Origin of the sequence: Luteimonas colneyensis (genome assembly GCF_014836665.1) — a bacterium.
Taxonomy (GTDB): domain Bacteria; phylum Pseudomonadota; class Gammaproteobacteria; order Xanthomonadales; family Xanthomonadaceae; genus Luteimonas; species Luteimonas colneyensis.
Window position 1 is genome coordinate 56,505 of the sequence record NZ_JACSQJ010000007.1, and the last position, 54,582, is coordinate 111,086.

General features: G+C 71.6%; 57 protein-coding genes (1 of these 57 cut by a window edge). 14 read left to right on the top strand and 43 right to left on the bottom strand.

Features of this window, described 5'->3' with window-relative positions; all coding sequences use genetic code 11:
• Window positions 1-958, bottom strand: the 5' end (the start) of a protein-coding gene (locus H9645_RS11835; RefSeq protein ID WP_191729898.1) for a TonB-dependent siderophore receptor. Its footprint begins 1,229 nt before the window's first position; only the first 958 of its 2,187 coding nucleotides appear in the window; the start codon lies at window positions 956-958; its stop codon lies off the left edge, out of view.
• A gap of 359 nt (window positions 959-1,317) precedes the next feature.
• On the opposite strand from H9645_RS11835, the gene H9645_RS14245 reads away from it, so the two are divergent.
• Entirely contained in the window at window positions 1,318-1,686 is a 369-nt protein-coding gene (locus H9645_RS14245) for a cytochrome b (RefSeq protein ID WP_425490245.1), read from the top strand.
• A gap of 20 nt (window positions 1,687-1,706) precedes the next feature.
• On the opposite strand, the gene H9645_RS11845 is transcribed toward H9645_RS14245, so the two are convergent.
• Both H9645_RS11845 and H9645_RS11850 read right to left on the bottom strand, forming a co-directional pair.
• Window positions 1,707-2,318 carry a protein tyrosine phosphatase family protein gene (locus H9645_RS11845; RefSeq protein ID WP_225218219.1) on the bottom strand — a complete coding sequence of 204 codons (612 nt, stop codon included), beginning with the start codon at window positions 2,316-2,318 and terminating at the stop codon, window positions 1,707-1,709.
• A 36-nt stretch (window positions 2,319-2,354) separates the two neighbouring features.
• Complete coding sequence (locus tag H9645_RS11850; RefSeq protein ID WP_189494511.1) at window positions 2,355-2,639, bottom strand: ArsR/SmtB family transcription factor; 285 nt, start codon at window positions 2,637-2,639, stop codon at window positions 2,355-2,357.
• A gap of 125 nt (window positions 2,640-2,764) precedes the next feature.
• On the opposite strand from H9645_RS11850, the gene H9645_RS11855 reads away from it, so the two are divergent.
• The 5 genes from H9645_RS11855 (at window position 2,765) to H9645_RS11875 (ending at window position 5,681) form a co-directional block, all read left to right on the top strand.
• Window positions 2,765-3,637, top strand: coding sequence for an MBL fold metallo-hydrolase (locus H9645_RS11855; RefSeq protein WP_189494077.1), 873 nt, complete (start codon window positions 2,765-2,767; stop codon window positions 3,635-3,637).
• Window positions 3,634-4,059 (top strand): YeeE/YedE family protein, encoded by a 426-nt coding sequence (locus tag H9645_RS11860; protein ID WP_191729900.1) that lies wholly within the window; start codon window positions 3,634-3,636, stop codon window positions 4,057-4,059. The genes H9645_RS11855 and H9645_RS11860 overlap by 4 nt, the downstream gene beginning before the upstream one ends.
• Window positions 4,056-4,481 (top strand): DUF6691 family protein, encoded by a 426-nt coding sequence (locus tag H9645_RS11865; RefSeq protein ID WP_189494075.1) that lies wholly within the window; start codon window positions 4,056-4,058, stop codon window positions 4,479-4,481. The genes H9645_RS11860 and H9645_RS11865 overlap by 4 nt, the downstream gene beginning before the upstream one ends.
• Before the next feature lie 121 nt (window positions 4,482-4,602).
• Window positions 4,603-4,872: a hypothetical protein gene (locus tag H9645_RS11870; RefSeq protein WP_132999323.1), complete on the top strand. Its 270-nt coding sequence runs from the start codon at window positions 4,603-4,605 to the stop codon at window positions 4,870-4,872.
• 152 nt (window positions 4,873-5,024) lie between these two features.
• Entirely contained in the window at window positions 5,025-5,681 is a 657-nt protein-coding gene (locus tag H9645_RS11875; RefSeq protein WP_423716208.1) for a hypothetical protein, read from the top strand.
• Between the two features lie 116 nt (window positions 5,682-5,797).
• On the opposite strand, the gene H9645_RS14305 is transcribed toward H9645_RS11875, so the two are convergent.
• The 7 genes from H9645_RS14305 to H9645_RS11905 are packed head-to-tail and all read right to left on the bottom strand — an operon-like array spanning window position 5,798 to window position 14,968.
• Complete coding sequence (locus H9645_RS14305) at window positions 5,798-5,920, bottom strand: hypothetical protein (protein WP_263598389.1); 123 nt, start codon at window positions 5,918-5,920, stop codon at window positions 5,798-5,800.
• Between the two features lie 45 nt (window positions 5,921-5,965).
• Entirely contained in the window at window positions 5,966-7,078 is a 1,113-nt protein-coding gene (locus H9645_RS11880) for an ABC transporter permease (RefSeq protein ID WP_191729901.1), read from the bottom strand.
• On the bottom strand, window positions 7,075-8,262 hold the full coding sequence (locus H9645_RS11885; protein WP_191729902.1) for an ABC transporter permease: 1,188 nt from the start codon (window positions 8,260-8,262) through the stop codon (window positions 7,075-7,077). Before H9645_RS11885 ends, H9645_RS11880 begins: the two co-directional genes overlap by 4 nt.
• On the bottom strand, window positions 8,247-9,281 hold the full coding sequence (locus tag H9645_RS11890; RefSeq protein ID WP_191729903.1) for an HlyD family secretion protein: 1,035 nt from the start codon (window positions 9,279-9,281) through the stop codon (window positions 8,247-8,249). Before H9645_RS11890 ends, H9645_RS11885 begins: the two co-directional genes overlap by 16 nt.
• Complete coding sequence (locus tag H9645_RS11895; protein ID WP_191729992.1) at window positions 9,274-10,719, bottom strand: TolC family protein; 1,446 nt, start codon at window positions 10,717-10,719, stop codon at window positions 9,274-9,276. The genes H9645_RS11890 and H9645_RS11895 overlap by 8 nt, the downstream gene beginning before the upstream one ends.
• Window positions 10,720-10,748: 29 nt before the next feature.
• On the bottom strand, window positions 10,749-13,829 hold the full coding sequence (locus tag H9645_RS11900) for an efflux RND transporter permease subunit (RefSeq protein WP_191729904.1): 3,081 nt from the start codon (window positions 13,827-13,829) through the stop codon (window positions 10,749-10,751).
• Window positions 13,826-14,968 (bottom strand): efflux RND transporter periplasmic adaptor subunit, encoded by a 1,143-nt coding sequence (locus tag H9645_RS11905; protein ID WP_191729905.1) that lies wholly within the window; start codon window positions 14,966-14,968, stop codon window positions 13,826-13,828. Before H9645_RS11905 ends, H9645_RS11900 begins: the two co-directional genes overlap by 4 nt.
• A 75-nt stretch (window positions 14,969-15,043) precedes the next feature.
• On the opposite strand from H9645_RS11905, the gene H9645_RS11910 reads away from it, so the two are divergent.
• A complete protein-coding gene (locus tag H9645_RS11910) occupies window positions 15,044-15,535 on the top strand; it encodes a MarR family winged helix-turn-helix transcriptional regulator (protein ID WP_189494068.1) in 492 nt (163 codons plus the stop codon).
• A 12-nt stretch (window positions 15,536-15,547) separates the two neighbouring features.
• On the opposite strand, the gene H9645_RS11915 is transcribed toward H9645_RS11910, so the two are convergent.
• The 14 genes from H9645_RS11915 to rlmE all read right to left on the bottom strand — a co-directional run bounded on the left by H9645_RS11915 (window position 15,548) and on the right by rlmE (window position 30,801).
• Entirely contained in the window at window positions 15,548-17,023 is a 1,476-nt protein-coding gene (locus H9645_RS11915) for a M48 family metallopeptidase (protein ID WP_191729906.1), read from the bottom strand.
• Window positions 17,024-17,070: 47 nt separating this feature from the next.
• Window positions 17,071-17,442 (bottom strand): hypothetical protein, encoded by a 372-nt coding sequence (locus H9645_RS11920; protein ID WP_189494066.1) that lies wholly within the window; start codon window positions 17,440-17,442, stop codon window positions 17,071-17,073.
• Complete coding sequence (locus H9645_RS11925; protein WP_191729907.1) at window positions 17,372-19,021, bottom strand: CHASE2 domain-containing protein; 1,650 nt, start codon at window positions 19,019-19,021, stop codon at window positions 17,372-17,374. Before H9645_RS11925 ends, H9645_RS11920 begins: the two co-directional genes overlap by 71 nt.
• A 134-nt stretch (window positions 19,022-19,155) precedes the next feature.
• Window positions 19,156-20,448, bottom strand: a complete 1,293-nt coding sequence (locus H9645_RS11930; RefSeq protein WP_191729908.1) for an adenylosuccinate synthase — start codon at window positions 20,446-20,448, stop codon at window positions 19,156-19,158.
• Between the two features lie 125 nt (window positions 20,449-20,573).
• Window positions 20,574-20,762 carry a DUF2065 domain-containing protein gene (locus tag H9645_RS11935; protein WP_189494063.1) on the bottom strand — a complete coding sequence of 63 codons (189 nt, stop codon included), beginning with the start codon at window positions 20,760-20,762 and terminating at the stop codon, window positions 20,574-20,576.
• A 16-nt stretch (window positions 20,763-20,778) separates the two neighbouring features.
• Window positions 20,779-21,642, bottom strand: coding sequence for a protease modulator HflC (gene hflC / locus H9645_RS11940; protein WP_191729909.1), 864 nt, complete (start codon window positions 21,640-21,642; stop codon window positions 20,779-20,781).
• The gene (gene hflK / locus H9645_RS11945) at window positions 21,639-22,793 is read right to left on the bottom strand and encodes an FtsH protease activity modulator HflK (RefSeq protein ID WP_191729910.1); all 1,155 of its coding nucleotides are present in this window, start codon (window positions 22,791-22,793) and stop codon (window positions 21,639-21,641) included. Before hflK ends, hflC begins: the two co-directional genes overlap by 4 nt.
• A gap of 92 nt (window positions 22,794-22,885) precedes the next feature.
• Window positions 22,886-24,193, bottom strand: coding sequence for a ribosome rescue GTPase HflX (gene hflX / locus H9645_RS11950; RefSeq protein ID WP_191729993.1), 1,308 nt, complete (start codon window positions 24,191-24,193; stop codon window positions 22,886-22,888).
• Window positions 24,194-24,264: 71 nt separating this feature from the next.
• A complete protein-coding gene (gene hfq / locus H9645_RS11955; protein ID WP_191729911.1) occupies window positions 24,265-24,540 on the bottom strand; it encodes an RNA chaperone Hfq in 276 nt (91 codons plus the stop codon).
• 169 nt (window positions 24,541-24,709) lie between these two features.
• Window positions 24,710-25,681 (bottom strand): tRNA (adenosine(37)-N6)-dimethylallyltransferase MiaA, encoded by a 972-nt coding sequence (gene miaA, locus H9645_RS11960; protein WP_191729912.1) that lies wholly within the window; start codon window positions 25,679-25,681, stop codon window positions 24,710-24,712.
• Complete coding sequence (gene putP, locus H9645_RS11965) at window positions 25,671-27,149, bottom strand: sodium/proline symporter PutP (protein WP_191729913.1); 1,479 nt, start codon at window positions 27,147-27,149, stop codon at window positions 25,671-25,673. Before putP ends, miaA begins: the two co-directional genes overlap by 11 nt.
• Window positions 27,150-27,210: 61 nt before the next feature.
• Window positions 27,211-28,110: a dihydropteroate synthase gene (gene folP, locus H9645_RS11970; RefSeq protein WP_191729914.1), complete on the bottom strand. Its 900-nt coding sequence runs from the start codon at window positions 28,108-28,110 to the stop codon at window positions 27,211-27,213.
• A 114-nt stretch (window positions 28,111-28,224) separates the two neighbouring features.
• Window positions 28,225-30,141 (bottom strand): ATP-dependent zinc metalloprotease FtsH, encoded by a 1,917-nt coding sequence (gene ftsH, locus H9645_RS11975; protein WP_191729915.1) that lies wholly within the window; start codon window positions 30,139-30,141, stop codon window positions 28,225-28,227.
• Window positions 30,142-30,168: 27 nt separating this feature from the next.
• On the bottom strand, window positions 30,169-30,801 hold the full coding sequence (gene rlmE / locus H9645_RS11980) for a 23S rRNA (uridine(2552)-2'-O)-methyltransferase RlmE (RefSeq protein ID WP_191729916.1): 633 nt from the start codon (window positions 30,799-30,801) through the stop codon (window positions 30,169-30,171).
• Window positions 30,802-30,869: 68 nt separating this feature from the next.
• Between rlmE and yhbY the strand changes: the two genes are divergently transcribed.
• Window positions 30,870-31,175, top strand: a complete 306-nt coding sequence (yhbY, locus tag H9645_RS11985; protein WP_191729917.1) for a ribosome assembly RNA-binding protein YhbY — start codon at window positions 30,870-30,872, stop codon at window positions 31,173-31,175.
• Window positions 31,176-31,189: 14 nt separating this feature from the next.
• Window positions 31,190-31,567, top strand: coding sequence for an Mth938-like domain-containing protein (locus H9645_RS11990; RefSeq protein ID WP_191729918.1), 378 nt, complete (start codon window positions 31,190-31,192; stop codon window positions 31,565-31,567).
• Window positions 31,568-31,616: 49 nt separating this feature from the next.
• Here the strand turns inward: H9645_RS11990 and H9645_RS11995 are convergent, their stop codons facing one another.
• From H9645_RS11995 to surE, 4 genes are read right to left on the bottom strand one after another with little or no spacing between them, the layout of a single operon-like run.
• Entirely contained in the window at window positions 31,617-32,441 is an 825-nt protein-coding gene (locus H9645_RS11995; RefSeq protein WP_191729919.1) for a peptidoglycan DD-metalloendopeptidase family protein, read from the bottom strand.
• A 35-nt stretch (window positions 32,442-32,476) separates the two neighbouring features.
• Window positions 32,477-33,130 (bottom strand): exopolysaccharide biosynthesis protein, encoded by a 654-nt coding sequence (locus H9645_RS12000; RefSeq protein WP_191729920.1) that lies wholly within the window; start codon window positions 33,128-33,130, stop codon window positions 32,477-32,479.
• A gap of 4 nt (window positions 33,131-33,134) precedes the next feature.
• The gene (locus tag H9645_RS12005; protein WP_191729921.1) at window positions 33,135-33,818 is read right to left on the bottom strand and encodes a protein-L-isoaspartate(D-aspartate) O-methyltransferase; all 684 of its coding nucleotides are present in this window, start codon (window positions 33,816-33,818) and stop codon (window positions 33,135-33,137) included.
• Complete coding sequence (surE, locus tag H9645_RS12010) at window positions 33,815-34,600, bottom strand: 5'/3'-nucleotidase SurE (protein WP_191729922.1); 786 nt, start codon at window positions 34,598-34,600, stop codon at window positions 33,815-33,817. The genes H9645_RS12005 and surE overlap by 4 nt, the downstream gene beginning before the upstream one ends.
• Window positions 34,601-34,655: 55 nt before the next feature.
• On the opposite strand from surE, the gene H9645_RS12015 reads away from it, so the two are divergent.
• Entirely contained in the window at window positions 34,656-35,207 is a 552-nt protein-coding gene (locus tag H9645_RS12015) for a Smr/MutS family protein (RefSeq protein ID WP_191729923.1), read from the top strand.
• A 5-nt stretch (window positions 35,208-35,212) separates the two neighbouring features.
• Here H9645_RS12015 and H9645_RS12020 read toward each other — a convergent pair whose 3' ends face one another.
• The 9 genes from H9645_RS12020 to H9645_RS12060 all read right to left on the bottom strand — a co-directional run bounded on the left by H9645_RS12020 (window position 35,213) and on the right by H9645_RS12060 (window position 43,031).
• The gene (locus tag H9645_RS12020; protein WP_191729924.1) at window positions 35,213-35,452 is read right to left on the bottom strand and encodes a hypothetical protein; all 240 of its coding nucleotides are present in this window, start codon (window positions 35,450-35,452) and stop codon (window positions 35,213-35,215) included.
• Between the two features lie 82 nt (window positions 35,453-35,534).
• Window positions 35,535-36,671, bottom strand: coding sequence for a tRNA pseudouridine(13) synthase TruD (truD, locus tag H9645_RS12025; protein WP_191729925.1), 1,137 nt, complete (start codon window positions 36,669-36,671; stop codon window positions 35,535-35,537).
• Window positions 36,668-37,147, bottom strand: a complete 480-nt coding sequence (gene ispF, locus H9645_RS12030; RefSeq protein ID WP_191729926.1) for a 2-C-methyl-D-erythritol 2,4-cyclodiphosphate synthase — start codon at window positions 37,145-37,147, stop codon at window positions 36,668-36,670. Before ispF ends, truD begins: the two co-directional genes overlap by 4 nt.
• The gene (gene ispD / locus H9645_RS12035; RefSeq protein ID WP_191729927.1) at window positions 37,144-37,833 is read right to left on the bottom strand and encodes a 2-C-methyl-D-erythritol 4-phosphate cytidylyltransferase; all 690 of its coding nucleotides are present in this window, start codon (window positions 37,831-37,833) and stop codon (window positions 37,144-37,146) included. Before ispD ends, ispF begins: the two co-directional genes overlap by 4 nt.
• A 37-nt stretch (window positions 37,834-37,870) precedes the next feature.
• Window positions 37,871-38,203, bottom strand: a complete 333-nt coding sequence (gene ftsB / locus H9645_RS12040) for a cell division protein FtsB (protein ID WP_191729928.1) — start codon at window positions 38,201-38,203, stop codon at window positions 37,871-37,873.
• A gap of 10 nt (window positions 38,204-38,213) precedes the next feature.
• Window positions 38,214-39,500, bottom strand: a complete 1,287-nt coding sequence (gene eno, locus H9645_RS12045; RefSeq protein ID WP_191729929.1) for a phosphopyruvate hydratase — start codon at window positions 39,498-39,500, stop codon at window positions 38,214-38,216.
• 256 nt (window positions 39,501-39,756) lie between these two features.
• Complete coding sequence (kdsA, locus tag H9645_RS12050) at window positions 39,757-40,590, bottom strand: 3-deoxy-8-phosphooctulonate synthase (RefSeq protein ID WP_191729930.1); 834 nt, start codon at window positions 40,588-40,590, stop codon at window positions 39,757-39,759.
• A 174-nt stretch (window positions 40,591-40,764) separates the two neighbouring features.
• Window positions 40,765-42,429, bottom strand: coding sequence for a CTP synthase (gene pyrG, locus H9645_RS12055; protein ID WP_191729931.1), 1,665 nt, complete (start codon window positions 42,427-42,429; stop codon window positions 40,765-40,767).
• A gap of 95 nt (window positions 42,430-42,524) precedes the next feature.
• Window positions 42,525-43,031: a globin gene (locus tag H9645_RS12060; protein WP_191729932.1), complete on the bottom strand. Its 507-nt coding sequence runs from the start codon at window positions 43,029-43,031 to the stop codon at window positions 42,525-42,527.
• 145 nt (window positions 43,032-43,176) lie between these two features.
• Here H9645_RS12060 and parE point away from each other — a divergent pair, with 145 nt between their 5' ends.
• The gene (gene parE / locus H9645_RS12065) at window positions 43,177-45,066 is read left to right on the top strand and encodes a DNA topoisomerase IV subunit B (protein ID WP_191729933.1); all 1,890 of its coding nucleotides are present in this window, start codon (window positions 43,177-43,179) and stop codon (window positions 45,064-45,066) included.
• A 157-nt stretch (window positions 45,067-45,223) separates the two neighbouring features.
• Here the strand turns inward: parE and hutG are convergent, their stop codons facing one another.
• The 4 genes from hutG to H9645_RS12085 are packed head-to-tail and all read right to left on the bottom strand — an operon-like array spanning window position 45,224 to window position 49,195.
• On the bottom strand, window positions 45,224-46,003 hold the full coding sequence (hutG, locus tag H9645_RS12070) for an N-formylglutamate deformylase (RefSeq protein ID WP_191729934.1): 780 nt from the start codon (window positions 46,001-46,003) through the stop codon (window positions 45,224-45,226).
• 17 nt (window positions 46,004-46,020) lie between these two features.
• Window positions 46,021-47,388, bottom strand: a complete 1,368-nt coding sequence (gene gorA / locus H9645_RS12075) for a glutathione-disulfide reductase (protein ID WP_191729935.1) — start codon at window positions 47,386-47,388, stop codon at window positions 46,021-46,023.
• Entirely contained in the window at window positions 47,385-48,635 is a 1,251-nt protein-coding gene (locus H9645_RS12080) for an NAD(P)/FAD-dependent oxidoreductase (protein ID WP_191729936.1), read from the bottom strand. Before H9645_RS12080 ends, gorA begins: the two co-directional genes overlap by 4 nt.
• Before the next feature lie 29 nt (window positions 48,636-48,664).
• A complete protein-coding gene (locus tag H9645_RS12085; protein ID WP_191729937.1) occupies window positions 48,665-49,195 on the bottom strand; it encodes an FKBP-type peptidyl-prolyl cis-trans isomerase in 531 nt (176 codons plus the stop codon).
• A 72-nt stretch (window positions 49,196-49,267) separates the two neighbouring features.
• On the opposite strand from H9645_RS12085, the gene H9645_RS12090 reads away from it, so the two are divergent.
• The 3 genes from H9645_RS12090 to H9645_RS12100 all read left to right on the top strand — a co-directional run bounded on the left by H9645_RS12090 (window position 49,268) and on the right by H9645_RS12100 (window position 51,618).
• Window positions 49,268-49,813: a C40 family peptidase gene (locus H9645_RS12090; protein WP_191729938.1), complete on the top strand. Its 546-nt coding sequence runs from the start codon at window positions 49,268-49,270 to the stop codon at window positions 49,811-49,813.
• A gap of 109 nt (window positions 49,814-49,922) precedes the next feature.
• On the top strand, window positions 49,923-50,576 hold the full coding sequence (locus H9645_RS12095; RefSeq protein ID WP_318240540.1) for a C40 family peptidase: 654 nt from the start codon (window positions 49,923-49,925) through the stop codon (window positions 50,574-50,576).
• A 169-nt stretch (window positions 50,577-50,745) separates the two neighbouring features.
• Window positions 50,746-51,618: a bile acid:sodium symporter family protein gene (locus tag H9645_RS12100; protein WP_191729939.1), complete on the top strand. Its 873-nt coding sequence runs from the start codon at window positions 50,746-50,748 to the stop codon at window positions 51,616-51,618.
• A gap of 22 nt (window positions 51,619-51,640) precedes the next feature.
• Here H9645_RS12100 and H9645_RS12105 read toward each other — a convergent pair whose 3' ends face one another.
• Window positions 51,641-53,062 carry a M16 family metallopeptidase gene (locus H9645_RS12105; RefSeq protein WP_191729940.1) on the bottom strand — a complete coding sequence of 474 codons (1,422 nt, stop codon included), beginning with the start codon at window positions 53,060-53,062 and terminating at the stop codon, window positions 51,641-51,643.
• Between the two features lie 10 nt (window positions 53,063-53,072).
• Entirely contained in the window at window positions 53,073-54,470 is a 1,398-nt protein-coding gene (locus H9645_RS12110) for a M16 family metallopeptidase (RefSeq protein WP_191729941.1), read from the bottom strand.
• Window positions 54,471-54,582 lie beyond the last annotated feature (112 nt).

The window sequence follows — 54,582 nt, forward strand, 5'->3', positions numbered from 1 at the left end:
ACTCGGCGAAGGCGGCGTGCGCGGTCGTGTCCCAGTACGTCCAGTCCTGGGTGGTGCTGGCGCTGCGCGGCCATTCGCGCTGCGTGCCGTCGCTGTTGGTGAAGGGCAGCGCTCCCCACATGATCCCGTCGGACTCCGCGCGCTGGTACGAGTAACCCAGGGCCAGCGTCCCGTTCCCGCCGACCTGGCCATCGACCACGCCGTAGAAGAAGTCGCGCGAATTCGCGTTGGCGTCGAGCCATGAATCGCCGTGCTCGTGCGCCGCGACCACGCGCCCGGCCCAGGTGCCGTCGGCGGTGAACGGCGTGGAATAGTCGGCCTCCGCGCGCAGCGTGTTCCAGGAGCCGTAGGACAGGCCCACCCTGCCCTCGCGCTCGTTGGTCGGGCGCTTGCGCACGTAGTTGATCGTGCCCGAGGCGTTGCCGACGCCGGTCAGCAGGCCGTTGGCGCCGCGGATCACCTCGACCTTCTCGTAGCCGGCGGCGTCGACCGCGCCGGTGGTCACGCCCCAGCCGTTGGGCAGGCCGACGCCGTCGACCTGGGTATTGAGGATGTCGAAGCCACGCGCGCTGTAGCTGGTGCGGTTGGTTTCCCATTCGTCCACGCGCACGCCGGTGGCCAGGCGCAGCGCCTCGTTGACGCTGTCGGCGGCGAACTGGCGCATCTGCTCCGACGTGACGACCGAGATCGACTGCGGGGTCTCGCGGATGGAGAGGTCGAGGTTGGTGGCGCCGTTGCTGACGCGGTTGGCACGCTGGCCGACGACGCGGACGGCGTCGAGCTCGGTGGCGGCGAGCGCACCCGCCTCCGCCGACTGTGCAACAGCAAGGCCGGGCGCGATGCCCAGCGTGAGCGGCAGGGCCAGCGCAATGGCGCGCCGCAGAGGGACTGCGCGGAGCGCGGGAACGGCAAGGCGGACGCGCGCGGGCGGCAAGAGGACGGGACGGATCGGATGCATGGAGGTCGGCTGCAATTGGACGTAGGGGACGAGCCCTGTGTCCGCTGGCGACCTCGGCTGGCGGGACATGCGGGAAATCGGCGCCGGCGTGGGCCGGACAAGGCGTCATTAGATGCGAACGATTCCCATTTTGCAATCGACACTTGCCGCGCGCGGCTGACCGAATGGGTGATGATGGCGGCGCGTCCGCTCCCTACTTTCCGAATGCAGGCGCCATGGATCCCGACCCCACCACCACTCCACGGCGACCAGCGCCTGGCCATCACCCAGGCCGACGGCCAGCAGTGGCGGATGGCGATGAACAATCCGCCCGTGCTGGCGGTCGGCACACCGGAAGCCATCGCGCGCAGCTGCGCGCGATGGCGCCCGAACGGCCACCGGCAAGCCGGATCCGGCGCGGGTGGCCGCCTTCTTCGAAGCCCATCCCGAGTGCGCTTGCCCGCGCCAGTCACTGGGCGCTGTACGCGCTGATGCTGGCGTTGCCGCTCACCGGCTGGGCCATGCAGGGCGCCGCAGGCCTGCCGGTGCGCGTGGGCGGCGTCGTGCTCCCCGCGCTCGTGGACGCCGACCTCGCCCGCTACGGGCTGCTGCGCGAGCTGCATGCCTGGCTGGCCTATGGACTGCTGGCCCTGGTACTCGGGCACGCCGGGGCCGCGCTGCACCACGCCTGGGTGCGCCGCGATGGCGTGTTCGAACACATGACACTGGGCCGGCACAGGTGCGACTGAGCCGGGCTGCGCGGCAGCGGTCAGCCGGCGTCGTCGCAGTCCGCGCCATCGGCGGCACGGTCCGCGCTGGCCACGCAACGCGGGCTGGCGATGCGCTCGCGGACCTCGCCCTCGAGACCGGCAAGCCCCCAGCGCCGGCCCTCGGCGACCGCGGCCTCCTCGTCCGCGCCCTGCAGCCAGGCCGCGCGCAGCGCCACCAGCGCACCCACCCGGTTGCCGCTGCCGCAGTGCACCAGCGTGGGTGCATCGGCGGCCTGCAACAGGCGATCGAAGGCCAACACCGCGGCACGGTCGAGGTCGCCGGCCCCGGCGATCGGCAGGGGGTCGTAGCGCATCCCCGCCGCCTGCACCGCCGCGGCCTCGTCGAACCCGGGCGTCTCCGACGCCGGTGCCAGGTTGATGACGTGGCGGATCCCTGCAGCGCGCAGCGCGGGAAGGTCGTCGGCCGTGATGCGGCCGCCGGAACGGATGCCGGCGGCCGGAGTGGCGAAACGTTCGAGCAAGGGGGAGGTCATGGTCTTCTCCTGGTCGGCAGTGGTGGGCGGCACGTCACCGCGCGTACTGCACCCGGCGACGGCCCAGGACAGCGCAACGGCCAGCGCAGTGGCGGCGCGGGTGGGACGTCGGGTCATGGCAGGGTCCTCATGGCGGGGTGCGGGCGCCGCTGGTCAGGGTTGCGCGCAGAACGCGGCGTGCAGCGCATCGAGCACGCCCACCGCCGGCCCCTGCGCGAGCGAATAGTGGATGCACTGCGCCTCGCGCCGGGTGTGCACCAGCGCCATGTCGCGCAGCACCGCCAGGTGCTGCGACAGCGCCGAGGCCCCCAGGCCAGTGGCGGGCTGCAGCTCGCCGACGGTGCGCTCGCCCTGCACCAGCTGGCACAGCACCAGCAGGCGGGCAGGATGCGCCAGCGCCTTAAGCAGCGCCGCTGCTTCGCCGGCGTGCAGGGCCATGTCGCGGGCCAGGAGGCTGGCGTCAGGGGCTGTGGAGGCATCACCGGGCATCGTGGCGGGTCGCTTGACAGGTCGTGGGTGCGGCACTACTTTAGCAATTCCTTAAGTACATGGAAAGCCCCACGATGAAGCCCGAGGTGGAGAGCTTCCACGACGCCGCCACGGCCACGTTCTCGCACATGGTCTACGACCGCGACGGCGGCCATGCCGCCATCGTCGATCCGGTGATGGACTACGATGCCGCCACCGCACGCACCGGGTTCGCGTCCGCGCAGCGCTTGCTCGACTTCGCGCGCGAGCACCGCCTGCGCGTGGACTGGATCCTCGAGACGCATGCCCATGCCGACCACCTCTCGGCCGCCGCCTGGCTGCGCGCGCAGACCGGCGCCCGCGTGGCCATCGGCCGCGGCATCACCGCCGTGCAGTCGCACTTCAGGCAGGTCTTCGGACTCGACGATGCATTCCCGGTGGATGGTCGCCAGTTCGACCACCTGTTCGCCGACGGCGACACCTTCGCCGTCGGCGCGCTGTCCGGGCGCGTGTTGGCCACCCCCGGTCACACCGCCGACAGCCTGACCTATGTGATCGGCGATGCGGCGTTCGTGGGCGACACCGTGTTCGCGCCCGACACCGGCACCGCGCGCGCCGACTTCCCCGGCGGCGATGCGGCCACGCTGTACCGCTCGATCCGCCGCCTGTTCGAGCTGCCCGACGACACTCGCGTGTTCCTCTGCCACGACTATCCGCCCGACGGGCGCGAGCCGCAGGCGGAGACGTCAATCGGCGCCCAGCGCGCGCGCAACGTGCACCTGGCGGGTGATGCCAGCGAAGACGCGTTCGTGCGCCTGCGCACCGGGCGCGACGCCGGGCTGGCGGCGCCGAAGCTCATCCTGCCCGCGCTGCAGGTCAACATCCGCGGCGGCGACCTGCCGCCGCCCGACACCGACGGCGTGCGCTACTTGCGCCTGCCGCTCGACCGCTTCCGCACCGGCGCATGAACGCGGCGTGGGTGATGGCGCTTGCCGGCGGCGTGCTGATCGGGCTCGCGGCCACGCTGCTGCTGTGGCTTGGCGGCCGCATCGCCGGCGTCAGCGGGATCCTGGGCGGCGTGGTCCAGCCCCGTCGTGGCGACACGGCCTGGCGCCTGGCGTTCCTCGCGGGCCTGCTGCTGGCCGGCGGCGTGGCGATCCCCCTGCTTCCCGGCATCGCCACCCCGCGCGAGGGCTACCCGCCGCTGCTGCTGGTGGCGGCGGGCCTGCTGGTGGGCTTCGGCAGCAGCCTCGGCAACGGCTGCACCAGCGGTCATGGCGTCTGCGGGCTGGGCCGGCTATCGCCGCGATCGCTGGCAGCGGTGCTGACCTTCATGGCCACCGCGGTGGCGACGACGTGGATCGTGCGTCATGCCGGGGGCTGGGCATGAAGCGGGTCATCGCGGCGGCGTTCGCATCGGGCGCGCTGTTCGGCGTGGGCCTGGCTGTGTCCGGCATGACCGATGCGCGGCGCATCCTGGGCTTCCTCGACGTGGCCGGCGCCTTCGACCCCACCCTCGCCTTCGTGCTGGCCGGCGCCGTCGCCACCACGCTGCTGCTGTTCCGCCCGGTGCTCCGGCGCGGCCGCCCGCTGTTCGACGACGCGTTCCGCCTGCCGCGGTCGACGCAGGTGGACGCGCGGCTGCTGGGCGGCGCGGCGCTGTTCGGGGTCGGCTGGGGGCTGGCTGGGTACTGTCCGGGTCCGGCCCTGGCCGGGTTGGGCACGGCCGCGCGCGAAGCCCTGTGGTTCGTGCCCGCGATGCTGGTGGGCATGGCGGTCCAGCGGGTTTTCAACCGCGGATCGCGCCGCTGACCGTGGCAAACGTCAATCTTCACACCATCTCCACGTACGCCAACCCGGGCTGAAGCTGCCGACGGAGGCCGCGAAGAAACGGGGCTATATTCGGTCTCCCCCAAAACGAAGGAGCCCTGCCATGTCCCTGTCCAGGCAGCATCTTGTGATGGCGCGAACCCTTGGCGTCGCGATGGTCGCCGCCGTCGGCCTGTCCGCCTGCGCCACCTACGACGACGAGTTCGCCGGCATCAACTCCCGCCTCGACCGCCTCGACACCCAGGTGCAGGGCGCGGCCCAGAGCGCCGAATCCGCCAATCAGGGCGCCCAGCGCGCCAACCAGCGCCTCGACCAGATCGAAGGCCGCGTGCAGCAGCTGGAATCGTCGCCGCGCCGCGTGCCGCGCGGGTGAGCACGCACTCCGCTTGACCGACCGGCGCGGGGATCCGTCGCCTGCGCGGCGCGGATCCCCGCGTTGGATGGTGTTCCGCCCCCGAGGAGCTTCCCATCCGTACTTTCCCCCACTCCCTCCCCCACCCGGGCCGGCGCGCGGTTGCGCTGGCGCTGGCGCTGGCGCTGGCCAGCGTGGGCGCCACCGCCAGCGCGCGCGACGACGGCACCCCGCCGGCGACGTCACTGGACGAACTGCCCCGCGGCCAGGACGTCTCCGACACGGTGATCGAACTGGCCGGCTGGGTCGTCGCCTCCGGCGACAGCCAGGGCTATCCCTTCGCGATCATGGACAAGGCCGCCGCCCAGATCCTCGTGTTCGGCGGCGATGGCCGCCTGCGCGGCGCCGCGCCCGGCCTGTTCGGCTCCGCCGTGGGCGACCACACCGCCCCCGGCATCGCGGGCCTCGCCCTGCGCGAGATCCCCGGCCGCGACCGCACCACCCCGGCGGGCCGCTTCGTCGGCGGCTACGGTCCGTCCATCGATGCCGGCCGCGTGCTGTGGGTCGACTACGAGTCCGCGGTCTCGATCCACCCGACCGCGACCGGCGTGCCGGAGGAAAAGCGCCCCGAGCGCCTGGCCTCGCCAACGCCGGATGACAACCGGGTCACCCACGGCTGCATCAACGTGTCTCCGGCGTTCTACGAGCAGGTCGTCAGCCCCACCTTCGCGCGCGGCGGCGTGTTCTACGTGCTGCCGGACGAAGGCTCGCTGGAGGAGGCGTTTCCGGAGTTCGCGGGCGCCGGCACCCGGAAGACCGCCGGCGACTGAGCGCCGGTGCGTGGCCGCGCGGCGGATGACGCGGCGTCTCCGGTGCGTCATCCGCAGCATGAAAAAGGCGACCCGGTCGCCCGGGTCGCCTTTTCGTTACCGCACCCGCCGAAGGGTCACTTCAGGCCGCGGTTGCGCAGCAGGGCATCGGCGCTCGGCATGCGGCCGCGGAAGGCCTTGTAGCTTTCGGCCGGATCGATATTGTCGGCCAGCACATCCAGCGCGCAGACGATCTCCATACCCGCGCACAAGCCGCCCCGGCCCCGTGCTCCGTGATCGGCCCGTCAGGCGCCGTCCCGCCCCGGGGCGTAGCGCCATACCGCCAGCGCGCCATACAGCAGTGTCAAAAAAGCGAGGTTGCACAGCTCGGGAAGCGCCTCGGCGAAGCTTGCGCCCATCTGGTTGAACTTCACCATCAGGTTGATGCCGGGCGTGGAGGGAACCAGCTTCGCCAGCCACGCCAGGGGCTGTGGCATCGCCACGGCCGGCCATGACAGCCCGGACAGGAAGAAGAGTGGCAGCGCGGTGACGAGCATCAGCTGGAAGGGCCGTTCGCGGGTGCGGAAGAAACTGCCCGCGAACAGCGCGAACGCCACCACCGCGGCCACGTACAGCGCTCCGCCCACCAGGGTACCGGGCGGATTGCCCCCACGCGGATAGTCCTGGAGCCACATCACCAGACCGTTGTAGTACAGCATGCTGCACACGCCGATCAGCGCGAACGCGGCGGCGATGCCGAGCAGGCCGCTGCGCGAGAACGCCAGCCGACCCAGGCGTTCGCGACGCGTGCCGGCCATGACCAGCATGCCGATCAGCAGTGTCTGCTGCACGATCAGCTGTGCCACGCCCGGCACCACGGCGCTGCCGTAACCCTCGCGGGTGTTGAACAGCGGCCGCGCCACCACCTGCAGCGGCGCCGCGCCGGGTGCGCCGGCGAAACTTGCCTGCACCACGGCGGCCTCGCGCGCGAACGCGGCGGCGGCCTCGCCCAGGCCCTCCAGCACCACGCCGCCGCGACCGAGGAACGCACCACTGCCGTACAGCGCGAGCTCGCCCTGCCCGCCGCGCAGGATCGCGCGTTCGAACCCGGCGGGCACCACCAGCAGGCCCTGCGCCTCACCGCGGGCGATCCTGGGCCGGGCCTCCCCCAGCGAGGTCGCGTCGCCGACGATCCTCACCGCGCGCACCGCGCCCGCCTTGCGCACCAGGGCGCGGCTCATGGCGCTATGGTCGAGGTCGACCACCAGCACCGGATACTGCGAAGCCACCTGGTGCCGGTAGGCGACCGGGTAGAAGAACGAGTACAGCACCACGGCGCCGATCAGCGTCACCACCGCGTAGCGGTCCGAGAACACGGCGCGCAGGGTCTCCAGGAAGGCGGCCCTGACCTGGTTCATCGCTGCCCCCAGGAGGCCGGATCGCGCGCGCCACGCGCATACAGGCGCAGGCCCGCGCCGCCGGCCACCAGCACGAACAGCAGCAACGTCCCCAGCAACGACAGCGAGGCCGTCCATGCCGCATCCAGGTCGAGCTGCTGAGCCTGCAGCTTGAGGTAGGCGGTGAAGGGAAGCAGCTGGCTCCAGGCCTGTGCGAACAGCGGCGCTCCCTGCACCGGGAACGTCGCGCCCGAGAACGCCAGCGACGTGCCCGCGTACAGTCCGGTCAGCGACAGCGACGTGCCCATGTTGCGGGTGGCCCCGACCAGCAGCAGCGCGATGCCGCCGTAGGCCAGGTACATCGCCGCCTGCGCGGCGACCAGCAGCACCGCGCTGCCGGCCACACCGCCGCGGATCGCGGCCAGCCAGACCAGCGACAGCGTGCCGTAGGCGGTGAACAGCAGCAGGTACGGGGCCAGCTTGCCGGCCACCGCCGGCAGCAGGCGATCGCCGCACCCGGCCAGCCATGTGCCCGCGCTGCCGTCACGCAGTTCGCGCCCGAGCGCGCCCACCATCGCCAGGCAGGCGGCGAGGTGCAGCAGTGCCGGGAACAGCAGGCCGAGCAGGAAGTGCTCGTAGCTGCGCGCGGCGTTGGCCAGCACGGTGGCCTGCACCCGCAGCGGCGGCTGGCGGACCGCCTGCGCCCCGCCGACCCGCGCCACCTCACGGCGCACGAGATGCGCACTGGTCGCCTGCGCCGCCTCTCCGATCCCCCGTAGCGCCGCCTGCCCTGCCGTCTGGTGGCTGGCGTTGTAGTAGGCGAAAACAACGGCGCTGCCGCCACGCAGGACCTGGCGCTCGGCGCCCGCAGGCACGTGCACCACCGCGAACGCCCGGACCGCGCGCACCTCCGACCAGGCCTGCGTCAGGTCCGCCGGCCGCGCGGCCACCCGCAGGCCCGGCACGGCATCGAGCCTGCGCACGAGTTCGCGGCTGACCGCGCTGTTGTCATGATCGACCACCGCCACCGGCAGCTCGCGCGGCACGCCGGCCGAGAACATCCAGGCGAGCAGCGCCAGCGCCAGCAGCGGGACCCACGTGGCCAACGCCAGATCCCAGGGATCGGCGCGCAGCCGTGCGCACTCGCGCAACGCCGAACGGACGAACGCCTCGCGTGCCGTGGGCCGCGTCAGCGTTGCGGCCATGCGAACAGCACGCTCATGCCCGGCCGGAAGCCTGCGACTTCCGCGACCGGCCTCGCGCGCACTTCGAAACTCCTCACGTCGTAGCCGGCCGACTGCCGGGTCGCGCGCCAGGTCGCGAAATCGCCGGCCGGGCTGATGTGGTAGACCTCGAACTCGACGTCCTCGCGCTCCAGCGCCGGGATCGAACCGCGCAGGCGGCGGCCCACCTCCAGGCCCGCGAACTGGTCCTCGCGCAGGTGGAACGCCACCCACATGTGGTCGAGGTCGACCAGGGTGAAGACCGGATAGCCGGCCGCCACCAGCTCGCCGGTTTCGACCAGGCGCTTGGACACCTCGCCGGCCGTCGGCGCGCGGCCGCGCACTTCGCTTTCGGCCGCCTGCACTTCGGCCACGGCGCCTTCGGCCTGCCGCACCTGCGCCTGCGCGGCGCTCCTGTCCTGTTCGCGGGCGCCGGCCTGCGCCTGTTCGTACAGTGCCTGCGCTGCGCGCGCCTGCTGCTCGGCATCGATCGCCTTCGCACGGGCCTCGTCGCGCTGCTGCCGGGTGACCACGCCCTCGGCATGCAGCCGCTCCAGGCGCTGGAAGGTGGAACGCGCCAGTTCGTGTCCGGCCTGGGCGCGCCGCCAGTTGGCCTCCGCTGCGCGGATGTCCTCCACGCGCGCGCCTTCCTCGGCCTTGTCCGCCAGCGCCTGCGCGGCCGCGAGCGCGGCTTCGGCCTGTCGCTGCTTCGCGGCGATCTCGGGGCTGTCCAGCTCGAACAGTACCTGCCCCGCCTCGACCCGCTCGCCCTCGGCCACCAGCAGCGCCGACACCCGCGCGGTCACCTTGGCCGAGACGTTGATGCTGTCGGCATCGGCCATGCCCTGCACCAGGTCCGCCGGGCTGCGGAACGCCAGCCACAGGCCGCCGATCAGGATCACGGCAATCACGCCCAGGGCGACAAGGCGCAGGCGACGGCGGCCGGACGGTGCATCCGCAGCCACGGGTGGCGGCGGCGGCGACGGAGCGGGTTCATTCATGGGGAAATACCCTGTGGTCTGCCTTGCGGATGTACTCGCCAAAGCGCGCCGACTGGCCACCCAGCTCGAGCAGGTGCGCCAATGCCACGCAATAGTCGTAGGCGGCGTGCGCGTGTTCGACCCGTGCGGCGCCAAGGCCGAGCCTGGCGTCCATGACATCGAGCGAGGTCGACTGCCCCTCGCGGAACGCCAGTTCCTGCAGGCGCAGGTTCTCACGCGCCTGCTCGATGCTGCTGTCGAGCAGCAGGAACTGCTGACGTGCCGTTTCCAGCGCATTCCAGGCCTGTGCCACGCCGATCCTGATCTGGTTCTGCGCCTCGCGCAGTGCGGCCTGCGCCTGCTCCTGCTGCGCGCGCGCAGCACTGATCTGGCGCGGGCGATCCCGCCCGGACAGGAAGGTGTACTTCAGGCCAATGCCGAAGGCCCAATCGGTGTCGGTCAGTAGCGCATCCTCACGGTACAGGTCGTACTGGCCGAACAGGTACACCTGCGGTTTCAGTGACGCCTCCTGCACACGCACGCCTGCGCCCGCCTGGTCGTCAAGCGCCCGCAGCTGCGCCAGCTGCGGGTGCCGCTCAAGCGCGGCCCGGGTGAACGCCTCCAGCGTGCCCGGCGATGTGCCGACCACGAACAGCGGCGTGATCGGCGTCACCGGCCCATCGCTGCGCAACAGCAGCGCCAGGGCCTGGGCGGCGGCGTCGCGGTCGTTGAGCGCCTTCTGGTACTCGCGCTCGCTGGCATCACGCGCGACGACCGCCTGCAACACCTGCGCGCGCGTGGCGAAGCCTTCGCGTTCAAGCGATTCGGCATGGGCCAGGTGCTGCCGCATGCCGTCGCGCACCTCGCGGCGCACACTCAGCGCCTGCTCGGCCAGGCCCTGGCCGAAGTAGGCCTGGACCAGTTGCGACGTCAGCTTCTGGGACTGCTGCGCCCGTTCCGCGTCCGCCCCACGCAGGGCGGCCGCGGCCGCCGCCTGCGCGGCCGGGATCTGCCCGCCCGTGTACAGGGGCAGCACCGTGGTCAACACCGGACGCAATCGCCGGTCGCGCTCCTGGAACCGCAACGGGCTTTCGATGCCGAACGCCTCGCCCACTGGCGCCAGCGAACCCAGCGGCAAGCTCAGCGTCTTCTGGAACTCCAGGTAGCGCGCTTCGAGCGAAATCTCCGGCAGCCGCAGGCGCGCGGTCGCATCGGACAGGTCCTGCCGGGCGCGCAGGTTGGCGTCCGCGGCAGCCAGCGCGTCGGAGACCCGTTCCATCCGCTCGCGCGCCTGATCGAAGCTCAGTGCGTCCGCATCCTGCGCGAGTGCCGAGGTGGCCGGTACAAGCAGGACCAGACCCAACGCCAGACCGAATGCCCGTCCGTGCGCGGCGCGGGATCGCCGACGGTATGCCCCACCCAGCCTGCCAGCCTTGCCTGTCGACACCTGCCACTCCATTGCACCGGCCGCCGCCATCGTGATGCCAGTCATGGTGGCGCCGCAACCTCACTGGCGTCTGCGGCCCTCCGCCGCAACCTCCCGAGCACCCGCTCCTCCACATCATCCACCAGCGTGTACGCCGCCGGCACCACCACCAGGCTCAACACCGTCGAGGTGATCAACCCACCGATCACCGCCACCGCCATCGGCATGCGGAAGCTTGAATCCGCCGTCAGACCCAGCGCGATCGGCATCATGCCCGCCCCCATCGCCAGCGTGGTCATGATCACCGGCCGCGCACGCTTGTGGCACGCGTCCATCAGCGCCTCGTGGCGGGTCATGCCCTTTTCCTCGGCCATGACCGCGTAGTCCACCAGCAGGATCGAATTCTTCACCGCGATGCCGATCAGCAGGATCAGGCCGATCAGCACCGACAGCGAGATATCCAGGCCGGTGATCAGCAGCGCGCCGAACGCGCCGCCGGCGGCCAGCGGCACCGCGACCAGGATGGTGATCGGCTGGCTGGCATGGTTGAACAGCAGCAGCAGCACGCCGTAGACGCAGAAGATGCCGGCCACCATGGCCATGGCGAAGCCGCCGAACATCTCGGCGAAGATCTCGCTGTCGCCGGCGGCCTGGCGGTCCACGCCCGGCGGGAGGTTCTGCAGCGAGGGCAGCGCGTCGATCTGGCCTTCCACCTCGCCCATCGCCATGCCGTTGAGGTCGACGGTGATCGTAACGTTGCGACGCCTGTCGAAGCGGTCGATCTGCGACGGCCCGCTGGCGGTGGTGATCGAGGCCACGGACGACAGCGGCACGCTGCCGCCGGTGGACGTCGGCACGCGCAGCTGGCCGAGCAGCGAGGGATCCGACAGCGCGCGTTCGTCCAGCTGCACGCGGATCGGTACCTGGCGTTCGGGCAGGTTGAGCTTGGCGAGGAACTGTTCGTAATCGCCGCGGGTGGCCACACGGGTGGCGGCGGCGATGTCGGCGGTGGACACGCCCAGGTCGGCCGCGCGCGCGGGGTCCGGGCGCACGATCACTTCCGGCCGCACCAGCGCCGCCGATGACCCGACGGTGCCCAGGCCGGGCAGCTGCCGGATCTCGCGCTCCACCTCGCGCGCGGCCGCGGCCAGCTTGACCGGGTCGTCGCCAGCCAGCACCAGCTGCAGCGCGCGCCCGGGCTCGCCACCCTGGAAGCTCAGGCGCACGCCGGGCAGGTCGGCCAGTCGCTCGCGGACCACCGTTTCCAGCTCGTACTGGGTCAGGTCGCGGTCGTCCTTCCAGCGGATCGTGAGCGTGGCCTTGCGCAGTTCGGCGCTGGTGAGGTCGCCCGCGGGGCCGTTGGCACCCGAGTTGCTGCCGGCGGTCACGAACACGTGTTCGATCTCGGGGATGTCGGCGATGCGCCGGCGCGCGGTCTCGGCCACCTCTTCGGTGGTGGCGAGCGCGGTGCCCGGCGGCAGCTCGATCAGCACGTTGCTCTGGATGCCGTCGGTGGGTGGGATGAAGGTGACCTTCAGCAGCGGCAGCAGCGCCAGCGAGCCGATGAAGATGCCCAGCGCGACCACCAGCGTGCGGTTGCGGTGCTGCAGCGCGCTGTCGACGAAGCGCAGGTACCACTGCATCAGCTTCGAGTCGCCCTTGTGCTCGGGCAGCGGCTTCAACATGTAGGCCGCCATCATCGGCGTGATCAGGCGCGCCACCAGCAGCGAGAACATCACCGCCGCGGCCGCGGTCCAGCCGAACTCGCGGAAGAACTTGCCGGGGATGCCAGGCATGAAGGCCACGGGGATGAACACCGCCGCCAGCGTGCACGAGGTCGCGATCACCGCCAGACCGATCTCGTCGGCGGCCTCGAGCGCGGCCTGCTTCGGCGCCTTGCCCATGCGCAGGTGGCGGTCGATGTTCTCGACCTCGACGATCGCGTCGTCCACCAGGATGCCGACCACCACCGCCAGCGCCAGCAGGGTGATCATGTTGAGGCTGAAGCCCAGCCAGTACATCACCGCGAAGGTCGGGATGATCGACAGCGGCAGCGCCACGGCGCTGATGAAGGTGGCGCGGAAGTCGCGCAGGAACAGGAACACCACCAGCACCGCCAGCGCCGCGCCCTCGTAGAGCATGTGCATCGAGGAGTCGAACGAGTCCTCGGCCACCTGGGTGGTCGACGCCACCTCGACCACGCGTACGCGCGGCTGTTCCCGCTGCAGCTCGGCGACGCTCTCGCGCACGGCGTTGCCGACGTCCACTTCGCTGGTGTTGGTGGTGCGCTGCACGGCGAAGCCGATCACCGGCCGGCCATCGAGCGTGGTGCGCTGGCTGACGGTGGCATTGCCGTCGCTCACCGTGGCCAGCGTCGACAGGCGCACGCTACGACCGTCGGGCATGGAGATGGGGAAGTCCTCGAGGTCGGCGGCGGACTCGACGGTGCCGAGCGTGCGCACCGCCTGCTCGCCGCCGCCCACGGTGGTGCGCCCGCCCGGCTGCTCCTGCTGGATGCGCGCCAGCTGCTGGCTGATCAGCGCCGGACTCACGCCGAAGCCCTGCACCGCCTCCGGCCGCAGGTCGACGCGGATCTCGCGGTCGACGCCGCCGATGCGCCGCACCGCGCCCACGCCGGGCACCGCGAACAGCCGCTTGGACACGGTGTCGTCGATGAACCAGCTGAGCTCCTCGTCGCTCCAGCCGTCGGCGGTCACGGCATAGGTGAGCATGTCGCCGCCGGTGACGTTGACCAGCGACACGATCGGCGGCTCGACGTCAGCCGGCAGGTCGATGCGCACGCGGTCCACCGCATCGCGCACCTCGTCCTTGGCGATGGTGCCGTCCTTTTCGATCTCGAAGGTGAGGATGGTGGTCGACACGCCTTCGTTGACGATGGACGCCATGTTGCGCAGGCCGGCGATGCTGGCGGTGGCGTCCTCGATCTTGCGGGTGACCTGCGTTTCCAGCGTGCTGGGGCTGGCACCGGGCAGCGTGACGGTGACGTTGACCACCGGCACGGTGAGGTCCGGGAACTGGGAGACGGCCAGCTTGTTGAAGGCCAGCAGGCCCGCGGCGGTCAGCAGGATGAAGACCAGGATCGCCGGCAGCGGGCGGTGGATCGACCAGGCGGAGAAGTTCATTCGGCGACGGCCCCGGTCGCGCGCGCGGCCTTCGCGCTGGCGGCATCCGCGGCATCCACCGCGTCCTCGCCCTCGACCACGCGCACCAGGTCGCCATCGCCCAGGAAGCCGGCGCCGCGCGCGACCACGCGATCGTCCTGCGCCAGCCCGTCGCGCACCTCGACCAGGTCACCCTGCGCCCCGCCGAGTTCGACGACGCGCTCGCGCACTCGCCCGTCGTCGTCGACGGTGAACACGAAGGCGCGGCCGTCCCGGCGCACCACGGCGTCGCCCGGCACCAGCAGCGCCTGCGCGCGACCGAGCGCCAGCCGGCCCTGCGCGAACATGCCCGCGCGCAGCGCGCCGGGATCGGGGAGGTCGACGTAGACGGTGCCGGTGCGGCTCTGCGCATCCAGCGCCGGCGACACCGTGCGCACGCGGCCTTCGACCACGCCGCCGCCGGGTGCCTCCACGCGCACCGGCGTCCCGGCGTCGACGCGCAGCAGGTCGCCTTCGGCCAGCTCCGCGCGCCACTCCAGGCGGCCGTCGCGGATCAGCCGCAGCAGCTCCGTGCCGGCGCCGACCACCTGGCCGGGCTGCACGCTGCGCGCCGACACCACGCCGTCCACCGGCGCGCGCACCACGGTGAAGTCACGCTGCACGCGTGCGGCGTCGCGGCTGGCGATGGCGGTGTTGAGGCGCGCCTCGGCGTTGGCCCGCGCGGCCTCGGCCTCCTCTGCATCCTGCAGCGCCACCATCTGCGAATCCGCCAGTTCGCGGATGCGCGCGGCCTTGCGGCGCGCGGTCTCGAGGTTGGTCTGCGCCTCACGCACCTGGGCGTCCGACTGCGCCAGCTGCGAGGCCAGGGTGCGGTCGTCGACGCGCAGCAGGACGTCGCCGGCGGCGACCACGCTGCCGACCTCGACGGCCACGCTGGCGACCCGCAGGCCGGACAGCTCCACGCCCACCGAGACCTCCTCCCACGCGGCGACGGCGCCCGAGGCCACCACGTCGCGGGTGACCTCGCGCAGCTGTGGCGCGGCCAGGCTGACAGTGAGGCTGGGCACGGCTTGGGGCACCTCGTCCTCGCCGCAGCCCGCCAGGGCGAGCGCGAGCGCCAGGACACCGGAAACCGCCAGCAGTCGGGAAGGAACGGGCATCGTCACGGACTCGTACCGGAAAGCGCGGCAAGGTATCAGCACACTGATAGTCAGTGGGTGACGACGGAGACCCGGATGGCCGGCCGCAAGACCAGCAGCCTGCAGGCATTCAGGACATCACGTGCCTACCGCACCGGCGTGCTGGCCCGCCGCCTGCATCTGGGCCTGAGCGCGGCGGTGGACCGTCGACTGCAGGAGGAAGGCCTGGACATGACCCGGCCGCAGGCGCTGGCGCTGATGGCGCTGGTCGAGCAGCCCGGTGCCTCGAATGCGGAGATGGCCCGACGCAACGGGGTCTCGCCCCAGACCATGCACCAGATCATGCTGCGCCTCGAACGCGACGGCCTGGTCCGCCGCAGCCCGCATCCCCGCCTGAAGCGGGTGCAGGCGCTGGAGGCGACCCCGGAGGCCGTGCAGCTGGTCGCGCGCGGCAGCGAGGTGGCACGCGCGGCGATCGACGCTGCGCTGCGCACGCTGAGCACGCGCGAGCAGGACCAGCTCATCGCGCTGCTCCAGCGCTGCGCGCAGGCCCTTCCGACAGCCGGCCCCCCTGCGCTGGAGGACTGAGCCTCCCGCGCGTCAGCGTGCCTTCGCGCAGGCGTTGCGGAGCGCCTCGTTCCCCGTGCCCCGGCAGCGTGCCGCATAGCCGTCGGCGACCCCCGCGTTGCCGGCCCGGCGATGGATGCGGATCCCGTAGGGCAGGAGCTCCGGCGGATCGTCCAGGCTCTGGCGGCTGGTCTCGAACATCCCCACCGCGGGCTCCGGCCGCAGCCGGCTGGACAGGTCGAGCACCAGCCGGTGCGCCGCGAACAGCGAGTCCCTGCGCGTGAGTTCCTGCTGCCAGGCGGCCGTGCCCTGGTCGCTTCCCAGCACCGGCGCCTGGTAGCGCAGCATCACGTAGCGCCCCAGCGGCGTCTGCCCCGCGGGGCTGGCGGCCACCCGGCGCAGTGCCGCCGCCTGCTCCGGCCCGGGACGCGAGAGGCGGCCATCGTTGCTGGCGATCAGCGCCTGCACCAGGTCGATCGACTCGAACAGCGAGGCGGCCTGTGCATCGCCGGCCCATGGCATCGGACGCATGTCGGGCCGCTCACGGTCGCCATGGCGCGCCTGGATGTGTTCCATCACCAGTTCGATGCGCGCATCGGAATCCCGGTGGCTGCGTCCGGCGCGGCTCACGCCCCTGCGGGTGGAATCCGCCAGCGAGGTGATCACGGCATCCACGATGCCCGTGCTGTCGCCATCGAGGCTGCGTCGTGCCGAGCGCGCCTGGTCGCTGCGCCGCGCATAGCGGACAGCCGCGTCGGCGACGCCACCCTGCGCGGCCGGCTGGCCCGCGGCGTCGGCGGCCGCCTTGCGCTGCGCCTCCCAGGCGTCGAGCCGACCGAGCATTTCGACCATGCCTACCGGGTTGTAGCCGGCTGCCACCATCAGGTCGACGCCGATGCGGTCGGCCTCGTCCTCCTGTACCCGCGCACGGCCGGGCACGATGCCCGACTGGACCGAATGCATCGCGGCCTCGCGCAGCAGCGCGCTGCGGATGAACGCGGTTTCCGGACGGGAGGCGCGCACCGACTGGTCGCCGTACTCGTAGTCCATGTACAGCGCGCTCAGGCCCGCCGCGATGTCCTTGGTCCGCTGCAGCGCCGAACGCCCGGCATGCCGGCGCAGCACGTGCGCGTACTCGTGCGCGACCAGGGCGGCAAGCTCGTCCTCGGTCTCCATGCTGCGCAACATGCCCACGGCGATGAAGATCGACCCCTCCTCTGTGGCATAGGCATGCAGGCCCGGGTCGGGCGTGACATGGATCCGGGCCGCGGGCGCGTTTCCGCCGGCAGCGCGGCGCAGGCTCTCCATCACGCGGGCGAGCGCCTGGTCCAGCGGCGGATGTTCCACCACCCCGTAGGCACGGCGCTGCCGCTCCAGCGGCGCCAGATCGGCGTCCTGGCGGAATGACTGTCGAAGGCCCTGGAGGAGCCCGAGCCCGCCCTTGATCCGCTCCTGCGTCTGCCGGTCGATCAGTGGCTGGTCCGCGGATGCGACGGGCGGGGCCAGCATCGCCATCGCCAACAGCGCGCCCGCCGCGCGCCTCCGGACCGTGCCGTTCACCTGCAGCCCTCGCCGGCGCCACGGACCGCGTTCATGGCCACGTCGTCGGCGAAGGACACGGAGCTGTCTCCCCCCAGCCGCCCGCAGTACGCATTGGGCACGGCGGTGTTGAAGCGCAGGCTGAGCTTGTCGACCCACACCCGGCCGCCGGGGAGGTCCAGCAGCGCATAGCCCTTCCTGGAGACTTCGAGCACCCGCACGCCGACCAGCTCGTTTGCATCCAGCGCCCGATCGAGGCGGACGAAGCGGTTGCTCCCTTCCTGCAGATCGAACGCCGCCGGCTTGCCGTACACCTTCTCAACCAGGACCGGGGACCCCTGCTCCTGCGCCGCCAGTTGCATCGCCGGCAGCACCAGGCCCGCCAGCATCCAGACCATCCATCGCGTGTTCATCGTCGTTCCCCCTTGCACCACACTTGCAGCCTTCCGCGCCCTTGGACGCGACCCAGAGCACCGCACCCAGCACCAGCGCGCCCAAGCCCAGCCAGTCCTGCGGAGGCTGGCGGAGCACGTCCTGGACGAACCGGACCTGCAGGTAGGCGATCAATGCCAGCACGGCGGACAGCCCCAGCAGGCGCACGGCGCCCAGCCGCCCGGGACCGGCGCGGAACAGCAGCCACCCCGCGGCCAGCGACATCAGCACTGCCGTGCCCAGTCCGATCCACGGACCCAGCGACGCGTTCACGTGCACGCGGTCGCGGCCCCACTGCATGAGGTTGTCCAGCGCCATGGCGTGCAGGTAGACGCCGGGGACCTGCTGGTTGACGGGGGTTGAGACCAGGTCGTCCAGGCCGATCAGTCGGGTTCCCACCAGAACCACCCGGTCTTCCAGCAGCGGCCTGCCGCCGGGTCCGCGCTCCATCAGTGTCTCGTCGTGCACCAGCGCATCGGCGAACACGGTCAGGGGGAACACGCAGCGTTCGCGATTGCGGTCCTCCCGCCCGGGGTCCGCGGCACCCCGGAAGCTGTCCCAGGTCAGGCGCGCCGCCGAGGTCCAGCGCTCCATCCGGGTCGGCGACGGCCGCCCGGCGGCGACGTCCTGGGGCCCTTCGCAGCGCGTGCCATCACCGTCCCGGACCGGGGGCCGCCAGCCCCACTGCACGGCGAGCGGCAAACCCATCGCAGCCGGCGGGAACGCCGACGCCGCTTCCCGGCACCCCGCCTCCGAACCCGTGGCACAGGCATGCCGGTACAACGCGAATGCCACCGAGTCGGTGCCGGCCCCGGTCACGCCCGGCCGGTCGCAGGCCATGTGCGCGGCACCCTCGTGCACCGAGTCGGCGTCGACGCGGAGCGGATAGCCGGCGCCCACGCCCTGCCACCCGGTCACCACGTCCTGGACGCCGCCGTCGCTCGAGAAGATCGAACACTGTCCGGGCGCGCCCACGCCGAAGAACACCGGGATCGCCGGGTCATGAGCGGCCACTGCCGCGTTCAGCGAGGCGTAGGCGCTCTCGAAGCTGTCGTCGTACTCGCGCTCCTCCAGCAGGAGGACATCCAGGTAGACGGCGCGCGGCCGCTGCTCCAGGACGCGCTGCAGCAGCGCGTCGTACTGGCGATAGGTGGGCGGCCAACCCATCCCCATGGCGTCCAGCGCGCGGTCGTCGATGAGCACCACCGCGATCGCGTCACGGGCGGAATCGTCGTAGAACGGCGCGGCCACGCGCGCGCTGAGGCGCATCGACTGCGCCTTGCTGGCATTGGCCAGACCGAAGGGCTCGACCAGGTTGAGCACCACGCCGAGCAGGAAGACCAGCACGAACACGAGTGCGGCCGCATCCAGGATGTACGCCGGCGTGCATGGCCGCCGCTGGCGCGGCGGCCTGGTCTCGGCCGGCGTCCGGGCCGTCAGCAGGCGGCACCTCGCAAACCAGCGGAAACGCGCGATGCGCCTGACCTTCTCGCGCAGGAACCGGCTCAGGCCGTGGCGGCACGTACAGCCGTCCACCTGCCGCTGCAGCCGGTCACTGGCCGTGAGGCGTTCGCGTCCCTGTCCACCGGATGCCTGCACCCGAGTTCCCTCGCCGGCTCCCCAAGGCCGACGCGACCACCTTAGTGCGACCCCGGTCCCACTTCAAGCACTCAGGCAAATGGATCCTGCAGCACCATCGTGTGCTCCCGGTCCGGTCCCGTGCTGACGATCGACAGCGGACAGCCCGCCAGTTCCTCCAGCGCGCGCAGGTAGGCGCGCGCCGCCGGCGGCAGCTTCTCCCACTCGGTGATGCCGTGGGTGTCTTCCGTCCAGCCCGGGAACTCCAGGTACACCGGTTCGCACTCGGCCCAGCCCTGCGCGTCCAGCGGAGCGTACTCGGTGCGCTTGCCGCGGTACTGGTAGCCGATGCACATCTTCAGTGTGTCGAAGCCGTCCAGTACGTCGAGCTTGGTGATGCACAGGCCGTTGATGCCGTTGATCGCCACCGCGCGCTTGAGCGCCACGATGTCGATCCAGCCGCAGCGGCGCGGGCGTCCGGTGGTGGCGCCGTATTCCTGGCCGCGGTCGCGCAGGCGCTGGCCGTGCTCGTCGTCGAGTTCCGTGGGGAACGGGCCGCCGCCGACGCGCGTGGCGTAGGCCTTGCAGATGCCCAGCACGTAGTCGATCGCGTCCGCGCCCACGCCGGTGCCGGCCAGCGCGCCGCCGACGGTGGTGTTGGAGCTGGTGACGTAGGGATAGGTGCCGTGGTCGATGTCGAGCAGCGAACCCTGCGCGCCCTCGAACAGCACCTTCTTCCCCTGCTTGCGCAGGTCGTGGAGGATGCCGGCCACGTCGGACTTCATCGGCTCGACGTAGTCGCCGAAGGCCAGCGCCTCGTCATAGGTCTGCTGGAAATCGACGGCATCGGCGCCCAGGTACCGGGTCAGCACGAAGTTGTGGTAGTCGAGCGCCGTGCGCAGCAGCTCTTCCAGCTGCTTCGGGTAGTGCAGGTCGGCGACGCGGATGCCGCGGCGCGCGACCTTGTCCTCGTACGCCGGGCCGATGCCGCGGCCGGTGGTGCCGATGGCCTTGCCGCCGGCGGCCTTCTCGCGGGCCTGGTCGAGCGCGATGTGGTACGGCATGATCAGCGGCGTCGCCGGGCTGATCCGCAGGCGCGAGCGCACTTCCACGCCGGCCTCTTCCAGCTCGGCCACTTCCTTCATCAGCGCGGCCGGGCTCAGCACCACGCCGTTGCCGATCAGGCACAGCGCGTCCTCGCGCAGGATGCCCGACGGAATCAGGTGCAGCACCGTCTTCTTGCCGCCGATCACCAGCGTATGGCCGGCGTTGTGGCCGCCCTGGAACCGCACCACGCCGCCGATGTCCTGCGTCAGCAGGTCGACGATCTTGCCCTTGCCCTCGTCGCCCCACTGGGCGCCCAGCACCACCACCGACTGGCCCATGGCCACATGCTCCTTGAACGGGAAAAAGCCGGAGGTCCGCGCTGTGCAGCGGGCCCTTCCGGCTTTTGTGGATTATCCCGGCTTTGGGTCCGCGGGGCCAGCCCGCGACGCGACCCCTGCGCGACTCAGCCCTGGCGCACCCACCACAGGGCCAGCACGCCGGCAGCCAGCACGATGGCGCCGACCTGGCGCAGCTGGCGTTCCGGCGTGGCCAGCATCCGCGCCATCGCCCGCTTCCAGGCGCCGGGTGCGGCGAACAGCACCAGGCCTTCGAACACGGCCACCAGGCACAGCGCGGCCCACAGGTCGTTCACGCGGCCGCGCTCCCGGTCAGCGGTCGCTGCGCATGTACTGCAGGAACGGGTCGTTGCGCTCCAGCACCACCACGGCGTCGCCCGAGGCGAAGGCGCGGCGATAGGCGTTCAGGCTGCGCTGGAAGGCGAAGAACCCGGGATCGCGGTTCGCGGCCTCGGCGTAGATGCGCGCGGCCTCGGCGTCGCCCTCGCCTCGCAGCACCTGGGCGTCGCGCTCGGCCTCGGCCAGCAGCACGGTCTGTTCGCGGTCGGCCTCGGCGCGGACGATGCGCGCCTGCTCCTCGCCCTCGGCGCGCAGCGCAGCGGCCACCTGGCGGCGCTCGGCGCGCATGCGGTCGTAGACCTGGCTGATGACGTCGCTGTCGGTGGGCAGGTCGATCTGCTTGAAGCGGATGTCGACCACCTGCATGCCCAGCGTCCGCGCGCCCTCGTTGATGCCCGGCAGCTGGCGGTCGATCAGTTCGGCACGGTTGCCCGAGACCAGCTCGGTCAGGGTCTGCGAGTTGATCTCGTTGCGCAGCGATTCCTTGATGATCGGCGCCAGGCGCGCGGTCACCAGCTCCTCGTTGCCACCAGTGGCGCGGTAGAAGTCGGCGGCGTCGACGATGAAGCCGATGGCGACGAAGTCCACGCTCACGTCCTTGCGCTCGGAGGTCAGCGAGCGCTCGGGCGGGAACTCGTTGGCGGTGAAGCGGCGGTCGAACACGCGCGCGCTTTCCACCAGCGGGATCTTGAAGTGCAGGCCCGGCGCGAGGTCGGTGCGGGCGACGCGGCCCAGGTTCAGCACCAGGCCGACCTGGCCCTCGCGGACCACGAACATCGAGCCCAGCAGGCCCAGCACCACGACCAGGATGACGGGGAAGATCAGTTGCGGCTTCATCGGCTGGCTCCGTCACGCGGCGGGCGCGGCAGGTTGCTGGGGGCGGCCGGCACGACCGCGCCGGCGTCGCGGCCATCCGCGGCGGGCGCGACCATGTCCGGGGTCAGCAGCGGCTGCTGTGACCCGGCGCCGGCGCCTTCGCCGGCCATCGGCACGTAGATCAGCTGGCGGCCATCGCCGCCGACCACGGTGCGGTTCTCGGCGAGCACCTCTTCGACCGTCTCCAGCCACAGGCGCTTGCGGGTGACCTCGGGGGCCTTCTTGTACTCGTCGACCAGCAGGCTGAAGCGCTGGGCGTCACCGCTGGCGTTGGCGACCGCGGCGGTCTTGTAGCCCTCGGCGGTGGTGCGCACGCGCTGCGCCTGGCCGCGGGCCTCGGGCACGATGCGGGCGGCGTAGGCGCGGGCCTCGTTCACCAGGCGCTCGTTCATCTGCTGGGCGCTGTTGACCTCGTCGAAGGCCGGCTTGACCTCCTCCGGCGGACGGGCGTCCTGCAGGCTCAGCTCGGTCACGATCAGGCCGGTGCGGTAGGTCTCGAGCGAGGCCTGCAGCGAGGTCGCGGCGGCCGCCGACAGCGGGCCGCGCGCGTTGAGCGCGGAGTCGAGGTTGGCGCGGCCGATCTGCTCGCGCACGGCGCTCTGCGCCACCTGCTCGAGCACGCGGTCGGCGTCGCGCGAGCCGAACAGGTACATCTGCGGGTCGCTGATGCGGTACTGCACGTTGAACGACACGGTGACGATGTTCTCGTCGCGGGTCAGCACCGGCAGCGAGTTGCTGAAGGTGCGTACGCCGGTGGTGTTGATCTTGGTGACGCTCTCGATCGGCCACGGCAGCTTGAAGTTCGGGCCCGGCTGCATGACGCGCGCGAACTTGCCGAAGCGCAGCACCACCCCGCGGTCCTGCTCGCCCACCAGCACGAAGCAGTTGAAGGCGAGGAACAGCACCAGGGCGATGCCGATCCAGCGCAGCGGATTGCCGCCACCGCCGCCGCCGAACAGGCCACGGAGCTGGTCGATGAGGCCGTCGAACGGCCCGCGCCCGCGGCCACCGCCGCTGCGGCGCGGCGGCCAGGGGTTCTGGCGGCGGTCGTTGCCACCGTCGCGGCCCGAACCGCGGTCGTCGTTGTTCTTGCCGGGGATGTTCCAGGCCATGCTGGCTCCAGTCTGGGGATCCCGCCGCCGGGGACCGGCAGCGAAGGGGCATTCTACAAGGTGCGGGCGCCGCGGTCCGGCGTCGCCCACGCTCAGTCGGCGGGCAGCAGGGCCCGCAGCGGTGCGCCGTCCCCCTGCGCCGCGAGGCGCCGGGCATCGGTGAGCGGCAGGTCGATGTCGAGCGTCCAGCCGTGCTCGTCGTGGGCTTCGGCGCGGATCGCGTCGACCTCGTGCAGGCGCGCGCGCAGCCGGCCGGCATCGGGCGGCAGGCGCAGCTCGGCCTGCAGCCGGCGAAGCCCCAGGCGCCGCGCCAGCGCCTCGCGCAGCAGGTCCAGGCCCTCGCGGTCGCGCGCCGAGATCCAGACCCGCTCGCGCACCGCGGCCTCGTCGGCGTGGTCGCCGGCGTGCGGCTGGTCGTGGCGGGCGGGCACGCCGAGGCGGTCGATCTTGTTGTAGACCAGCAGTTGCGGGATGTCGCCGGCGCCGATCTCGGCCAGCACCTCGTCGACCTGGGCGATGCGCTCGTCGCGCAGCGGGTCGGAGGCGTCGATGAGGTGCAGCAGCAGGTCGGCCTCGCGGGCCTCGCTCAGGGTCGAGCGGAACGCGGCGACCAGCTCGTGCGGCAGGTCGCGCACGAAGCCGACGGTGTCGGCCAGCACCACGTGGCCGCCGGGCAGCGTGATCCTGCGCACCGTGGGGTCGAGGGTGGCGAACAGCTGGTCGGCAGCGTAGGCGTCGGCGCCGGTCAGGGCGTTGAACAGCGTCGACTTGCCGGCGTTGGTGTAGCCCACCAGGGCGACGCGCGGCAGCTCGCTGCGCACGCGGGCGCGGCGCATCTGGGTGCGCTGCACGTCCACCTTCGCAAGCCGGGCCTGGAGCTGCTCGACGCGCTTCTGCAGCAGCCGGCGGTCGGTCTCGAGCTGGGTTTCGCCGGGACCACGCAGGCCGATCGCACCGCCACGCTGGCTGTCCAGGTGGCTCCAGCCGCGCACCAGGCGCGTGGCCATGTGCTTCAGCTGCGCCAGCTCGACCTGGAGCTTGCCTTCATGGCTGCGTGCGCGCTGGGCGAAGATGTCGAGGATCAGCCCGGTGCGGTCGACCACGCGGCGCTCGAGGAACTTCTCGAGGTTGCGCTCCTGGCCCGGCGACAGCGGATGGTTGACCAGCACCAGGTCGGCGCCGCTGGCATCGGCCGCGGCCTTGATCTCGTCGAGCTTGCCGCTGCCCAGCAGGGTGGCGGGATTCGGGCGGTCGATGCGCGCCGGCATGACGTGGGCCACGCTCGCGCCGGCCGAGCGGGCGAGTTCCGCGAACTCCTCCAGCGCACCTTCGTCCGGCGGGCCGCCGCGGTGCGGCTGGACCAGCAGCGCGTGCTCGCCCTTGCGGGAACGTTCAAACAGCTCGGTGGGCATTCGGTCGGCGGCGTCGGGTCATGCCCCCGACATGGGGGCGCCGGCGGCCGACGCAAGCGTCACTCGGCCTCGTCGTCCGCGGCCGACGGCTCGTCGGCGGCCTGCACCACGCCGCCGCCCGGGCCCACGCGCACGTTGCGCGCCGGCACCACGGTGGAGATCGCGTGCTTGTAGACCATCTGGCTGACGGTGTTGCGCAGGAGCACGACGAACTGGTCGAAGGACTCGATCGTGCCCTGCAGCTTGATGCCGTTGACGAGGTAGATCGACACCGGCACGCGTTCGCGGCGCAGCGCGTTCAGGAAAGGATCCTGCAAGGACTGTCCCTTGGACATCAAAGTTTCCCCAGCTGTTGTTGTTGTTATGGGTGGTGCGAGCCCGGACCGCCGCCATGCCACTCCCCGGCGGCGGTCCGGATGATCTTATACGACCGGCGCAGGCATGGGCCGGCGCGTGGGCGCGGCCGTGACGCGGCGCACGGCCGGAGGTGGGGGGGAGGCCCGCTCAGCCGAGGAAGTCCCGGACCGCGCGGTCAAGCTCCGCGCCCCGCGTGGCCGGGTCGAACCAGCGCGCGTCGAGTTCGCCGCGCAGCCAGGTCAGCTGGCGCTTGGCAAGCTGGCGGGTGGCGGCGATGCCGCGCTCGCGCAGGTCCGCGGCGTCGCCCCGCCCGTCCAGGAACTCCCAGGCCTGGCGGTAGCCGACGGCGCGGATCGCCGGCAGGTCGAGCGGCGCGGGATGGCGCTGCAGCCCGGGCAGCGCCCGCAGCGCGCGCACCTCGTCGAGGAAGCCGGCGGCCAGCATCGCGTCGAAGCGGCGCGCGATGCGTTCGTGCAGCACCGCGCGCCCGGCCGGCGCCACCACCAGCTTCAGCACCCGCAGCGGCAGGCGCGCGCGGCCGGCGGCCGGGTCCTGCTGCCAGGCGCTGATCGGACGGCCGCTGATCCGCCAGACCTCGAGCGCGCGCTGGATGCGCTGCGGATCGTTGCGGCCGATACGCGCGGCGGCGACGGGATCGACTTCGGCCAGCGCGGCGTGCAGCGCCGGCCAGCCGTGCTCGCGCGCTTCCGCCTCCAGCCCTGCGCGCACCGCGGGATCCGCCGCCGGCATCTCCGCGAGGCCTTCCAGCAGCGCGCGGAAATAGAGTCCGGTGCCGCCGGCGAGGATCGGCAGGCGGCCACGGGCCACCACGTCGTCGATCGCGGCGCGCGCGTCGCGGGCGAAGTCGGCGGCCGAATAGGCCTCCCACGGATCGCGCAGGTCGAGCATGTGGTGGCGGGCGCGCGCCTGCTCGGCGGCGTCGGGCTTGGCGGCGCCGATGTCGAGGCCGCGGTAGACCAGCGCCGAATCCACGCTGATGACCTCGCCGTTGAAACGCTCCGCCCAGTCCAGCGCCAGCGCCGTCTTGCCCGACGCCGTCGGGCCCATCAGCGCGATCGCCGGGGGACGGGCGTCGGCCCGGCCTTCGTCAGTGGCCATGCTGCCGGAGTTCGGCGCGGACCCCGGCGTGGGTCGCGAGCACATGGGCGGGCGGCGCGCGCCCGAGCAGGCTGACGGCCACGATCGCGACGGTGGCGGCGATGAAGCCCGGCACGATCTCGTACAGCGAGCTTCCGGTGTGTTTCCACAGCACCACGGTGGCCGCGCCCACGAGCACGCCGGCGAGCGCACCGTTGCGGGTCATGCGCGCCCATGTCAGCGACAGCACCACCACCGGACCGAAGGCGGCGCCGAAGCCGGCCCAGGCGTAGGCCACGAGGCCCAGCACGCGGCTGTCCGGGTCGCGGGCAATGAAGATCGCCACCAGCGCCACCGCCAGCACCATCGCGCGGCCGAACCAGACCAGTTCCCGCTGCCCGGCCTGCGGCCGGACGAAGCCGCGGTAGAAATCCTCGGTCAGCGCGCTCGAGCAGACCAGCAGCTGGCACGACAGCGTGCTCATGATCGCCGCCAGGATCGCCGACAGCAGCACGCCCGCCACCCAGGGATTGAACAGCTGCTGCGACAGGCTCACGAACACGCGCTCCGGATCGGCCAGCGCCTGGTCGGGATGCGCGGCATACCAGGCGATGCCGAACACGCCCACCGACACCGAGCCGAGCAGGCACAGCACCATCCAGGTCATGCCGATGCGGCGCGCCTTCGGGATCGCCGCCAGCGACTCGGCGGCCATGAAGCGCGCGAGGATATGCGGCTGCCCGAAGTAGCCCAGGCCCCAGGCCAGCGCCGACACCACTGCGATCGCGCCACCGGCGCCGACCCAGTCCAGCCGCGCCGGATCGACCTGCTCGACCAGTGCGAGGCCCTCGCCGACTCCGCCGACGCCCAGGATCACCATGACCGGCACCAGCAGCAGCGCGAAGATCATCAGCGTCGCCTGCACGGTGTCGGTCCAGCTGACCGCGAGGAAGCCGCCGATGAAGGTGTAGGCGATGGTGACCGCCGCGCCCCACCACAGCGCCTGGGCATAGGGCAGTCCGAACACCTCCTCGAACAGCTTGGCGCCGGCAACGATGCCCGAGGCGCAATACACCGCGAAGAACACCAGGATCACCAGCGCCGAGACCACGCGCAGCACCCGCGCCCGGTCGTCGAAGCGGTGGGTGAAGTAGTCCGGCAGGGTGAGCGCGTTCTTCGCGCGCTCGGTGTACACGCGCAGCGGACCGGCCACCACGTGCCAGTTGGCCCAGGCGCCCAGCACCAGGCCGACCGCGATCCAGCCCTCGGACACGCCGCCGAGGTAGGCGGCGCCTGGCAGGCCCATCAGCAGCCAGCCGCTCATGTCGGACGCCCCCGCCGACAGCGCGGTCACCACGCTGCCCAGCGATCGCCCGCCGAGGATGTAGTCGTCGAAGGTGCGGGTCCGGCGCCAGGCCCAGAGGCCGATGCCGATCATCAGCACCAGGTAGCCGGCGAAGGTGGCGATCAGCGGCAGGCTTGCGGTCATGCGGTGGTCCCCATGCCCCGTGGCGGGGCGTGCACCGCCGGGACTTTACGCGAGCGCGCGCTCAGTCGGGCCAGTCGATGGTCATGGGCGCGGCGGCCGCGGGCACGCGCGGCAACGGGACCGCGTCCACGGCCGCGAGCACCCTGAGCGCGTCGACGGTGGCCGCGACGTCGTGCACGCGCAGCAGCATCGCGCCGCGCTGGGCGGCGACCAGGTGCGCGGCCACCGAGCCGTGCACGCGCGCCTTCGCGTCGTCCCGGCCGGTGAGCTCGCCGATGCTGCGCTTGCGCGACAGCCCGGCCAGCACCGGCACGCCGAGTTCGGCGAAGCGCTCCAGCCGCGCCAGCAGGGTGACGTTGTGCTGCGTGGTCTTGCCGAAGCCGAAGCCGGGATCGGCGACGATGCGCCTGCGCGGGATGCCGGCCATCTCGGCGGCGAAGATGCGCTCGGCGAGGAAGCGGTGCACGTCGCCGACGACGTCGTCGTACTCCGGCGCCTCCTGCATCGAACGCGGCTCGCCCAGCATGTGCATCAGCACGACCGGCACGCCCAGCTCCGCGGCGGCCTCGAGCGCGCCTTCGGCGCGCAGCGCGCGGATGTCGTTGATCATCCCCGCGCCGGCCGCGACCGCGGCCTGCATCACCTCCGGGCGCCAGGTGTCGATGCTGACCGGCAGCGCGGTCTCGCGCACCAGGCGTTCTATGACCGGCACCACGCGGCGGATCTCCTCCTCCGCGCCAACGCCCTCGGAGCCGGGCCGCGTGGACTCGCCACCAACGTCGAGGATGTCGGCGCCCTCCTCCGCCAGCCGCAGTCCGTGGGCCACCGCGGCATCGACGTCGAAATGGTCACCGCCGTCGGAAAACGAATCCGGCGTGACGTTGACGATGCCCATGACCCGCGGCCGATCGAGGCGCAGCGGCCGGCCGGCGCAGTCGAGGCTCGGGACGGTGTCGAACATGGGGCGCTCCGATTGCGGGGAGAGGGGTTGTCGCGGAGGGCCGCGTGGGTCCGCGCGATCCGCGTCACCTTCCGCGAAAGAAGAAGGGGCGGTTGCCCGCCCCTCCGGTATTGCTCAGGCCTGCGGTGCCGGATCCGGCGAGATCGACAGCGGACGCTTGCCGCTGTCGTCGCCGTCGTCGTCGCCCTTGGGCAGCGGCTTGCTCCAGCCCATCGGCGGCGGCGGCTCGCGGCCTTCCATGATGGCGTCGATCTGCGGCACGTCGATGGTCTCGTATTCGAGCAGGAGCTTCGCCATCGCGTGCAGCTTGTCGATGTTCTCCTTGAGGATCGTCGACGTGCGGGCGTAAGCGCGGTCGAGGATGCCGCGCACCACTTCGTCGATGCGCCGGGCCGTGTCGTCGGAGACGTTCTTATGCTGGGTCACCGAGCGACCGAGGAACACCTCGTCCTCCTCCTCGCCATAGGCGATCGGGCCGAGCTCGTCGGACAGGCCCCACTTGGTCGCCATGTTGCGGGCGATCTTGGTCGCGCGCTCGATGTCGTTGGAGGCGCCGGTCGTGACCTTGTCCTCGCCGAAGATCAGCTCCTCGGCGACGCGGCCGCCGTACAGCGAGCACAGCTGCGACTCCAGCGCGACGCGGTTCATCGAGTACTTGTCGCCCTCGGGCAGGTACATGGTCACGCCCAGCGCGCGGCCGCGCGGGATGATCGTGACCTTGTAGACCGGGTCGTGCTCGGGCACCAGGCGGCCGACGATGGCGTGGCCGGCCTCGTGGTAGGCGGTCAGCGTCTTCTCGTCCTCGCTCATCGCCATCGAGCGGCGCTCGGCGCCCATCAGGATCTTGTCGCGCGCGCGGTCGAAGTGGTCCATGCGGACGTCCTTCGAATTCTCGCGCGCGGCGAACAGCGCCGCCTCGTTCACGAGGTTGGCCAGGTCCGCGCCGGAGAAGCCGGGCGTGCCGCGCGCGACCACCATGGCGTCGACGTCGTCGGCCAGCGGCACCTTGCGCATGTGCACCTTGAGGATCTGCTCGCGGCCCTTCACGTCGGGCAGGCCGACCACCACCTGGCGGTCGAAGCGGCCCGGGCGCAGCAGCGCCGGGTCGAGCACGTCGGGACGGTTGGTGGCCGCGATCACGATCACGCCCTCGCCGCCCTCGAAGCCGTCCATCTCGACCAGCAGCTGGTTGAGGGTCTGCTCGCGCTCGTCGTGGCCGCCGCCCAGGCCGGCGCCGCGGTGGCGGCCGACGGCGTCGATCTCGTCGATGAAGATGATGCACGGGGCGTGCTTCTTGGCCTGCTCGAACATGTCGCGCACGCGGCTGGCGCCGACGCCCACGAACATCTCGACGAAGTCGGAGCCCGAGATCGAGAAGAACGGCACCTTGGCCTCGCCGGCGATGGCCTTGGCCAGCAGCGTCTTGCCGGTGCCCGGGGGGCCGACCATCAGCACGCCGCGCGGGATCTTGCCGCCGAGCTTCTGGAAGCGCGAGGGATCGCGCAGGAACTCGACCAGCTCGGACACCTCTTCCTTGGCCTCGTCGCAGCCGGCGACGTCGGCGAAGGTCACCTTGACCTGGTCGTCGCCCAGCAGCTTGGCGCGCGAGCGGCCGAAGGACATCGCGCCCTTGCTGCCGCCCTGCTGCATCTGCCGCATCATGAAGAACCAGAAGCCGATGATCAGCAGCACCGGCAGGAAGTTGAGCAGCAGCGACCACAGCGTGACGCCCGACTCCGGCGGCGCCTGCTTGATCTCGACGTTGTGGTTCATCAGGTCGTCGACCATGCGGTCGTCGCGGCGCGGCGCCGTGGTGATGCCGGTGGTGCCGTCCTTGCGCTGGAACTGCACCGAGCGCTCGTCGCTGGCGATGTCCACGGCCTTGATGCGGTCGGTCCGCACCTCGGTCATGAACTGCGAGTACATGACCTCCTGGCTGCCGGGCACCTTGGGGCTGAAGCTGTTGAAGACCACCATCAGCACGACGGCGACCACCACCCACAGCATCAGATTCTTGACCAGGTCGTTCATTCCACTCTCCGCGGCGGTGCCGCCAATTTACTTCATCCGGGCCAGCTTGCCCTGCGCCAGCGCATAGACTTCCGGCGAACGCTGGCGGGAGGCCGCGGGCTTGCGGACCACCACCTTCGCGTAACGCCGGCGCAGCTCGCGCACGTAGTCGTCGAAGCCGGCGCCGTGGAACAGCTTGATCAGGAAGTCGCCGCCCGGACGCAGGTGCCGGTCGGCGAAGTCCATCGCAAGCTCGGCCAGGTACATGGCCCGCGGCTGGTCGACGGCGTTCACACCACTCTTGTTGGGGGCCATGTCGGACAAGACAAGGTCCACGGACGCGCCGGCAAGGCTGGATTCCAGCCGGGACAGTACCGCGTCCTCCCTGAAGTCCCCGTGGATGAACTCCACCCCGGCCAGCGGCGGCATGTCGAGGATGTCCAGCGCGATCACCCGGCCGCCGTCGCCCAGGGCCTGGCGGACCCACTGCGACCAGCCCCCCGGGGCGGCACCGAGGTCGACCACGGTCATGCCCGGCTTCAGCAGGCGGTCGCGCTCGACCAGCTCCTCCAGCTTGTAGGCGGCGCGCGAACGCAGGCCTTCGGCCTGTGCCTTCTTCACGAAGGGGTCGTTGAAGTGTTCCTGGAGCCAGCGCTGGCTGCTTTTGCTGCGGGTGGCCATCGCGTCGGCAAGGGGCGGGGGCCGGTCATGATACCCTGCGCACCCCCTCGAACCTGACCGCAGCCCCCATGACCGTCGAGCTCACCGCCGCCCAGACCCGCTTCCTCCGCGGACAGGCCCATGGGCTCAAGGCGATGCTCCAGGTCGGCGGCAAGGGTGTCACCGATGCGCTGGTGGCGGAGATCGACGGCGCGCTGGACCACCACGAGCTGATCAAGGTGAAGGTGGGCGCGGCCGACCGCGAGGAGCGCGACGCGCTGATCGGCGGCCTGGTGGAGCGCACCGGCGCGGCGCTGGTGCAGCGCATCGGCCATGTCGCCGTGCTCTACCGGCCCAACCGCGAGAAGCGCCAGATCGTGCTTCCGCGCGGCTGAGGACACGACGCGCGATGGACCTCGTCCAGGAACGCCCCGACTATGAATACGTGCTGCGCGGCGCCGATGGCCGCTCGGCACTGGTCAACGACCGCCGCCTGGGCGCGAGCTTCATCGTCTCGCCCACCCGGCTGGTCGAGGACTGGGCCGCGGCCCCGATCGCCAGCCTGGCGCCCGCGCAGCTCGAGCCGCTGCTCGCCCTCGATCCGGAAGTGATCATCCTCGGCACCGGCGACGCGCAGGCCTTCCCGCCGCCGCGCACCATGGCCGCGTGCCTGGCCCGCGGCGTCGGCCTGGAGGCGATGACCAACGCCGCGGCCGCGCGCACCTTCAACGTGCTGGCCAGCGAAGGCCGGCGCGTGGTGGCGGGCTTCATCCTGTCGGGCGGCTGAGCCGCGCACCCGCCCACCGCGGCGGCGGCGTGAACGACTCGCGCAGCGGTCAGCGCTGCGGCAGGTAGCGCAGCGGATCGACCGGCTTGCCGTTGTAGCGGATCTCGAAGTGCAGCATGTCGCGGTCGGCGCCGGTGCGTCCCATCTCGGCGATCTGCTGGCCGGCCTTGACGCGATCGCCCTCGCCCACCAGGCGCCTGCGGTTGTGGCCATAGGCCGACAGCCACTGCTCGTCGTGCTTGATGATGACCAGCTCGCCGTAGCCGACCAGGCCCGAACCCGAGTACACGATCACGCCGTCGCCGGCGGCGCGCACCGCCTGTCCGGCCGAACCGGCGACGCCGATGCCCTGCTTCGTGGGATCGCCCTCGACGTAGCGGCTGACCAGGCCACCATCGGCCGGCCAGCGCCAGGCCACCGCGCTGCGCACCGGCGCGGGGCCGGTGGGCTGCGGCGGTGACTGCGTCGGCTGGACCACGCGTCCGCGGCGGTCGGTGGGCTGGCGCGCGGTGCCGCGGCTGGCGGACGCGGGCGTCGACGTGGATGCGCGGCCGCGAGTACCCGACGAGCCGGACGGATACAGGCGCAGCGTCTGGCCCGGATAGATCGTGTAGGGCGGCTGCACGCCGTTCCACATCGCGAGGTCGAGCGCGCTGATGCCGTTGTTGACCGCGAGGCGGTAGAGCGTGTCGCCGCGGCGCACGGTGACCGTCTGCCCCGGCTTCGGCGTCGAGGTGCGCGCCGCGCCGGACCCGCCCTCGCGGACCACCTTGCTCGTGCCGCAGCCGGCGAGCGCCAGCACCAGCGCGACGAACGGAACCAGGGCGATGCGGGCGGATCGGCGGAACGGGGGCATGCGCGGGAAAACCTCCATCTGTGACGTGACGCGCTCGGGCAAGGCGGAACCGGTCACCCGGCGAAGCGCTGCCACAGGTGCGTCAGCGCCAGGCCTCCGCCACCGATCAGCACGCTGAAATAGACCACGGTGCCGATGGTGGCGAGGTGGCCAAGCAGCACGGCACCGCCATCGCGCTGGATGAAGCCCACAGCGTAAAGCAGCAGCGCGATCGCGGGGATGGTGTTGCTGAACGGAACGAATCCGAACGGCGCCATCAGCAGCAGCGCGGCGAAGATGAAGGCGAGGTTGTTGAACAACCCCATCGCGCGGCCGTCGACCAGCGACGGCATCCGGTACGGGCGGCTGATGCGTTCGAGCCGGCGCACCCACGACATGCCGCCGGCGAGCGCCGGGCGCAGGCGATCGGCCGGCAGCTGCCGCGCGGCCAGCTTCTCCGGCACCCACAGCGGGCGCCCCGAGACGCGGCTCAGGCCCACCAGCAGGATGGCGGCGCCGAACACCGTGCTCACGCCCGGGATCGACACCGGGATCAGGAACACCAGGGTCAGCAGGATCGACAGCACCAGCAGGCCTTCGTCGCCGATCACCGCGAGCAGCTCGCCCAGGCTCATCGAGCCGCTCGGCAGCCGCTCGATGATGCCCTCGAGCTGGCTGCGCAGCGACTGCTCGTCCGGTGGCGGGGACGGCGGGACCGGTCGGGCCATGGCCTCAGTCCACCAGTCCGGAGAGGAGCGGCACGAAGGCGACGGCCGCGAGCGTGTCCTGCACGACGTGGCCGTCGGCGTCCTTGCGCAGGCGCAGCAGTGACTGCGCGCCCGCCGCACCCACCGGCGCGACCAGCACGCCGCCGGGCGCGAGCTGCGCGGTCAGCGCGTCGACCAGGGCCGGGGCGCCTGCGGTGACCAGGATGCCGTCGAAGGGCGCCTCCTCCGGCCAGCCGACGCGACCGTCGTCGTGCTTGCTGCGCACGTTCAGGCCAAGCGAGCGGAAGCGCTTGCGCGCGACGCGCAGCAGGTCGCCGATGCGCTCGACGGTGTACACCTGCAGACCCAGGGCGCCGAGGATCGCGGCCTGGTAGCCGGAACCGGTGCCGACCTCGAGCACGCGCGCCGGCTGCGCGCCGTCGGCGAACAGCGCCTCGGTCATGCGCGCGACCACCCAGGGCTGCGAGATGGTCTGGCCGTGGCCGATCGGCAGCGCGGTGTCCTCGTAGGCGCGCGTGGCCAGGGCCTCGTCGATGAACAGGTGGCGCGGCACGGTGCGGATCGCGTTGAGCACGCGTTCGTCGCTGATGCCGTTGCCGCGCAGGCGCTCGATCAGGCGGTCGCGCACGCGCTGCGAGGTCATGCCCATGCCCAGCGCCTCCGGCTGCAGGCGCAACCGCGGCGTCATGCCTGGCCTCCGTTGCGCAGCGCCTCCTCGAGGCCGCCGACCCAGGCCGCGACCTGCTCCAGCGCCTGGTAGCGCGTCAGGTCGACCTGGATCGGGGTGATGGCGATGTGGCGGGTGCGGACGGCGTGGAAATCGGTGCCCGGGCCGGAGTCGGCCTCGGCGCCGGCGCCGCCGATCCACCAGAAGTGGCGGCCGCGCGGATCCTTGGCCGGGATGCAGGCCTCGGCGCGGTGGCGGTTGCCCAGCCGGGTGACCTCGAAGCCCTCGATCTCCGACCACGGCAGGTCGGGCACGTTGACGTTGAGGATGGTGTCGGCGGGCAGCGGGTCGGCCTTGAGGCGCGCGACGATCTCGACCGCGGCGCGCGCGGCGCTCTCGTAGTGCCGGCCCTGGTGGTCGCGCGTCACCAGCGACACCGCGACCGCCGGCAGGCCCAGGAAGCGGCCTTCCATCGCCGCGGCCACCGTGCCGGAATAGATCACGTCGTCGCCGAGGTTGGCGGTGTTGTTGATGCCGGAGACCACGATGTCGGGGTCGTCCTCGAGCATGCCGGTGATCGCCACGTGCACGCAGTCGGTGGGCGTGCCGTGCACCCGCCAGGTGCCGGCGTCCAGCTGCACGGCCTGCAGCGGCAGGTCGAGGGTGAGCGAATTGCTGGCGCCGGAACGGTCGCGGTCCGGCGCGACGACGACGACCTCGTGGCCCGCGGCACGCAGGCCCGCGGCGAGTGCGTGGATGCCCGGGGCGTCGACGCCGTCGTCGTTGCTAACGAGGATTTTCATTGCGTTCATGATAACGGAACGCGACGGCACCGGTCCCCCGCGCTAGGCTTGCGGGATGGCCGGACCGGGTAAAGAACGCGACGGAGACGACGACGACGCGGCGCTGTTCCGCGCCGCGGTCGGCCCGGTGCGCGCGCTGCCCGACGCGCCGGCGCCCCCCGAGCGCCCCCGGCCGCGGCCGCGCGCGCGCATGGCCGAGCGCGACGAGGCGCAGGCGCGCGAGGATTTCCGCCTGGGGCGCGGCGAAGGCTTCTCCATCGAACGCGGCGACGTGCTGTCGCACCGGCGCGACCAGGTGCCGCCGCGCACGCTCAAGCGGCTGTCACTGGGGATGTACGCCGCCCAGGACGAACTCGACCTCCACCACGTCGACGCCGCCACGGCCGAATCGCTCCTGCGGCGCTTCCTGGCCGAGGCCCGCGACGCCGGGTTCGGCTGCGTGCGCGTGGTCCACGGCAAGGGCCTCAATTCCAGCGACAGCCTGCCGGTGCTGAAGAACGTGGTCGACCGCGTCCTGCGCCAGCGCGCGGACGTGCTGGCCTTCCATTCCGCGCCGGCCGCCCAGGGCGGGACCGGCGCGGTGCTCGTGCTGCTCGCCAGGCGCTGAGGGGATCAACGCGACGCTAGAGCCGGAACGAAGCGCTTCTGCGGCGGATTGACCCACTGCACGACGACGCCGCGGTCGCGCGCGCGCCGCTCGACGTTCGAAACGTACTCCACGTCGGTCAGGATGCGCTCGCCCTGCTGCTGCGGAGCGGGAGTCGGGGCCGACGCCATGCCGCCGCTGCTGGCGCATGCCGACAGCACCATCGCCGCGGATGCCACCAGGGCTGACTGGATGAACCTGTTCATGGCCTTCTCCTGTGGGCGCGCCGCGATCTCCGGCGCGCAACTCCACATATACCCGCGCCATGCGGCCGGCCAGTGCCGCCGATCAGTTTCCGACGGACGGCCGGCGCGGCGTCCCGGGCTCGTGCACGGGGCCGAGTTCGGCCAGCACCGAGGTGGCATAGGTGCCGGCAGGCAGCGGGAAGCGCAGCTCCAGCACGTCGTCCGCCAGCCACTGCCAGGCCAGCCCTTCGGGACGCAGCCGCGTCGCCCGGCGTTCCTGGGCCAGGCCTGCGGCCTCGAGCCCCGCCCTCAACGACAGGCTTGCGGGATCGGCCAGCGCGGCGAGCTCCAGCGCCTTCGCGTCGGCCGCGCTGCGCAGCTCGCCGCGCCCCCACAGCGGCGCGCTCGGGTGGATGTCGAACGCCGCCAGGCGGGCGGCCAGCACGTCGCTCCACGGCTCGGGGCCGAACACGCTGCGGCTGCCGTCGAGCATCCAGGCTTCACCTTCCAGCGGACGGTCCCAGCGGCCACTGGCCACGCGCGCCGCGAGCACCCTGTTGAACAGCTCGGAGCGCGCCGCCGACAGCAGCAGCGCGCGCTCGTCCTTGCGCACGCGCAGGCCCGCGAACATGCGTCGCGCCTTGTCGACGTTGCCGCCGCCGTGGCCGAAGCGCTGTTCGCCGAAATAGTTGGGCACGCCGCGCGCGGCGATCGCCTCCAGTCGCGCCTCGATCGCGTCGTGGTCGCCTTCGACCTCGCGCAGCACGAGCACGAAGCGGTTGCCGGCCAGCGCCCCGCGCGGCAGCTTGCGCGCATGCCGGGCCTGGTCGAGCACGCGCAGCCGCTGACCGCTGGCCGCATCGTCGCGCTCCAGTGCCGCGACGTCCGGCGCCTCGCGTCCCGGCAGCTGCACGCTGAAGCGCTGCCGCGTCACCGCGTGGCGATCCTTGAGTCCGGCGTAGCCGACCGCGCGCTCGTCCACGCCGGCCCATTCGGCGAGCAGCCGCGCGACGAAGGCGGTGTTCATGCCGCGCTTCTCGATCGTCAGCAGCAGGTGCTCGCCGGCCCCACTGGCGGCGAAGCCGTCGAGCTCGGTGACGTCGAAGTCCTCCGGCGCGGCGCGGATGCGCGCCGCCAGGACCGGCGCGCCGTGCGCACGCGGGAGGACGTCCGTCGGCGGCCCCGCGCCGGCTTCATCGGACGCGGCGCGAGCACCACCCGCGCCGCTGCCGACGCTCACGCCGCCACGAGCAGGCAGACCGCCTGCGCGGCGATGCCTTCTTCGCGGCCGATGAAGCCCAGGCGTTCGCTGGTGGTCGCCTTCACGCTCACCGCATCGAGCGCGATGCCGAGATCGGCCGCGATCGCCTCGCGCATCGCCTGCGCGTGCGGGCCGACCTTCGGTCGCTCGCAGATCACCGTGGCGTCGACGTTGCCGGCCTTCCAGCCGCGCGCGGCGGCCAGGGCCACGCAGTGGCGCAGCAGCGCGCGGCTGTCGGCGCCCTTCCAGCGCTCGTCCGAGGGCGGAAAATGCACGCCGATGTCGCCCAGCGCCAGCGCGCCCAGGATCGCGTCGCAGAGCGCGTGCAGGATGACGTCGCCGTCGCTGTGCGCGACCAGGCCGCGGGAGTGCGGCACGCGCACCCCGCCGAGCATCACGTGGTCGCCTTCGCCGAAGGCATGGACGTCGTAACCGTGGCCGATGCGGATGGTCATCGCGCCCTCCTCTCCAGCAGGAATTCGAAATACGCCAGGTCGGCCGGCGTGGTCACCTTGAGGTTGTCCTCGGCGCCCTCGACGAGCAGGGGCCGCAGTCCGAGGCGCTCCATGGCCATGGCCTCGTCGGTCACCTCGACGCCGTCGGCGGCCGCGGCCTCCAGCGCGCGCCGCAGCTGCAGGCGGCGGAACAGCTGCGGCGTCTGCGCGCGCCACAGGCGTTCGCGCGGCTCGGTGGCATCGATGCCGCCGTCGTCGCCGGCGCGCTTGAGCGTGTCGCGCACCGGCGTGGCGAGGATGGCGCCCACCGGATCCTCGCGCCCGCGCTCGAGCAGCGCGGACAGGTCGGACAGGCGCAGGTTCGGGCGCGCGGCGTCATGCACGAGCACGAAGGCGTCGGCGCGAACCTCGTCGGGCAGCGCGGCCAGGCCGGCCAGCACCGATTCGGCACGGGTGCCGCCGCCGATGCAGGCGATCACCGGTCGGCCGCTGCCGTCGCTCCAGCCCTGCCAGTGCGCATCGCCCGCCGCCAGCGCCACTACCGCGCCCTTGACGCCCGGATGCGCGAACAGCGCGCGCAGGCTGTGCGCGATCAGCGGCTCGCCGGCGACCTGCAGGTACTGCTTGGGCAGCTCGCCGCCGAAGCGCACGCCGCGGCCGGCGGCGGGAACCACCACCCAGGTCACGGGACGACGGCCTGCGCGCGGATGGAACCGTTCGAACTCACTGCGCCTCTTCCTCCGTGTCCACCGCCGGCGCCGTCGCGGCAGGCTGCGCGCGGTCCACCACCCGGTAGAAGACTTCGCCCGGCCGGATCATGCCCAGCTCGGCGCGTGCGCGCTCCTCGATCGCCGCCTCGCCCGACTTGAGATCGGCGACCTCCGCGGCCAGCGCCGCGTTGCGGTCGCGCAGGCCCTCGTTCTGCCGCGCCTGCTGCTCGACCTGGCCCTGCAGGGCGGCGACCTCCTGGTTGCCGCCGCTGCCGAACCACAGCCGGTACTGCAGCCACGCCAGCAGCGCGACCAGCACCACCAGCACGATCCGCAGGGTGCGCATCGGCGTGGCGTCAGCGCTTCAGCGAGACGAAGGCGTCGCGGCCGGCGAAGCGGGCCCTGTCGCCCAGCGCCTCCTCGATGCGCAGCAGCTGGTTGTACTTGGCCACGCGATCGCTGCGGCACAGCGAACCGGTCTTGATCTGGGTGGCCGTGGTGGCCACCGCGATGTCGGCGATGGTGGTGTCTTCGGTCTCGCCGGAGCGGTGCGAGACCACCGCGGCGTAGCCGGCCCTGTCGGCCATCGCGATGGCTTCCAGGGTCTCGGTGAGGGTGCCGATCTGGTTGACCTTGATCAGGATGGCGTTGGCGGTGCCGCTGTCGATGCCCTCGCGGAAGATCGCCGGGTTGGTCACGAACAGGTCGTCGCCCACCAGCTGCACGCGGTCGCCCAGGCGCTGCGTCAGCAGCTTCCAGCCGTCCCAGTCGGCCTCGGCCATGCCGTCCTCGATGGTCACGATCGGGTACTGGTCGCACCAGGAGGCGAGGAAGTCGGTGAACTGCTCGGCCGACAGGCGCTTGCCCTCGCCGACCAGGTGGTACTTGCCGTTGTCGTGGAACTCGCTCGACGCCACGTCCAGGCCCAGCAGCACGTCGTCGCCGGCGCGGTAGCCGGCCTTGGAGATCGCCTCGAGGATGGTGTCGAGCGCCTCGACGTTGCTGCGCAGGTCGGGGGCGAAGCCGCCCTCGTCTCCGACCGCGGTCGACAGGCCGTGGCCCTTCAGCACCGACTTCAGCGCGTGGAAGATCTCGGTGCCCGCGCGCAGGCTCTCGGAGAACGAATCGAAGCCCACCGGCAGCACCATGAACTCCTGCAGGTCGACGTTGTTGTCGGCGTGCGCGCCGCCGTTGATGATGTTCATCATCGGCACCGGCAGCACCGGCGCGCGGTCGCCGGCCAGCAGCTGCCACAGCGGAATCCGGCGCGAGGACGCCACCGCGTGCGCGGCCGCCATCGACACGCCCAGCAGCGCGTTCGCACCCAGGCGGCCCTTGTTGTCGGTGCCGTCGAGATCGATCAGGCGCTTGTCGAGGCCGGCCTGGTCGGCGGCATCGAAGCCCTTCAGCGCATCGGCGATGGCACCGTTGACGTTGGCCACGGCCTGCGTCACGCCCTTGCCCAGGTAGCGGGTCTTGTCGCCGTCGCGCAGCTCCACCGCCTCGCGGGTGCCGGTCGAGGCGCCCGAGGGCACCATGGCCCGGCCAAACGCGCCATCGGCGAGGGTCACCTCGGCTTCGAGCGTGGGATTGCCACGGCTGTCGAGGATTTCACGGGCATGGATGCGGGTGATATTGGTCATGGTCTCGCTTGGTCGCTTCGTAGGTGGAACTGCGGGAAGAGCATTTTTGCCACGGATTTACGCGGATGGACGCGGATTTACACGGATAAAGCAAAAGCATCTCTTCTGTAGGAGCAGCTATAGCTGCGATAGCCGGATTCCCCAGACCTCTGGGTCGCAGCTATAGCTGCTCCTACAGTGGCGAGTCGCAAACACGAACTGCTTTTGCTCTATCCGTGTAAATCCGCGTTATCCGTGTGATCCGTGGCAAGGCTTTTCAGATGTCGCTCTCGAGGAAGCCACCACGCTTGGTGACCGCGTCGAGTTCGAGCATGGTTTCGAGCAGGGCGCGCATCTTCGGCAGCGGCCAGGCGTTGGGGCCGTCGCTCAGCGCCTTCGCCGGATCCGGATGGGTTTCCATGAAAACGCCGGACACGCCCACGGCGATCGCCGCGCGCGCCAGCACCGGCACGAATTCGCGCTGGCCGCCGCTGGAGGTGCCCTGCCCGCCCGGGAGCTGCACCGAGTGGGTGGCATCGAACACCACCGGGCAGCCGGTGTCGCGCATCACCGCGAGGCTGCGCATGTCGCTCACGAGGTTGTTGTAGCCGAAGCTGGCGCCGCGCTCGCAGACCATGATGTCCTGGTTGCCGGTCGACTTCGCCTTCTCCACCACGGGCTTCATGTCCCAGGGCGAGAGGAACTGGCCCTTCTTGATGTTCACCGGCTTGCCGGCCGCGCACACCTTGCGGATGAAGTCGGTCTGGCGCACCAGGAATGCCGGGGTCTGCAGCACGTCGACCACGCTCGCGACCTCGTCCATCGGCGTGTACTCGTGCACGTCGGTCAGCACCGGCACGCCGATCTGGCGCTTCACTTCGCCCAGCACGCGCAGGCCTTCCTCCATGCCCGGCCCGCGGAAGGCGGTGCCCGAGGTGCGGTTGGCCTTGTCGAAGCTCGACTTGAAGATGAAGTTGATGCCGAGCGCGCCGGTGATCTCCTTCAGCTGCCCGGCCACGTCGAGCTGCAGCTGCTCGCTCTCGACCACGCAGGGCCCGGCGATGAGGAAGAACGGCTGATCAAGCCCGACCTGGAAGCCACAAAGGTTCATTGAAAAGCCTTTTTTTGCCACGGATGAACGCGGATGACGCGGATTTTCACGGATGGAGCCAAAGCAGATGCCGTGGACGGAGCAGTAGCGCCCGCGGCCGTCCCGAACCACGCATGCTGCGCTTCATCCGCGTAAATCCGCGTCATCCGCGTTCATCCGTGGCAAGGCTCTTCTTCACGCGCTGGCTTCCTTCAGCAGCTTCCCGCCGGCCTTGCGCTCGCGCGCGGCGCGGACGAAGCCGATGAAGAGGGGGTGGCCGCTGCGCGGGGTGGAGGTGAACTCGGGGTGCGCCTGGCAGGCGATGAACCAGGGGTGCTCCGGGAGCTCGACCATCTCCACCAGCAGGTCGTCCATGGACTTGGCGCTGATCACCAGGCCCGCGTCTTCCAGCTGGGTGCGGTAGCGGTTGTTGAACTCGTAGCGGTGGCGATGGCGTTCGGCCACCACGTCGCTGCCGTAGATCGCGCGGGCCCGGGTGCCCGGCTTCAGGCGCTGCTCCTGGAGGCCCAGGCGCATGGTGCCGCCCAGGTCGCTGTCCTCGCCACGGCGCTCGACCTCGCCGGTCTTGGTGCGCCACTCGGTGATCAGGCCGATCACCGGATGCGGGGTCTGGCGGTCGTTCTCGGTGCTGTTGGCGCCCTCGAGCCCGGCCACGTGGCGGGCGAAGTCGACCACCGCCGCCTGCATGCCGTAGCAGATGCCGAAGTACGGCAGCCCGGTCTCGCGCGCGTGCCTGGCGGTCAGCACCTTGCCCTCGAAGCCGCGGTCGCCAAAGCCGCCCGGCACCAGCACGCCGTCGACGCCGGCCAGGGTGGCCTCGGCACCGTCGCGCTCGATGTCCTGGGATTCCAGCCACTTCAGGTTCACCCGGGTGTGCTGGCGGATGCCGCCGTGGCGCAGGGCCTCGGCCACCGACTTGTAGGCGTCCTTGTGGTCGACGTACTTGCCGACCACGGCGATCGTGACCTCGTCGATCGGATGCTGCGTCGCCTCGACCACCGCCTGCCATTCCGACAGGTCGGCCACCGCCGCGGCCTTGTCGGCCAGGCGCAGGCGCTCGACCACGAAGGCGTCCAGGCCCTGGGTCTGCAGCCACGCGGGGATCTTGTAGATGTTGTCGAGGTCGACGAGCGAGATCACCGCCTTCTCGGACACGTTGGTGAACAGGGCGATCTTGCGGCGTTCGCTGTCGGGCAGCGGCTGCTCGCTGCGGCACAGCAGCACGTCGGGCTGGATGCCGATCGAACGCAGTTCCTTCACCGAATGCTGGGTGGGCTTGGTCTTGAGCTCGCCGGCCGCCGCGATGTAGGGCACCAGCGTGAGGTGCATGAAGATCGCCTTGTCCGGGCCGCGCTCGGTGCGGATCTGGCGGATCGCCTCGAGGAAGGGCAGCGATTCGATGTCGCCCACGGTGCCGCCGATCTCCACCAGGCCGACGTCGAAGCCCTGGGTGGCGGTGTCGATGCAGCGCTTGATCTCGTCGGTGATGTGCGGGATCACCTGCACGGTGGCGCCGAGGTAGTCGCCGCGGCGCTCCTTGCGGATCACGTGCTCGTAGATCTTGCCGGTGGTGATCGAGTTCTTCCCCGACAGGCGCACGTTGACGTAGCGCTCGTAGTGGCCGAGGTCCAGGTCGGTCTCGGCGCCGTCGTCGGTGACGTAGACCTCGCCGTGCTGGAACGGGCTCATCGTGCCCGGGTCGACGTTGATGTAGGGGTCGAGCTTCATCATCGTCACCCGCAGGCCGCGGGCTTCGAGGATGGCCGCCAGCGATGCCGCCGAGATGCCCTTGCCAAGCGAGGACACCACGCCGCCGGTGACGAAGATCAGGGGAGTCATGGTCAGGCTGCCGCAGGAAAGCCATAGTCTACCGGCTGGCGGTGACCGGGGCGACCGCTTGACAGGCCGCCCGGCGCCCGGCAATGCGCCGGGATTCAGGCCTGCTGCGGACGCAGCCCCTGCATCACCCGCGAAAACAGGCCGCGCGCGCTGTCCTGCGCCGGCGTCTGCGGCAGCGGCAGCGGGGCCGCGTCGCGGGCCTTGAAGGTTTCCACGACCACGCCCATGGCCTCGCGCCAACGCGCCATCAGCTCCGGCGTCGCCTCCGGATCGGTCGCCTCCACCACTTCCAGCAGGCTGGCGATCCAGTCGCCGTACAGCGCCGCGGGCACCGGGCAGCGCCCGTCGCGGGCGTGGACCGCGCCCATTTCGCCGATCCCGCGATCCACCACCCGGCTGCCTCCGGCGTGGAAGATGGCCATGGTGATGCCCTTTCGCAGCGCCATCCGCTGCTTGCTGAAGTCGGTGTGGGCGAACAGCGGCGGCACGTCCGGGTTGCTGGCCAGGAACACCTCGTAGAAGCGGCCGATGAAGTCGCGGTCGCGCAGGCAGCGGCCGTAGCTCTGGTGGAGATCGGCGTAGTCGTCGGTCGAAGCGGTCATGGAGAGGGCTCCTTTGCGGTGGCTCCGCATGCTCGCCCGGGCGGCGCCCCCGGCCATTGACCGCGGTCAATACGCGCCTTGACCCCACCCTGCCCGGCCGCCATTCTGGTCGGCTTCTCCTGCCAACGCCCTGCCAGACCTGCCGATGAGCTCCCGCTACGACGCCGCCGACATCGAAGTCCTCTCCGGCCTGGACCCCGTCAAGCGCCGGCCCGGCATGTACACCGACACCGCCCGGCCCAACCACTTGGCCCAGGAGGTCATCGACAACGCGGTCGACGAGGCCCTGGCCGGTCACGCCCGCGCGATCTCGGTGACCCTCCACAAGGACGGCAGCTGCGAGGTCTCCGACGACGGCCGCGGCATGCCGGTGGACATCCACCCCGAGGAAAAGGTCCCGGGCGTCGAGCTGATCCTCACGCGCCTGCACGCGGGCGGCAAGTTCAACAACCGCAACTACGCCTTCTCCGGCGGCCTGCACGGCGTGGGCGTGAGCGTGGTGAACGCGCTCTCGACCCTGGTCGAGGTCCACATCAAGCGCGACGGCAGCGAGTACCGCATGGCCTTCCGCGACGGCGACGTCGCCAGTCCCCTGGAAGTCGTGGGCACGGTGGGCAAGCGCAACACCGGCACCCGCCTGCGCTTCTGGCCGGATCCGAAGTACTTCGACAGCCCGAAGTTCGCGATCCGCCACCTGCGCCACCTGCTGCGCGCCAAGGCCGTGCTGGCCCCGGGCCTGACGGTGACCCTGTTCGACGAGGCCAGCGGCGAGCGCGACGAATGGCACTACGCCGACGGCCTGCGCGATTACCTCGCCGGCGAGCTCAGTGGCCGCGAGCCGCTGCCGCCGGAGCTGTTCCTGGGCAGCCTGAAGAAGGACACCGAGATGGTGGACTGGGCGGCCGCGTGGATCCCCGACGGCGAGCTGGTGCAGGAGAGCTACGTCAACCTGATCCCGACCGCCCAGCACGGCACCCACGTCAACGGCCTGCGCTCCGGCTTCACCGACGCGCTGCGCAAGTTCTGCGAATTCCGCAGCCTGCTGCCGCGCGGCGTGAAGCTGGCACCCGAGGACGTCTGGGACCGGGTCAGCTTCGTGCTCAGCCTGAAGATGAGCGACCCGCAGTTCAGCGGCCAGACCAAGGAGCGCCTGAGCTCGCGCCAGGCCGCGGGCTTCATCGAGGGCGCCGCCGAGGACGCGTTCACGCTCTGGCTCAACAGCCACGTCGAACTCGGCGAGAAGATCGCCCAGCTGGCCATCGACCGCGCCAGCGCGCGGCTGAAGACCGAGAAGCAGATCGTCCGCAAGAAGGTCACCCAGGGCCCGGCCCTGCCCGGCAAGCTGGCCGACTGCATCAGCCAGGACCTCTCGCGCACCGAACTCTTCCTGGTCGAGGGCGACTCCGCGGGCGGCAGCGCCAAGCAGGCCCGCGACAAGGATTTCCAGGCGATCATGCCGCTGCGCGGCAAGATCCTGAACACCTGGGAGGTCGCCTCCACGTCGGTGCTGGCCAGCGAGGAGGTGCACAACCTCGCCATCGCCATCGGCTGCGACCCGGGCAGGGACGACATCTCCGGCCTGCGCTACGGCAAGGTGGTGATCCTCGCCGACGCCGACTCCGACGGCCTGCACATCGCCACCCTGCTGGCGGCGCTGTTCCTGCGCCATTTCCCCGCGCTGGTGCGCGCCGGCCACGTGTTCGTGGCGATGCCGCCGCTGTACCGCGTCGACGTGGGCAAGCAGGTGTTCTACGCGCTCGACGAGGAGGAGAAGCGCCTGCTGCTGGAGAAGATCGCCCGCGAGAAGCTCAAGGGCCAGGTCAACGTGACCCGCTTCAAGGGCCTGGGCGAGATGAACCCGCCGCAGCTGCGCGAGTCCACCATCCACCCAGACACCCGTCGCCTGGTGCAGCTGACCGTCGACGATGCCGACCAGACGCGCTCGCTGATGGACATGCTGCTGGCCAAGAAGCGCGCATCCGACCGCAAGGCCTGGCTGGAGGAAAAGGGCGACCTCGCGACGCTGGACGTCTGAGCCGACTGGCCACATCGCACCTCTTCCCCCCTGCACCTCTCCGCCCTGCACCTGTAGGAGCAGCTATAGCTGCGACCGTCCTGGCAGGGCACTCCCGGTGACCGAGTTTCCGGGGTCGCAGCTATAGCTGCTCCTACAGTCGGAGAGTGCTGCGGGGTCAGGCGTGCAGCGCCGCCTCCAGCAGCCCGCGCAGCACCTCCTGCAGCTGCGCCGCTTTCGCCGCGTCCCACTCGAAGCTCGCTTCGTCCATGTAACAGCGCTGCGCGATCTCGAGCTGCACCGCCTCCACGCCGAGCTCCGGCCGGCCGTAGTGCCGGGTGATGTGCCCGCCCTTGAAGCGGCCGTTGGCGACCCAGTCGTAGCCGTCCTGCCGGGCCAGCGCGCGCGCGAGGCGTTCGGCCAGTTCGGGCGAGCAGCTCGCGCCACCGGCGGTGCCGAGGTTGAGGTCAGGCAGCCGCCCGGGGAACAGCCAGGGCAGCTCGCCGCGGATCGAGTGGCCCTCCCACAGCACCACGCGACCGTGCTCCGCACGCAGGCGGTCGAGTTCGCCGGCCAGCGCGTCGTGGTAGGGCCGCCAGTACGCCTCGACCCGCGCGCGCACCTCGCCTTCCGTCGGTTCCTGCCCGTCCAGGTACACCGGGCTGCCGTCGAACTGGCGCACCGGGCACAGGCCGGTGGTGTTCTGGCCCGGATACAGCGAGGTGTCGTCCTCACCGCGGTTGAGGTCGACGACGTAGCGCGAATGCGTTGGCACCAGCACCGACGCACCGATCCCGCGCGCGAAGTCGTACAGGCGCGACACGTGCCAGTCGGTGTCCGGCACGCCGCGCGCGCTGTCGGTGAGGCGCGCGGCGATCGCGTCGGGCACGCGGGTGCCGTCGTGCGGCAGGCTGACCAGCAGCGGCCGGGGGCCGCGGTGGAGAGTGAGGATGTCCATCCCCCGATGCTAACCGCTCAGCGCAGCAGCACGATCTCTTCGGCGCTGGTGGGATGGATCGCCACGGTGGCGTGGAAGTCGGCGAGCGTCGCGCCCATCTTCACCGCGACCGCGAAGCCCTGCAGGATCTCGTCGGCGGCCTCGCCCACCAGGTGCAGGCCGACCACGCGCTGCTCTTCGCCCACGCACACTGCCTTGAACATGCTGTGTTGCTGCACGTCGGCCAGCGCATGCAGCATCGGGCGGAAGGTGGTGCGGTGGCAGCTGACCGCGTCGCCGCCGAAGCGTTCGCGCGCCTCGGCCTCGGTCAGGCCGACCTTGCCCAGCGGCGGATGCGAGAACACGACCGTCGGCACCTGGGCGTGGTCGACGCACGCGTCCGTATCGCCGCCGAAGAGGCGATCCATCAGGCGCCGGCCTTCCGCGATCGCGACCGGCGTCAGCGCGAGCCGGCCGGTGACGTCGCCGACTGCATGGATCCGCTCCGCGCTGGTAGCCTGGTAGGCGTCGACCTCGATGTGGCCGTCGTCCGCGGTGCGCACGCCGGCGGCCTCCAGGCCGAGGCCATCGGTGTTCGGCCGCCGCCCGGTGGCGAAGATCACCGCGTCGAATGGATTGCCGGCGTCGCCGCCCCGCTCGCGCAGGCGCACGCCGCCGCCCTCGCCCGGCTCCAGCGCCGCCAGCGAATAGCCGAAGTGCAGCGCGATGCCGGCCTGGTGCATGTTGCCGCGCAGGCGCTCCACCACGTCGGGATCGAAGCCCTTGAGCAGGTCGTCGCCGCGCACGAACAGCTCGACCTGGCTGCCCAGCGCCTGCAGCACGCCGGCCAGCTCCACGCCGATGTAGCCGCCGCCGATGATCGCCACGCGCGCCGGCGCCGCGGAGAGCGCGAAGAAGCCGTCGGAATCGATGCCCAGCTCCGCGCCGGGAATGTCCGGCCGCACCGGGCGGCCGCCGGTGGCGAGCAGGATGTGTTCCGCCTCGACCTGGGTGCCGTCGTCGCAGTCGACGCGGCCGTTCCCGGCCAGGCGCCCGCGCGCCGGCAGCAGCACGATGCCGGCCTCGTCAATGCGACGGCGGTAGCTGGCATGGATGTTGGCGATGTAGCCCTGGCGACTGGCGACCAGCTGCGCCCAGTCCGGGCAGGCCGGCTCCACCGGGAAGCCCAGCGCCTTTGCGTGGCCGAGGCGCGCGCCGAGGTCTGCGGCCAGCCACATCGCCTTCTTCGGCACGCAGCCGACGTTGACGCAGGTGCCGCCGAGCTCGCCCGGCTCCAGCAGCGCGACGCGCGCGCCGTGGCTGGCGGCGCGGAAGGCGGCCGCGAGGCCGCCGGACCCGCCACCCACCACGGCGAGATCGACGTGGAGGCGACGGGCGGCGCTCACCGGAAGCGCTCCGGCGAATACGGAGCGGGATCGATCCGCGGCGTGTTGCCGGTGATCATGTCGGCGACCAGCTGCCCGGTGGCCGGGCTCATGCTGACGCCCATCATGCCGTGGCCGGTCGCGACCCAGGCGCGGCGGCGGCCCGGCACGCGGCCGATGATCGGCACGTCGTCGACGCTCAGCGGGCGCCAGCCGTACCACTCCTCGCGCTTCACCGGACCGACCGGGTCGTGCAGGAACACGGCCGCGCCGCGCTCCAGCGCCTGCAGCCGGCGAGGGTTGAGGTCGGTGCTGTAGCCCGACATCTCCATCGTGCTGCCCAGGCGGTAGCCGCTGTCCCAGACGGTCACGCAGACGCTGGGCTCGTGCAGGATCACCGGCCGCTTCGGCACCAGGGCCGGGCGGTCGTAGGTGATCGAATAGCCCTTGCCCGGCTGCACCGGGACCGCGCCCAGGCCGGCCGAGCGCATCAGCGTGGTCGACCAGGCGCCGGTGGCCAGCACGACCTCGCGCGCACGCACGCTGCCGCGGCTGCCGTGGACCACGACGCCGTCGGCGTCCTCGTCGATGGCGGTGACGTCCCAGCCCTCGTCGATCACGCCGCCCAGCGCGCGCAGCGCGTCGGCCATGCCGGCGACATAGCGGTCGGGGCGCAGGTGGGCGTCGCCGGGGAAGTGCAGCGCGCCGACCAGGCCCGGCTTGAAGGCGGGGTCCTGGCGCTCGTACTCGGCGCCGTCGATCAGCTGCCCGTGGACGCCGAGTTCGGCCAGGTGCGGCAGGTCGCGCGCGGCGATCTCGAGCTCGCGCGCGTCGCGGAACACGTAGTCGGTGCCGCCTTCGCTGAACTCCGAGCCGGGCGCGTAGCGCGCCACCCAATCGGGGAAGACCTGGATCGAATCGTTGAGCAGGCCCGCCTTGGCGGTCATCGCCGTCTTCCAGTCGCGCGCGTTGCAGCGGCTGGCGAAGCCCAACAGCCACTGCCACAGGCGCGGATCCAGGCGCGGCGCGACGTAGAACGGCGCGTCGGGCGTCAACATCCAGCGCAGCGCGCGGCCGATGGTGCCCGGCGCCGCCAGCGGGAAAGCATGGCTGGGCGTCAGCGTGCCGCAGTTGCCGTGCGAGCTGCCGCTGCCGAGCGTCCTCGCCTCGAGCAGGCGGACGCTGCGCCCGGCCTCGACCAGCGAGAGCGCGGTGCACAGGCCGATGACGCCGCCGCCCACCACCACCACATCGATACGTTCATCCATCGCGGAGAGTCCGGCGCCGGTGGTCGGGATCAGCCGGCCTTGCCCGCGTCGCCGTCGCCTTCGCTGCCGGCGTCGTCGTGGCCGTGGTCATGGCCGCCGTCGCCGTGCACGTGGCCGTGGTCGATCTCGACCTGCTGGGCCTCGCGCACCTCGACGATCTCGATGTCGAAGTGCAGGTCCTTGCCGGCCATCGGGTGGTTGAGGTCGACGTCGACCACGCTCATGCCGACCTTCTCGACGGTGACCGCGCGCGGGCCGAAGTTGGTCTGCAGCACCACCTGGTCGCCGACGGCGAGCTTCTGGCCGCCGAAGTGCTTCTTCGGCACGCGCTGGACCATGCCCTCGCGGCGCTCGCCGTAGGCCTCGGCGGACGGGACGTCGGCCGAGAAGCTCTCGCCGGCCTCGCGGCCTTCCATCGCCTTTTCCAGGCCCGGGATGATGTTGCCGTGGCCCATCAGGATCGCCAGCGGCTCGCCGCGGTCCTTCGAGGTTTCCACCGGCTCGCCGCCTTCGGACACGGTGTAGTGGAAGCGGACGACGCGGTCTTTCTCGATCTTCATGGGGTGGGGATCCGGTGGCGCGGCACGCGGCCGCTTGTAAGGAAGTCGCCGGCTCGGCCAAGATGCCGGCCGATGGGCAAGACCTCGCATTATCCGGATACCGGCCTCCGCGCGCCAATCGCCGGCCTCCTCCTCGTCGTCCTCGCCGCCGGCTGCGGCCGCGACGACGTCCGGCCCGCGCCGCCGCGCGCCGAGCCCGTCGGCCAGCGCGCCTGGCCGCAGGTGGTCCCGGCCGACCCGGCCTCGGCCAATGCCGTGCTGATGCGCGCGATCAGCCTGGTCGGCACGCCCTACCGCTACGGCGGCAACACGCCCGAGGGCGGCTTCGACTGCTCGGGCCTGGTCAACTACGTCTATCGCGACATGCTCGACCTGCGCCTGCCCCGCACGTCGCGCGACCTCGCGGCCTACCAGGGCCCCAGGATCGAGCCGCAGCAGCTGGCCACGGCCGACCTCGTGTTCTTCGGCAGCGGCGGCACCGTCACCCACGTCGGCATCTATGTCGGCGAGGGCCGCTTCGTCCACGCCCCCAGCACCGGCGGCACGGTCCGGCTGGACCATCTCGACGGGTCTTACTGGCGGCGCCACTACAGCGGCTCGAAGCGCGTGCTGCGTTGAATCGGTGACGCGCATCACACTTTTCTTCACGCAACGCTGATGAAAAGTTAACAAACGGAGCCCTTCTCTACGGCACCATCACGCCTGCTGCAAAAACAGTGAAGACCGCGTGACTGATTCCGACCTGCCAGAACGTCGCCGCGCACCCTCCCGGGTCCGCGCCCTCGCCATCGCCAGCGTTCTGCTGCTTGCCGGATCCCCGGCCTTCGCCGCCCCGTTCATGGGTGCGGATTCGGCCGACCAGATGGCCGCCGGCTCCGCCAGCCAGTCCCTGGTGGGCAGCGCGCTCGCACCCGAACGCACCATGCTCAGCGCCGCCGACGTCAACCAGCTGATCGAGGCCAGCCAGGCGGTGGCCGGCGACAAGGAGCCGACGGGCCGCATCCAGGCCCTGCTGCAGCGCGCAATGGGCCTGCTCGGCACGCCCTACCGCTGGGGCGGCACCTCGCCCGACTCGGGCTTCGACTGTTCCGGCCTGGTGAACTACGTGTTCCGCACCACGCTGGGCATCGAGCTGCCGCGCGTCTCCCGCGAAATGGCCAGCAACGGCGAGAAGGTCGAGCGCGCCGCGCTGACGGCAGGGGACCTGGTGTTCTTCGGCCGCCGCGGCACCCGCGTCGACCACGTCGGCATCTACGTCGGCGATGGCCAGTTCGTGCACGCCCCGCGTAGCGGCCGCGACGTCACCGTGTCCCGCCTGGACACCGGCTACTGGGCCAACCGCTTCCTGCAGGCACGCCGCGTCGAGGGACTGGGCAGCTGAGGCCTGCGGTCCGCCGCCCGCCCGCGTGACATGAAGGCCGCCTCCGGGCGGCCTTTCCGCATCCGGCCTCCGGCGCATGCCGGTCCGGCGCGGCCACGCTGCGCCGCGGCGTGCACCGCCGCCCATTCAGGTCCAAGCTCGGCTGACCACGCCACCGGACGGGACGCCGATGCAGGCCTCGCTGCTCACCAACCTCCTGCTGCCGATGGCCCTGGGCGTGATCATGCTGGGGCTGGGGATGGGCCTCTCCCTCGCCGACTTCCGGCGGGTGGCGCGTTATCCGAAGGCGGTCCTGCTGGGCCTGGCCCTGCAGACCCTGCTGCTGCCCTGGGTCGCGTTCGCGCTTGCGCTGGGCTTCGGCCTGCAGCCGGGGCTGGCGGTGGGACTGATGCTGCTGGCGGCCTCGCCGGGTGGCGCGACGGCCAACATCTACAGCCACCTGGCGCGCGGCGACGTGGCGCTCAACATCACCCTCACCGCGATCAACAGCCTGCTCTGCCTGCTGACCCTGCCGCTGATCCTGGACCTGTCGCTCGCATACTTCCTCGGCGCCGGCCAGTACGTCCCGCCCCCGGTCGCGAAGGTGGTCGAGGTGGCGGTGATCATCCTGCTGCCGGTGGCCGCGGGCATGACGGTGCGCCATTTCGCTCCCGGCTTCGCGGCGGCCTCGGCCAGGCCGCTGCGGATCCTGTCGGTGCTGGTGCTGGCGCTGCTGGTCACGGTGGCCCTGGTGCAGTCCTGGCACGCGCTGCTGGCCTCGGTGGCGGCCGTCGGACTGGCCTGCCTGCTCTTCAACCTCGCCAGCCTGGGAACCGGCTACGCGGCCCCCCTCGCGCTTCGGCTGCCCCGGTCCCAGGCCATCGCGATCTCCATGGAGATCGGCATCCACAACGGCACGCTGGCGATCTTCATCGCGCTCAACGTCCTCGGCGATGCCACGATGGCGATCCCCGCGGCCATCTACAGCCTGCTGATGTTCTTCACGGCCGGCGCGTTCGCGGCCTGGCTCAACCGCGAACGCGCGCTGCCCGTTCCTGCCTGACGGATCGTCGGCCGCCTGACCGTCAGTCGATGGTCGTGAACTCGCCCCACTCGGCCAGCTGCCCGGACACGGCGGCGCCGTCACCGACCACGATGATGCTCTGCCGCTCCGGGGCGAAGTACTTCGCCGCCATCGCCTGGACCTGGCCGGCGTCGACGGCGCGCACCTTCGGCACGAATTCGCCGAGGTACTCGGGCGGCAGGCCCACCAGCCAGTTGCCGGCCAGGGTCGCCGCCACCGCCGCCTGCATCTGGTTGCTGATCAGGTAGCCGCCGGCGACGTAGCGCTTGGTGTCGTCGAGTTCGGCGGTCGGCACCGGCTCGGTCCCGATCCGGCGGTACTCGCTGAAGAACTCGGTGAGCGATGCCCCGGTCACCTCGTTGCGGACGTCGGCTGCGCCGCTGACGTAGCCGCCGCGGGCCGACGACGTCGCGCCGGCGCGGGCGCCGTAGGTGTAGCCCTTCTCCTCGCGCAGGTTCTGCATCACGCGGCTGGAAAAGCTGCCGCCGAGCACGGTGCCGGCCAGCTGCAGGGGGATCGCATCGGGATGGGTGGCGGCCACCGCGGGGCTGGCCAGGCGCAGCGTCGACTGCACGCTGCCGTCGCGCTGCAGCAACAGCCGCTGCGGCGCGGCCTCCGTGCGTGCGGCCGGCGTCGGCGGGACCTCGGCGCCCGATGCGGTCCAGTCGCCGAAGGCCTGTTCGGCGAAGCGGAACGCCTCGTCGGCGTCGATGCGGCCGGCCACGACCAGCAGCGCGCGGTCGGGGTGGAAGCGGCGGGCGTGCTCGCTGCGCAGGACCTCCGGCGTCACCGCCATGATCGAGGCCTCGGTCTGCTGCGTGCGCGCATAGGGATGGTCGCCGTAGACCGCCGACAGCAGGGCGCGGTTGGCGCGGAAGCCGGGCTGGGCCTCGGCGGCCTTCAGCGCCTGCAGGGCATTGGCCTGGGCGAGCTTCACTTCGCCCTCGGGGAAGGACGGCGTGCGCGCGACCTCGGCCAGCAGCGACAGCATCGGCCCGGCGTTGGCGGCCAGCGCGTTGCCGTACACCAGCGCGCCGTCGCTGCTCACCGAAGCGCCGACGCTGCCGCCCTGGGCCTGGGCGAACTCGGCGATCTGGCGCGAATCGCGCTGCGCGGTGCCCTCGGCGAGCAGCCCCGCCAGCAGCGAGGCGAAGCCGGGCGCGTCGGCGGCGTCGGCCACGTAGCCGGCATTGCGCACCGCCAGCACGTAGTCCACGCGCGGGATGCCGTCCCGCGGCACCACCCAGACCTCGAGCCCGTTGGCCAGGGTCTTCCTGGCGATATCGGGCACCGGCAGCGGCTTGTCGGCGGCGTAGGGCGGGAGGTCCTTCGGCAGGTCGGCGCCCGGGCCGGCGAGCGCGGCACCGGTGGCCAGGGCGGACACGGCCAGGGCGAGCAGCGAATGCTTGAAGAAGCGGGTCATGGTCGTCTCCTCAGTCCTGGTTCTCGGCGGGGGCGGCGGCGGCGGCCGGGGCGGCCTGCAGCATCGCCTCGGGCCTGCGGTCGATGACGGTGCGGTTGTCGCGCGTCAGGTAGGTGCGGGCGGCGCGCTGCACGTCGGCCGAGGTCACCGCGTCGATCCAGCCGGGGATCCGGTTCACCACCGCGGCGTCGTCCCACATCAGCTGCAGCTTGGCCAGCGCGTCGGCGCGGGAGATGAAGGACTCCAGGCCGTTGTACCAGTCGGCCAGCATGCGGGTCTTGACGCGCGCCAGCGTGGCGTCGTCGACGCCCTCGGCGACGACCTTCGCGATCTCCTCGTCGATCGCGGCCAGCACCGCGTCGGCGTCGGTGGTCGGCTTGTACAGCGCGAACACGGTGAACAGCGTCGGGCCGTCATACTCCCATTCGCTGGTCAGGCCGTAGAGCGAATCGACGTTGAGCGCGAGCTCGCGGCCCTTCACCAGGCCCTGGTACAGGCGCGAGGCGTCGCCGTTGGCGAGCAGCGCGCCCAGCACCGCCATTGGCGCCTGGTCGGGACTGCCGCGATCGGGCATCTTCCAGGCCGCGGCGATCGCGGGCACCTGGGCCAGCTTGTCGCCCTGGGTGATCCTCTTCTCCTGCGTGTTGAGGCCTTCGCTGAAGTCCGGCGCCGGCGGCGTCGGGCGCCGCGCGATGTCGCCGAAGTACTTCTCGGCCAGCGCGAAGCCCTCTTCCGGCGAGATGTCCCCGGCCAGCGACAGGATCGCGTTGTTCGGGCCGTAGAAGTCGCGATGGAACGCCTTCACGTCGTCCAGCGACGCCGCTTCCAGGTCCTCGAAGCTGCCGTAGCCGTCGTGGTTGTTCTCCCACTTCTGGAAGGCCTGCATGCCGATGTCGATCCACATGAAGCCGCCGTAGGGCTGGTTCTGCACGTTGTTGCGGATTTCTTCCTTCACCACGTCCTGCTGGTTCTTCAGCGTCGACTCGCTGAAGTCGAGCATGCGCATGCGGTCGGCCTCGAGCCACAGGATCGGCTCGATCGCCGAGGACGGCGCGATCTCGATGTAGTTGGTGAAGTCGGCGCGCGTGGAGCCGTTGTTGCGCCCTCCGCCGCCGGTGATCACGCGGTCGAACACGCCCTCGGGCGCATTCGCCGAGCCTTCGAACATCAGGTGCTCGAACAGGTGCGCGAAGCCGGTGCGGTTGCGCGGCTCGAGCCGCATGCCGATGCCGTAGACCACGCTGACGCCGACCACCGGCGCGCTGCGGTCCTCGGACACGACCACGGTGAGGCCGTTGTCGAGCGTTTTCGTGGCGACCGGAATGGTCCAGCGGTCGGCGTCGGCGGCGAAGGCCGGAGCCGCGATCAGCAGCGTGGACAGCCACGCCGCGGGCCTGAGCAGTTTCATGAGTCCCCCATCTCCCTTTGTGGACAGATGCCGACAGTAGCGCGGCGCGAAGCCGGCGTGGGAGGCCGGAAGTCATGCGGCGGCTGTTGGCGGCGACGGTCGCTGGCGGGCG

Bases quoted from the DNA above. Each gene is read 5' to 3' on its own strand.
- yhbY (WP_191729917.1), top strand. From the start codon at position 30,870: ATGACCGTCGAGCTCACCGCCGCCCAGACCCGCTTCCTCCGCGGACAG.
- hflK (WP_191729910.1), bottom strand. From the start codon at position 22,793: ATGGCCTGGAACATCCCCGGCAAGAACAACGACGACCGCGGTTCGGGC.
- kdsA (WP_191729930.1), bottom strand. From the start codon at position 40,590: ATGAACCTTTGTGGCTTCCAGGTCGGGCTTGATCAGCCGTTCTTCCTC.
- H9645_RS11900 (WP_191729904.1), bottom strand. From the start codon at position 13,829: ATGAACTTCTCCGCCTGGTCGATCCACCGCCCGCTGCCGGCGATCCTG.
- H9645_RS12000 (WP_191729920.1), bottom strand. From the start codon at position 33,130: ATGGCCCGACCGGTCCCGCCGTCCCCGCCACCGGACGAGCAGTCGCTG.
- eno (WP_191729929.1), bottom strand. From the start codon at position 39,500: ATGACCAATATCACCCGCATCCATGCCCGTGAAATCCTCGACAGCCGT.
- H9645_RS11885 (WP_191729902.1), bottom strand. From the start codon at position 8,262: ATGGCCGCAACGCTGACGCGGCCCACGGCACGCGAGGCGTTCGTCCGT.
- miaA (WP_191729912.1), bottom strand. From the start codon at position 25,681: ATGGCCACTGACGAAGGCCGGGCCGACGCCCGTCCCCCGGCGATCGCG.
- H9645_RS11995 (WP_191729919.1), bottom strand. From the start codon at position 32,441: ATGGAGGTTTTCCCGCGCATGCCCCCGTTCCGCCGATCCGCCCGCATC.
- hfq (WP_191729911.1), bottom strand. From the start codon at position 24,540: ATGTCCAAGGGACAGTCCTTGCAGGATCCTTTCCTGAACGCGCTGCGC.
- hflC (WP_191729909.1), bottom strand. From the start codon at position 21,642: ATGAAGCCGCAACTGATCTTCCCCGTCATCCTGGTCGTGGTGCTGGGC.
- H9645_RS11855 (WP_189494077.1), top strand. From the start codon at position 2,765: ATGAAGCCCGAGGTGGAGAGCTTCCACGACGCCGCCACGGCCACGTTC.
- rlmE (WP_191729916.1), bottom strand. From the start codon at position 30,801: ATGGCCACCCGCAGCAAAAGCAGCCAGCGCTGGCTCCAGGAACACTTC.
- H9645_RS11860 (WP_191729900.1), top strand. From the start codon at position 3,634: ATGAACGCGGCGTGGGTGATGGCGCTTGCCGGCGGCGTGCTGATCGGG.
- H9645_RS11905 (WP_191729905.1), bottom strand. From the start codon at position 14,968: ATGCCCGTTCCTTCCCGACTGCTGGCGGTTTCCGGTGTCCTGGCGCTC.
- H9645_RS12005 (WP_191729921.1), bottom strand. From the start codon at position 33,818: ATGACGCCGCGGTTGCGCCTGCAGCCGGAGGCGCTGGGCATGGGCATG.
- H9645_RS12085 (WP_191729937.1), bottom strand. From the start codon at position 49,195: ATGAAGATCGAGAAAGACCGCGTCGTCCGCTTCCACTACACCGTGTCC.
- H9645_RS12015 (WP_191729923.1), top strand. From the start codon at position 34,656: ATGGCCGGACCGGGTAAAGAACGCGACGGAGACGACGACGACGCGGCG.
- H9645_RS14305 (WP_263598389.1), bottom strand. From the start codon at position 5,920: ATGGAGATCGTCTGCGCGCTGGATGTGCTGGCCGACAATATCGATCCG.
- H9645_RS11880 (WP_191729901.1), bottom strand. From the start codon at position 7,078: ATGAACCAGGTCAGGGCCGCCTTCCTGGAGACCCTGCGCGCCGTGTTC.
- H9645_RS11930 (WP_191729908.1), bottom strand. From the start codon at position 20,448: ATGGGCCAGTCGGTGGTGGTGCTGGGCGCCCAGTGGGGCGACGAGGGC.
- hutG (WP_191729934.1), bottom strand. From the start codon at position 46,003: ATGGACATCCTCACTCTCCACCGCGGCCCCCGGCCGCTGCTGGTCAGC.
- H9645_RS11920 (WP_189494066.1), bottom strand. From the start codon at position 17,442: ATGCTGGCGGGCCTGGTGCTGCCGGCGATGCAACTGGCGGCGCAGGAG.
- surE (WP_191729922.1), bottom strand. From the start codon at position 34,600: ATGAAAATCCTCGTTAGCAACGACGACGGCGTCGACGCCCCGGGCATC.
- H9645_RS12020 (WP_191729924.1), bottom strand. From the start codon at position 35,452: ATGAACAGGTTCATCCAGTCAGCCCTGGTGGCATCCGCGGCGATGGTG.
- H9645_RS12060 (WP_191729932.1), bottom strand. From the start codon at position 43,031: ATGACCGCTTCGACCGACGACTACGCCGATCTCCACCAGAGCTACGGC.
- ftsH (WP_191729915.1), bottom strand. From the start codon at position 30,141: ATGAACGACCTGGTCAAGAATCTGATGCTGTGGGTGGTGGTCGCCGTC.
- H9645_RS12105 (WP_191729940.1), bottom strand. From the start codon at position 53,062: ATGACCCGCTTCTTCAAGCATTCGCTGCTCGCCCTGGCCGTGTCCGCC.
- H9645_RS12090 (WP_191729938.1), top strand. From the start codon at position 49,268: ATGGGCAAGACCTCGCATTATCCGGATACCGGCCTCCGCGCGCCAATC.
- H9645_RS11890 (WP_191729903.1), bottom strand. From the start codon at position 9,281: ATGAATGAACCCGCTCCGTCGCCGCCGCCGCCACCCGTGGCTGCGGAT.
- putP (WP_191729913.1), bottom strand. From the start codon at position 27,149: ATGACCGCAAGCCTGCCGCTGATCGCCACCTTCGCCGGCTACCTGGTG.
- pyrG (WP_191729931.1), bottom strand. From the start codon at position 42,429: ATGACTCCCCTGATCTTCGTCACCGGCGGCGTGGTGTCCTCGCTTGGC.
- H9645_RS12100 (WP_191729939.1), top strand. From the start codon at position 50,746: ATGCAGGCCTCGCTGCTCACCAACCTCCTGCTGCCGATGGCCCTGGGC.
- H9645_RS11895 (WP_191729992.1), bottom strand. From the start codon at position 10,719: ATGGAGTGGCAGGTGTCGACAGGCAAGGCTGGCAGGCTGGGTGGGGCA.
- ftsB (WP_191729928.1), bottom strand. From the start codon at position 38,203: ATGCGCACCCTGCGGATCGTGCTGGTGGTGCTGGTCGCGCTGCTGGCG.
- folP (WP_191729914.1), bottom strand. From the start codon at position 28,110: ATGTTCGACACCGTCCCGAGCCTCGACTGCGCCGGCCGGCCGCTGCGC.
- parE (WP_191729933.1), top strand. From the start codon at position 43,177: ATGAGCTCCCGCTACGACGCCGCCGACATCGAAGTCCTCTCCGGCCTG.
- H9645_RS12080 (WP_191729936.1), bottom strand. From the start codon at position 48,635: ATGGATGAACGTATCGATGTGGTGGTGGTGGGCGGCGGCGTCATCGGC.
- H9645_RS11865 (WP_189494075.1), top strand. From the start codon at position 4,056: ATGAAGCGGGTCATCGCGGCGGCGTTCGCATCGGGCGCGCTGTTCGGC.
- H9645_RS11915 (WP_191729906.1), bottom strand. From the start codon at position 17,023: ATGCTGGCCCCGCCCGTCGCATCCGCGGACCAGCCACTGATCGACCGG.
- H9645_RS11990 (WP_191729918.1), top strand. From the start codon at position 31,190: ATGGACCTCGTCCAGGAACGCCCCGACTATGAATACGTGCTGCGCGGC.
- H9645_RS11870 (WP_132999323.1), top strand. From the start codon at position 4,603: ATGTCCCTGTCCAGGCAGCATCTTGTGATGGCGCGAACCCTTGGCGTC.
- H9645_RS11910 (WP_189494068.1), top strand. From the start codon at position 15,044: ATGGCCGGCCGCAAGACCAGCAGCCTGCAGGCATTCAGGACATCACGT.
- H9645_RS11845 (WP_225218219.1), bottom strand. From the start codon at position 2,318: ATGACCCGACGTCCCACCCGCGCCGCCACTGCGCTGGCCGTTGCGCTG.
- H9645_RS11850 (WP_189494511.1), bottom strand. From the start codon at position 2,639: ATGGCCCTGCACGCCGGCGAAGCAGCGGCGCTGCTTAAGGCGCTGGCG.
- ispF (WP_191729926.1), bottom strand. From the start codon at position 37,147: ATGACCATCCGCATCGGCCACGGTTACGACGTCCATGCCTTCGGCGAA.
- H9645_RS12110 (WP_191729941.1), bottom strand. From the start codon at position 54,470: ATGAAACTGCTCAGGCCCGCGGCGTGGCTGTCCACGCTGCTGATCGCG.
- H9645_RS14245 (WP_425490245.1), top strand. From the start codon at position 1,318: ATGGCGCCCGAACGGCCACCGGCAAGCCGGATCCGGCGCGGGTGGCCG.